At 73.0% G+C, this 57,671-nt stretch carries 47 protein-coding genes (2 of these 47 running past the window's edge); 35 read left to right on the top strand and 12 right to left on the bottom strand.

The window, feature by feature from the left end:
* Positions 1-101 carry the end of a phage holin family protein gene (locus EDF38_RS01615; RefSeq protein WP_148061427.1) on the top strand. The gene continues 334 nt to the left of window position 1, outside the view, so 101 of the gene's 435 nt are visible here — the last part of the coding sequence; the start codon falls outside the window, past its left edge; its stop codon occupies positions 99-101.
* A 73-nt stretch (positions 102-174) separates the two neighbouring features.
* Here the strand turns inward: EDF38_RS01615 and EDF38_RS01620 are convergent, their stop codons facing one another.
* The 3 genes from EDF38_RS01620 to EDF38_RS01630 form a co-directional block, all read right to left on the bottom strand.
* On the bottom strand, positions 175-1,278 hold the full coding sequence (locus EDF38_RS01620) for a hypothetical protein (protein WP_158613298.1): 1,104 nt from the start codon (positions 1,276-1,278) through the stop codon (positions 175-177).
* Between the two features lie 152 nt (positions 1,279-1,430).
* The gene (locus EDF38_RS01625) at positions 1,431-3,275 is read right to left on the bottom strand and encodes a glycoside hydrolase family 2 protein (RefSeq protein WP_233572121.1); all 1,845 of its coding nucleotides are present in this window, start codon (positions 3,273-3,275) and stop codon (positions 1,431-1,433) included.
* 22 nt (positions 3,276-3,297) lie between these two features.
* The gene (locus EDF38_RS01630; RefSeq protein ID WP_123353658.1) at positions 3,298-4,317 is read right to left on the bottom strand and encodes a LacI family DNA-binding transcriptional regulator; all 1,020 of its coding nucleotides are present in this window, start codon (positions 4,315-4,317) and stop codon (positions 3,298-3,300) included.
* Positions 4,318-4,467: 150 nt separating this feature from the next.
* Between EDF38_RS01630 and EDF38_RS01635 the strand changes: the two genes are divergently transcribed.
* The 5 genes from EDF38_RS01635 to EDF38_RS01655 all read left to right on the top strand — a co-directional run bounded on the left by EDF38_RS01635 (position 4,468) and on the right by EDF38_RS01655 (position 11,165).
* A complete protein-coding gene (locus EDF38_RS01635) occupies positions 4,468-5,778 on the top strand; it encodes an ABC transporter substrate-binding protein (RefSeq protein WP_123353659.1) in 1,311 nt (436 codons plus the stop codon).
* Positions 5,771-6,706 (top strand): carbohydrate ABC transporter permease, encoded by a 936-nt coding sequence (locus tag EDF38_RS01640; RefSeq protein ID WP_123353660.1) that lies wholly within the window; start codon positions 5,771-5,773, stop codon positions 6,704-6,706. The genes EDF38_RS01635 and EDF38_RS01640 overlap by 8 nt, the downstream gene beginning before the upstream one ends.
* Positions 6,706-7,617, top strand: a complete 912-nt coding sequence (locus EDF38_RS01645; RefSeq protein ID WP_123353661.1) for a carbohydrate ABC transporter permease — start codon at positions 6,706-6,708, stop codon at positions 7,615-7,617. The genes EDF38_RS01640 and EDF38_RS01645 overlap by 1 nt, the downstream gene beginning before the upstream one ends.
* Before the next feature lie 102 nt (positions 7,618-7,719).
* Positions 7,720-8,799, top strand: coding sequence for a family 43 glycosylhydrolase (locus tag EDF38_RS01650; protein WP_123353662.1), 1,080 nt, complete (start codon positions 7,720-7,722; stop codon positions 8,797-8,799).
* 446 nt (positions 8,800-9,245) lie between these two features.
* Entirely contained in the window at positions 9,246-11,165 is a 1,920-nt protein-coding gene (locus tag EDF38_RS01655) for an ABC transporter ATP-binding protein (protein WP_123353663.1), read from the top strand.
* 73 nt (positions 11,166-11,238) lie between these two features.
* On the opposite strand, the gene EDF38_RS01660 is transcribed toward EDF38_RS01655, so the two are convergent.
* Complete coding sequence (locus EDF38_RS01660; protein WP_199734549.1) at positions 11,239-12,264, bottom strand: LacI family DNA-binding transcriptional regulator; 1,026 nt, start codon at positions 12,262-12,264, stop codon at positions 11,239-11,241.
* Positions 12,265-12,454: 190 nt separating this feature from the next.
* Between EDF38_RS01660 and EDF38_RS01665 the strand changes: the two genes are divergently transcribed.
* The 20 genes from EDF38_RS01665 to EDF38_RS01760 all read left to right on the top strand — a co-directional run bounded on the left by EDF38_RS01665 (position 12,455) and on the right by EDF38_RS01760 (position 37,234).
* Positions 12,455-14,053, top strand: coding sequence for a sugar ABC transporter ATP-binding protein (locus tag EDF38_RS01665; protein WP_233572123.1), 1,599 nt, complete (start codon positions 12,455-12,457; stop codon positions 14,051-14,053).
* Complete coding sequence (locus EDF38_RS01670) at positions 14,050-15,081, top strand: ABC transporter permease (protein ID WP_123353664.1); 1,032 nt, start codon at positions 14,050-14,052, stop codon at positions 15,079-15,081. Before EDF38_RS01665 ends, EDF38_RS01670 begins: the two co-directional genes overlap by 4 nt.
* The gene (locus EDF38_RS01675) at positions 15,074-16,108 is read left to right on the top strand and encodes an ABC transporter permease (protein WP_123353665.1); all 1,035 of its coding nucleotides are present in this window, start codon (positions 15,074-15,076) and stop codon (positions 16,106-16,108) included. The genes EDF38_RS01670 and EDF38_RS01675 overlap by 8 nt, the downstream gene beginning before the upstream one ends.
* Before the next feature lie 74 nt (positions 16,109-16,182).
* Positions 16,183-17,247 carry a rhamnose ABC transporter substrate-binding protein gene (gene rhaS / locus EDF38_RS01680; protein WP_123353666.1) on the top strand — a complete coding sequence of 355 codons (1,065 nt, stop codon included), beginning with the start codon at positions 16,183-16,185 and terminating at the stop codon, positions 17,245-17,247.
* Between the two features lie 151 nt (positions 17,248-17,398).
* The gene (locus EDF38_RS01685) at positions 17,399-18,898 is read left to right on the top strand and encodes an L-fucose/L-arabinose isomerase family protein (RefSeq protein ID WP_123353667.1); all 1,500 of its coding nucleotides are present in this window, start codon (positions 17,399-17,401) and stop codon (positions 18,896-18,898) included.
* Between the two features lie 76 nt (positions 18,899-18,974).
* Positions 18,975-19,427, top strand: a complete 453-nt coding sequence (locus EDF38_RS01690) for an L-rhamnose mutarotase (RefSeq protein WP_123353668.1) — start codon at positions 18,975-18,977, stop codon at positions 19,425-19,427.
* Positions 19,424-20,587: an L-rhamnose isomerase gene (gene rhaI / locus EDF38_RS01695; RefSeq protein WP_123353669.1), complete on the top strand. Its 1,164-nt coding sequence runs from the start codon at positions 19,424-19,426 to the stop codon at positions 20,585-20,587. The genes EDF38_RS01690 and rhaI overlap by 4 nt, the downstream gene beginning before the upstream one ends.
* Positions 20,588-20,667: 80 nt before the next feature.
* Positions 20,668-22,707 carry a bifunctional aldolase/short-chain dehydrogenase gene (locus tag EDF38_RS01700; RefSeq protein ID WP_123353670.1) on the top strand — a complete coding sequence of 680 codons (2,040 nt, stop codon included), beginning with the start codon at positions 20,668-20,670 and terminating at the stop codon, positions 22,705-22,707.
* The gene (locus EDF38_RS01705; RefSeq protein WP_123353671.1) at positions 22,704-24,233 is read left to right on the top strand and encodes a rhamnulokinase family protein; all 1,530 of its coding nucleotides are present in this window, start codon (positions 22,704-22,706) and stop codon (positions 24,231-24,233) included. The genes EDF38_RS01700 and EDF38_RS01705 overlap by 4 nt, the downstream gene beginning before the upstream one ends.
* A 4-nt stretch (positions 24,234-24,237) precedes the next feature.
* Complete coding sequence (locus EDF38_RS01710; RefSeq protein ID WP_123353672.1) at positions 24,238-25,476, top strand: alpha-hydroxy acid oxidase; 1,239 nt, start codon at positions 24,238-24,240, stop codon at positions 25,474-25,476.
* A gap of 273 nt (positions 25,477-25,749) precedes the next feature.
* Positions 25,750-27,198, top strand: coding sequence for a sugar porter family MFS transporter (locus EDF38_RS01715; protein ID WP_304984591.1), 1,449 nt, complete (start codon positions 25,750-25,752; stop codon positions 27,196-27,198).
* 26 nt (positions 27,199-27,224) lie between these two features.
* Complete coding sequence (gene iolC / locus EDF38_RS01720; RefSeq protein WP_123353674.1) at positions 27,225-28,199, top strand: 5-dehydro-2-deoxygluconokinase; 975 nt, start codon at positions 27,225-27,227, stop codon at positions 28,197-28,199.
* The gene (locus tag EDF38_RS01725; protein WP_233572124.1) at positions 28,192-29,139 is read left to right on the top strand and encodes a class I fructose-bisphosphate aldolase; all 948 of its coding nucleotides are present in this window, start codon (positions 28,192-28,194) and stop codon (positions 29,137-29,139) included. The genes iolC and EDF38_RS01725 overlap by 8 nt, the downstream gene beginning before the upstream one ends.
* Positions 29,140-29,175: 36 nt before the next feature.
* Positions 29,176-30,717, top strand: a complete 1,542-nt coding sequence (locus tag EDF38_RS01730) for a CoA-acylating methylmalonate-semialdehyde dehydrogenase (RefSeq protein WP_123353675.1) — start codon at positions 29,176-29,178, stop codon at positions 30,715-30,717.
* A 73-nt stretch (positions 30,718-30,790) separates the two neighbouring features.
* Positions 30,791-31,738 (top strand): 5-deoxy-glucuronate isomerase, encoded by a 948-nt coding sequence (gene iolB, locus EDF38_RS01735; protein WP_123353676.1) that lies wholly within the window; start codon positions 30,791-30,793, stop codon positions 31,736-31,738.
* Positions 31,735-33,633, top strand: a complete 1,899-nt coding sequence (gene iolD / locus EDF38_RS01740; protein WP_123353677.1) for a 3D-(3,5/4)-trihydroxycyclohexane-1,2-dione acylhydrolase (decyclizing) — start codon at positions 31,735-31,737, stop codon at positions 33,631-33,633. Before iolB ends, iolD begins: the two co-directional genes overlap by 4 nt.
* A gap of 61 nt (positions 33,634-33,694) precedes the next feature.
* The gene (locus EDF38_RS01745) at positions 33,695-34,666 is read left to right on the top strand and encodes a sugar phosphate isomerase/epimerase (RefSeq protein ID WP_123353678.1); all 972 of its coding nucleotides are present in this window, start codon (positions 33,695-33,697) and stop codon (positions 34,664-34,666) included.
* 53 nt (positions 34,667-34,719) lie between these two features.
* Positions 34,720-35,799, top strand: coding sequence for a Gfo/Idh/MocA family protein (locus tag EDF38_RS01750; protein ID WP_123354950.1), 1,080 nt, complete (start codon positions 34,720-34,722; stop codon positions 35,797-35,799).
* Between the two features lie 5 nt (positions 35,800-35,804).
* Complete coding sequence (locus EDF38_RS01755) at positions 35,805-36,683, top strand: sugar phosphate isomerase/epimerase family protein (RefSeq protein WP_123354951.1); 879 nt, start codon at positions 35,805-35,807, stop codon at positions 36,681-36,683.
* 134 nt (positions 36,684-36,817) lie between these two features.
* Positions 36,818-37,234: a tautomerase family protein gene (locus tag EDF38_RS01760; RefSeq protein WP_123353679.1), complete on the top strand. Its 417-nt coding sequence runs from the start codon at positions 36,818-36,820 to the stop codon at positions 37,232-37,234.
* Positions 37,235-37,305: 71 nt separating this feature from the next.
* Here the strand turns inward: EDF38_RS01760 and EDF38_RS01765 are convergent, their stop codons facing one another.
* The 7 genes from EDF38_RS01765 to EDF38_RS01795 form a co-directional block, all read right to left on the bottom strand.
* A complete protein-coding gene (locus EDF38_RS01765) occupies positions 37,306-38,061 on the bottom strand; it encodes a GntR family transcriptional regulator (RefSeq protein ID WP_123353680.1) in 756 nt (251 codons plus the stop codon).
* Positions 38,062-38,162: 101 nt separating this feature from the next.
* Positions 38,163-39,623: an AMP-binding protein gene (locus tag EDF38_RS01770; RefSeq protein ID WP_123353681.1), complete on the bottom strand. Its 1,461-nt coding sequence runs from the start codon at positions 39,621-39,623 to the stop codon at positions 38,163-38,165.
* Positions 39,580-40,728, bottom strand: coding sequence for an MSMEG_0565 family glycosyltransferase (locus tag EDF38_RS01775; protein WP_123353682.1), 1,149 nt, complete (start codon positions 40,726-40,728; stop codon positions 39,580-39,582). Before EDF38_RS01775 ends, EDF38_RS01770 begins: the two co-directional genes overlap by 44 nt.
* Complete coding sequence (locus EDF38_RS01780) at positions 40,728-41,591, bottom strand: carbon-nitrogen hydrolase family protein (protein ID WP_123353683.1); 864 nt, start codon at positions 41,589-41,591, stop codon at positions 40,728-40,730. Before EDF38_RS01780 ends, EDF38_RS01775 begins: the two co-directional genes overlap by 1 nt.
* A 9-nt stretch (positions 41,592-41,600) precedes the next feature.
* A complete protein-coding gene (locus tag EDF38_RS01785; protein ID WP_233572125.1) occupies positions 41,601-42,890 on the bottom strand; it encodes an MSMEG_0569 family flavin-dependent oxidoreductase in 1,290 nt (429 codons plus the stop codon).
* Positions 42,887-43,267, bottom strand: a complete 381-nt coding sequence (locus EDF38_RS01790) for an MSMEG_0570 family nitrogen starvation response protein (RefSeq protein ID WP_233572326.1) — start codon at positions 43,265-43,267, stop codon at positions 42,887-42,889. Before EDF38_RS01790 ends, EDF38_RS01785 begins: the two co-directional genes overlap by 4 nt.
* A 1-nt stretch (position 43,268) precedes the next feature.
* Positions 43,269-44,159, bottom strand: coding sequence for a carbon-nitrogen hydrolase family protein (locus tag EDF38_RS01795; RefSeq protein WP_123353685.1), 891 nt, complete (start codon positions 44,157-44,159; stop codon positions 43,269-43,271).
* Positions 44,160-44,430: 271 nt separating this feature from the next.
* Between EDF38_RS01795 and EDF38_RS01800 the strand changes: the two genes are divergently transcribed.
* From EDF38_RS01800 to EDF38_RS01815, 4 genes are read left to right on the top strand one after another with little or no spacing between them, the layout of a single operon-like run.
* On the top strand, positions 44,431-44,967 hold the full coding sequence (locus EDF38_RS01800; protein WP_123354953.1) for an MSMEG_0572/Sll0783 family nitrogen starvation response protein: 537 nt from the start codon (positions 44,431-44,433) through the stop codon (positions 44,965-44,967).
* Between the two features lie 12 nt (positions 44,968-44,979).
* Positions 44,980-46,125, top strand: coding sequence for an MSMEG_0568 family radical SAM protein (locus EDF38_RS01805; protein WP_233572126.1), 1,146 nt, complete (start codon positions 44,980-44,982; stop codon positions 46,123-46,125).
* 1 nt (position 46,126) lies between these two features.
* The gene (locus EDF38_RS01810) at positions 46,127-47,656 is read left to right on the top strand and encodes an MSMEG_0567/sll0787 family protein (protein ID WP_233572131.1); all 1,530 of its coding nucleotides are present in this window, start codon (positions 46,127-46,129) and stop codon (positions 47,654-47,656) included.
* A gap of 27 nt (positions 47,657-47,683) precedes the next feature.
* A complete protein-coding gene (locus EDF38_RS01815; RefSeq protein ID WP_123353686.1) occupies positions 47,684-48,649 on the top strand; it encodes a RimK family alpha-L-glutamate ligase in 966 nt (321 codons plus the stop codon).
* 207 nt (positions 48,650-48,856) lie between these two features.
* Here the strand turns inward: EDF38_RS01815 and EDF38_RS01820 are convergent, their stop codons facing one another.
* Positions 48,857-49,723 (bottom strand): AraC family transcriptional regulator, encoded by an 867-nt coding sequence (locus tag EDF38_RS01820; protein WP_123353687.1) that lies wholly within the window; start codon positions 49,721-49,723, stop codon positions 48,857-48,859.
* A 91-nt stretch (positions 49,724-49,814) separates the two neighbouring features.
* Here EDF38_RS01820 and EDF38_RS16140 point away from each other — a divergent pair, with 91 nt between their 5' ends.
* The 5 genes from EDF38_RS16140 to EDF38_RS01845 all read left to right on the top strand — a co-directional run.
* Complete coding sequence (locus EDF38_RS16140) at positions 49,815-53,294, top strand: DUF5107 domain-containing protein (RefSeq protein ID WP_233572132.1); 3,480 nt, start codon at positions 49,815-49,817, stop codon at positions 53,292-53,294.
* 15 nt (positions 53,295-53,309) lie between these two features.
* Positions 53,310-54,317 carry a substrate-binding domain-containing protein gene (locus EDF38_RS01830; RefSeq protein WP_123353688.1) on the top strand — a complete coding sequence of 336 codons (1,008 nt, stop codon included), beginning with the start codon at positions 53,310-53,312 and terminating at the stop codon, positions 54,315-54,317.
* Between the two features lie 79 nt (positions 54,318-54,396).
* Positions 54,397-55,959: a sugar ABC transporter ATP-binding protein gene (locus EDF38_RS01835; RefSeq protein ID WP_123353689.1), complete on the top strand. Its 1,563-nt coding sequence runs from the start codon at positions 54,397-54,399 to the stop codon at positions 55,957-55,959.
* A complete protein-coding gene (locus tag EDF38_RS01840; RefSeq protein ID WP_123353690.1) occupies positions 55,956-57,002 on the top strand; it encodes an ABC transporter permease in 1,047 nt (348 codons plus the stop codon). The genes EDF38_RS01835 and EDF38_RS01840 overlap by 4 nt, the downstream gene beginning before the upstream one ends.
* Before the next feature lie 2 nt (positions 57,003-57,004).
* Positions 57,005-57,671, top strand: partial view of a zinc-binding dehydrogenase gene (locus EDF38_RS01845; protein WP_199734550.1) — the 5' portion only. 524 nt of this gene lie beyond the right edge of the window; the window shows 667 of its 1,191 coding nt (coding positions 1-667); it begins with the start codon at positions 57,005-57,007; its stop codon lies off the right edge, out of view.

The raw sequence follows: 57,671 nt of genomic DNA on the forward strand, positions 1-57,671 counted from the left end.
GCGTCGACGACACGGTCTACGACTCCGTGTCGACCATCAGCACGGACGGGGGCACCGACTACTCCGTCGCCGTGGAGGTCGATCAGACGCCGAAGGGCTGAGTCGCGCAGCGGCGTGCCGCGGACCTTCCTCCACGGTCGGCGTCGGCCGCCGACGTCGGTGGGCCTGGACGCGTCAGGCGCCTCCTGCCAGCACCCTGCTCCGCCCGTACCGTCCGGTCCATCGGCCGAGGATCAAGATCTCCCACGGCAGGGTGAACGCTCCGCTCAGGGAGGCGTTCTCCCGAGGTCGGACCAGGTACTCGAGCCGCAGTCCGTCATCTCGGAGGTCGAAGGCGAGACGTGCCTGCACCGCGACGTCGCGGTCACCAGGCCCGTCGGAGTTGTCTCGCGTGTACTGGACGGAGCCCACGTCGTCGGAGACGAGCTCGACGACTGCGTGACGACTCATGGTGAGAAGGTCGCGCACCCTCTCGAGGTCGACGCCGCGCAGGCTCACCCGGACCGGGTCTTCGCGTCCTTCCACGAACCCGGTGCTCGAGCGGGTCTCTCGGAACGGCGCACAGAACGTGAAGGTGGAGAGGAAGTAGATGACGCTCACGAGTCGGCCGTCGTCGGTCCGGGCGAAGAGCCCGCCGTCGGCGCCGACCGGCGTCGCGGCGAGCCGCATCGACGCTGCTGTCGTCCGGGTCGTCCGCTGAGGCGCCTCTCCTGGTGCATCGCCGTAGAGCGTGGTCGACATCGAGCCGTAGGCGAGAGCGCGGGTGGCTGGATCGAGGGTGCACTCCAACGACAAGCGGGAGTCGGCCACGTCGGACGGCCATTCACTGCGGGGTCCGGAGTCGGCGGGGTGCGGGCGCAGCGCTGCCGAGAGGTCGATCCGGACGGCGCCTGGGTCGACGGCGGCGTCGTCAGCGACGGCGGTGACCGCGATCCTCCAGTCCGACGCGCCGTGCTCGAAGCCGCCCCCCGGCAGCCGGACACCGCCAGGAGCATCGACGGCCACGGCCAGGGGAGCTGAGCCGGCGTACTTCACCACGCGACCGATCAAGCTCCCGACACCGACCGGCAGACGCACGGTGGCGCCCTGACGGTCCGACGTGAGGTAGCCCGATCGCTGGTCCCTGTCGGACGGGGCGGCCGTGAAGAACTGCGCGGAGGACTCGTTCCCCGCGACCTCGATCGTGGTCGCCTCGGCGGTGACCTGGTCCATCCCGAGGAAGGACAACCGCCCGCGTCCGTACACCTGCCCCTCACGACCGATCATCGCGTCGCTCACCTGCACGGTTCCCCCTGGTCTCGTCCCTCCGTCGAGCATGCCCGGATGCGAGCCCCGAGACCACCCCCAGTGCAGGAGGCCTGCGGGCCCCGGCGTCCGACTGAGCGACGGCCCGATGCGCTCGTGCCGCTCGAAGGCGAGGCAGCACCCGTTCAGGTCTGCGCCTGGACGGCGGCACGGATCACTTCGATCGGGACCTTCGGGCGGCGTCGGGCGTCGACCAGGCCGTTGGCCTCCTGCCGGGTGTCGGTCAGCTGCGTGTAGCAGAAGCCCGCGAGGCTCGAGCTCGCGATGACGGCCCCGAGCAGCCCCCGCAGCTGGGACGCGAACTGCTCTGCGCTGCCGGCGCTCGAGTAGCCCCAGGCGTCGTCTGCGCCCTCCGCCGAGGTGTCGTAGCGGATGCCGCCGAACTCCGTCAGCATCAACGGCGACCCGGGGTCCGTGTCCCCGGGCAGGAGGATGCGTCGTCCCGCCGGTCCGTGACCGGAGACGAGGTCTTCCCGGGCCGTCGCGGAGCCGTACCGCTCCGCCATGACCGCGGGTGACGCCTCGTAGTCGTGGACGGAGATGATGTCGGACGACACGTGCTCCCACCCGTCGTTCGAGATGACGGGACGCGAGGGGTCGAGCGCCCTGGTGAGGTCGGCCATGGAACGGGCGAACGCGCGTTGGGCCGGATCGCGGGCGATGTGCTGCACGCCCCAGCTCTCGTTCATCGGCACCCACGTGACGATGCAGGGGTGCGAGACGTCACGTCGGACGGCTTCCGTCCACTCGGACGCGAAACGGGCGACGGCCAGCGGCGAGAACTCGAACGCTCCGGCCATCTCGCCCCAGACGAGGAGGCCCAGCCGGTCGGCCCAGAAGAGGAACCGCGGGTCCTCGATCTTCTGGTGCACCCGAGCCGCGTTGAAGCCCAGCGACTTGATCAGCTCGACCTCGTCACGGAGGGCCCCCGGCGAGGGAGCGGCCAGGTGGGACTCCGGCCAGTACCCCTGCTCGAGGACGCTGCGGACGTAGTACGGCCGGTCGTTGAGCCGGAACGCCCCGTCCGAGACGTCGACGGATCGGAGCCCCAGGTAGGAGTCCACGAGATCGAGCACCTCGCCCGCCGGACCGACGAGCCGCACCGTCGCGTCGAGCAGGACCGGCGACTCCGGCGACCACAGCAGTCGCTCGTAGGCCTGCCCGTTGCGCTGGGCGACGAGGTGGACCCGGGTCGTGATCGTCCGCGAAGCGGCAGGCACGGTGACGCGGCCGAGCTCGGCGCCGTCGTGCGCGACGACCACCTCGACGACCGCGGAGGCCGTGACGGGACCGCGGAGCTCCAGCGCGAGGTCGACGGCGGCGGCGGGCAGGTCGCTGGTCCAGCCGAGCGTCCGGATCGAGGTGCGCGGCACGGCCTCGAGCCAGACCGTCTGCCAGATGCCCGTCGTGCGGTGGTACCAGATCACGTGCGGATCGAGCTGCCAGTCCTGCTTGCCACGAGGCTGCGTGACGTCGTGGGGGTCGTCCTCGGCCCGGACGACCAGCAGCTGCTCGGCGGCGTCGTCGTCGACCGCGTCGGTCGCGTCGAACGTGAAGGGGGTGTGGCCGCCCTCGTGCTCGCCCAGCAGCACGCCGTTGAGCCAGACCTTGGCCCGGTAGTCGACGGCACCGAAGTGCACGAGCAGCCGGGGGGCGTCGGGCCCGAGGCCGGCGTCGCGGAGCTCGTCGACCGTCAGCGCTCGTGAGTACCACACGACGGGGTGGAAGCCGGTGTCGGCGATGCCGGACGCCGGTGACTCCGGAGGGAACGGCACGGTGATGGTCCGATCACCGACGGGGCGCCGGGACCAGCCACGTGCTTGGCCCTCGTCGTCGTCGTCGTGGCAGAAGCCCCACGGGCCCGACAGGTCCGCCCACCGCGGGCGCACCACCTGGGGCCGCGGATAGCAGCCGTCCCCCCGCGACGCAGGGACGGAAGAGGAGGCGTCATCGCCGTCGTTTCTCAGCACGCGGACAGTATGTCCGAAATTTCTAGCGCTGTAAATTCTCTGGCGCGCTGCCGCGGTAGACCACCTCGTGGCCGACCAGGACGTGCCTGCCGAGCTCGTCGAACCCCGCGATGCGCTGTTCGAGCATGCCGAGCGCGGTGCTGGCGAGGGCGGCCATGTCGGGCCGGACGGTGGTGAGGCCCGGCTGCGTGAACGACGCCATGGCGACGTCGTCCCACCCGCTGACGACGACGTCGTCCGGGACGCGGACGCCCGCGGCGCCGAGGGCGTGGATCGCGCCGATGGCGGCCAGGTCGTCGCGGCAGACGAGCCCGTCGAAGCGCAGCCCGGCCTCGAGCGCCTCGGTCACCGCCCGGTCGGCGCTGGCCGACGAGACGGCGTCGCTCGCCACGAGGAGCCCCATGTCGAGGGGGAGGCCCTCGGCCTCGAGGCCCTCCTGGTAGCCCGCGAGGCGGACCTTCGAGGTCGGGCTGAGCGCCGAGCGTTCGTGGCCGAGGAAGGCGATGCGGCGCGCGCCGAGCGACGCCAGGTGGCGCGTGACCTCGCGGGCGGCGGCCACGTTGTCGATCATCACGTGGTCGACGCTGACCGGGGCCTGCGCCTCGCCGAGCAGGACGACGGGGATGTCGCTGCGATGCCGGGCGATCTCGGACGACCCGAGGGTGGAGGGCTGGAAGAGCACGCCGTCGACGAGGCCCGCCTCGGAGGTGGAGACGATGGCCCGCTCGGCGTCGAGCGTGCCGTCGGTCTGCTCGAGCAGCACGCGGTAGCCGCGGTCACGCGCCAGCGTCGAGACGCATCGAGCCAGCTCCGAGTAGTAGGGGATGCTGATGTCGCTGAACGCCAGGGCGAGCAGCCCGGTCCGTCCGGTCGCCAACGACCGGCCCGACTCGTTCGGGCGGTAGTCCAGGTCGTCGATCGCCCGCTGGACCTTCGCGCGCGTGGCGGGGGACACGTGGACGTAGCCCCGGACGACGTTCGACACGGTCTTCATCGAGACGCCGGCCACCTCGGCGACGTCCTGCAGTCTCGCCCTCGCCATGCTCCGCCTCCCGATCGTCGTCCCCCGACTGTAGGGCACAGACTTGACGGAGCGTTTACAGCGCTGTAAAGATACGTGCACACCACGGCGACGCCGCCGACAGCGTGCCTCGGCACGACGGCGAGGCCGGACTCAAAGGAGAGCACCCACATGAACAGATCCCTCGTCACCCGGGCGGTCACGGTCGCGACCGTCGTCGGTCTCGGCGTCTCGCTCGCCGGCTGCAGCTCAGGCGCCTCGTCCACGACGGGCAGCGTCTCGGGCGCGGACTACACGGGGCCGAAGGTCACCGTCGACTTCTGGAACGGCTGGACCGGCGGCGCCGCGCCGACGATCGTGCCCGAGCTCGTGAAGCAGTTCAACGCCGAGCACGACAACATCGTCGTCAAGAGCGTCCCCATGGAGTGGGCCGACATCTCCGCGAAGATGCCCCTCGCCATCAAGGCGGGCAAGGGGCCCGACGTCGCCGTCGCGCACGGCGACGACGTCGCGACCTACGCCGCCCAGGGCCTGCTGCTCGACAGCGGCGACATCGTCGACGGCCTCGGCTACACCGCAGACGATTTCCCCGAGGGACTCTTCGAGGGCAACCAGTACCAGGGCACCCAGTACGGCATCCCGTGGAGCGTCACGCCCCTCGGCCTGTACGTCAACAACGACGTGCTGAAGGCAGCCGGTGTCGACACGACGGTGCCGACCGACGCCGCGTCGTACGAGAAGAGCCTCGCCGCCCTGAAGGCCGCGGGCGTGCAGGGCGAGTGGGTCGACGGGTACGTCTTCACCGGCACCTTCGAGTTCCAGAGCCTCCTCTGGCAGTTCGGGGGCGACCTCTACGACGAGGACGTGACCGAGGCCACCTTCAACAGCGACGCCGGGGTCCAGGCGCTGCAGCACATGGTCGACCAGATCGACAAGGGCTACAGCCCGAAGAACGTGCCCCAGGACGGCAACTTCAACGCCCTGGTCAAGGGCGAGAACGCCTACAACTGGAACGGCGTCTGGCAGACCACGAACGAGGCCCTGCAGGACGTCGACTTCTCCGTCGCCCCGCTGCCCCAGATCGGCACCGAGAAGGCGGTGTGGTCGAGCTCGACCGACTGGATCTTCCCCAGCAACAAGGGACAGAGCGCCGACGAGACCTCCGCTGCCGCGACGTTCGTCAAGTGGATGAACGACAACTCGGCCGGCTGGGCCGAGACCGGCGAGCTGCCGGCCGCCAACGACGTGCGAGAGGACCCGGCCCTGGTCGAGGAGTACCCGAACCTCAAGCCCTTCCTCGACCAGCTGCCCTACGCCCACTACGAGACCGTGGCGCCCGGCATCACCGCCGCCAACGCCGAGATCACGACGGCCGTCGGCGAGGCCGTGCTCGGCAAGAAGACCCCGAAGGAGGCGCTCGACGACGCGGCCGCGCAGGCCGACAAGATCCTCGAGCAGAACGCGCAGACCTACGGTGGCTGACACGCTCCTCAGCCCGGCCGCGCGGACCCCACGGTCCGCGCGGCCGGGCGCCCCCCGTCGCGACCTGACCGCCTACGCGTTCCTCGCGCCCTTCCTCGTGCTGTTCGCCCTGTTCGTGCTGGTGCCGGCCGTCTACGGCCTCGTCATCAGCCTCCACCGGTGGAACTCGCTCGTCCCGGTGCACCCGTTCATCGGGCTGCAGAACTACGTCGACCTCGTGACGCCCGGGTCGCTGACCTTCTCCGACTTCTGGTCGAGCATGCGGGCGACCGGCATCTTCACGGTCTTCAGCGTGCCGCTGCTCATCGTCGTCCCCCTGCTCGCAGCCGTCCTGCTGAACCAGAACCTCAAGGGGACCACGTTCTTCCGCGGCGTCTTCTTCGCCCCCTACGTGCTGGGCGTCGCCGTCATCGGCGTCATCTGGAAGTACCTGCTCGACCCGCAGGCCGGGGTCGTCAACCACCTCCTCGGCCTGATCGGGCTCCCCGACCAGACGCCGTGGACCGTCGACGTGCCGTGGGCCTGGGTGTCGCTCGTCGGCGTCACCATCTGGTGGACCGCCGGCCTCAACACCGTCATCCTCCTCGCGGGCCTCAAGGGCATCAACGCCGACCTGTACGAAGCCGCGGCCCTCGACGGGGCCGGCACGATGCGGAAGTTCTGGTCGGTGACGCTCCCCGGGCTGCGGCCGGTGATGATCTTCGTCACGACGACGACGATCCTCGCCTCGGCCAACATGTTCGGGCAGTCGTTCCTCCTGACCCAGGGCGGCCCCGGCACCGAGACCCGCTCGGCGATCATGTACATCGCCGACCAGGGGCTGGCGCAGGGCAACATGGGCGCCGCGTCGGCCATGAGCTACCTGCTGTTCGCCGTCCTCGCCGTGATCAGCGTCGTCAACTTCCGCATCCAACGAGAGAAGGCGTGATGACCCAGCTCGCCCCCGAGCGGCTGCCGGCCGCGGTCCCGCAGCCCCCGACCCGCGCCTCCACCGGTGGCCGCCGTCGCCGCCCGTGGCACCGACGCGTGCCGACCGTGGCGCTCTACGTCGCCCTGGCGATCATGACGCTGGCGATCCTGCTGCCGCTCCTCTGGATCGTGCTGACCTCGTTCAAGACGGACTTCGACGCCATCAGCAGGCCCGCCTCCCCGATCCCCGACCCCTTCACCGTCGACGCCTACCAGACCCTGTCGAGCGGGCAGCAGCCGATCTTCCGGTGGTTCCTCAACAGCCTGGCGGCGGGAGCCCTGCAGACGGCGATAATCCTCGTCACCGCCTCGCTCGGGGCCTACGCCCTGGCGCGGCTCGAGTTCCGCGGCAAGAAGATCGTCTTCGGCATGATCGTGTCGACCCTGCTCGTGCCGCCGGTGATCTTCCTCATCCCGAACTACCTCATCGTCGAGAGCCTCGGCTGGCTCGACACCATCTGGGCCATCACGGTCCCGGGAGCCGCTGGTGCGTTCGGCATCTTCTTCCTGCGGCAGTTCTTCGTCGGCCTGCCGGCGGAGATCGAGGAGGCGGCGCGCCTCGACGGGGCGAGCGACCTGCGGATCTTCCTGCAGATCGTCATCCCCCTCTCGCGGCCGGCCCTGGCGACGCTCGCCGTGCTGAGCTTCCTGTCGAACTGGAACGACTTCCTCTGGCCGGTGTACGTGCTGCTCAGCCCGGAGAACCTGACCCTGCAGCCGGGACTCTCGGTGCTCTCGGGCGCCTACTCGACCCACTTCGGCATCGTGATGGCGGGGGCGGTCATCGCCTCGGTGCCGGTCCTCGTCCTCTTCACGCTGGCGCAGCGGCAGATCGTCGACAGCGTGGCGGCCTCGGGGGTCAAGGGATGACGTCCTCGCCCTGACGGGCGACGGAGGAGGCCTGCCCGACCCCGGGCGGGTCGGCCCCGGTCGACGACGACCGGGGCCTGCCCGCGAGGAGGCGGGCCCACCATGACGACACGACCTTCACTGATCCGCGCGCTGGTCGCCGGCGCCGGGGCGTTGCTCCTCGCCGCGGGACTCGCCGTCCCGATGGCGGCGGCCCCCAGCGCACCCGCCGAGGCGGCGCCTTCATGCACCCTCTCGAACCCGATCTCGAACGGGGCCGATCCGTCGGTCTGGCTGCGGAACGGCGTCTACTACCTCGCCCAGTCCGACGGAGCCCGGTCGATCTCGCTCAAGGCGGCCAGCACGCTGTCCGGCCTGTCGACCGCCACGGCCCGGACGATCTTCACCGCGCCGACCGGCACCGATCACAGCGCGCAGACCTGGGCGCCCGAACTCGAGTACCTCGACGGCAGATGGATCATCTACTACGCCGCGGCGACCGACCGTGGCTCGTTCGACGCCACGAACGACACCCACCGCATGTTCGCCATCACCGCGAACGGGCAAGACCCCCTGGGCACGTGGTCGTTCGCCGGCAAGATCGCCGACTCCACCGACCAGTGGGCCATCGACGGAACCGTGTTCCGGTACCAGGACAGCTGGTGGATGCTCTGGTCGGGGACCCCGACCGGGAACGGCGGCCGGGCGCCGCAGCAGATCTACATCGCCCACATGTCCGATCCGCTGCACATCGACCAGGACCACCGTCGCCTCATCGGCAACCCCGACCAGGCCTGGGAGACGAGCCGCCAGGCGATCATGGAAGGCCCGGAGGCGTGGATCAGCCCCTCGGGCACCCTCTCGATCGTCTACAACGCGAACGCGTCGTGGACGACGTCGTACGCGCTCGGGATGCTGGTCTACAAGGGCGGTGACATGACGACGTACCAGTCGTACGCGAAGCGCGGGCCCGTCTTCTCGTCGGGCGGGGGCGTCTACGGCCCCGGCGGTGAGTCGATCCCCGTCCCGGGTGCGAACGGCATGAACTGGAACGTCTACCACGCGAAGACGACGACGGCCGACGGCTGGGACGACCGCAAGGTCTTCGCCCAGCCCGTGCCGTGGGCCGCCGACGGCACTCCCGCCTTCGGCACGCCCACCGGGTTCGCCGGGTACGACGAGGCGCTGCAGCAGCGCTGTTGACGGTCGTCGACCGGAGCGCGACCGTCGTCGTCACGACGCCGCCTCCGGTCGACGCCGGTCCTCGCCGGGGCCAGGGTGTGGGCGTCGTGGTCGAGGCGGTCGTTCGTCAGGTCGAGCCACTCCTGCAGGGACCGGTCTCGACGACCCGGTCCTCGGTGCCGTGCACGAGGACGACCCGCGCCGTGACGTCGGCGAGCTCGACACCCCAGGGCCTGACGAACGCGAGATCGTCGTCGACGCTCCCGTCCAGGTCCGCCGGCGAGGGCGGGACGATCGATCACGGGTCCGTTCCTGGCGCATCCGCCCCGCATCATCCACGGTCTCTCGATCCACCTCGCGCGACCGCGGCGCCCGTGTCGCGCCGGTGCACCCGGGAGGCGGAGGTCGCCGCCGGGACCGCCGTGCCCCGTCTACGGTGGGCACGGTCACCCTCGGAAGGAACCGTCATGAGCATGGAAGGCGCGGCCTGGAGCTCGCTGTACAAGATCTCGAGCGCCCGCGACGGCGAGCACGGCATCTCCCGCGCGTCCGTGCGACGGATCATGACGTTCGCGGTGCCCTACCGGTCGAAGCTCGTGGTCTTCATCGCCCTCTCCGTCGTCGGGGCCTTCCTCGCCGTCGCGACGCCGGTGCTGGCCGGCCGGGTGGTCGACGTGATCGTCGCCCGGGGCGAGACCTCCACCATCGTCAAGCTCGCCGTCCTGATCGCCGCGGTCGCCGTGGCCGACGCGGGTGCGTCGCTCGTGACGCGCTGGTACTCGGCCCGCATCGGCGAGGGCGTGATCCTCGACCTCCGCACCGCCGTGTTCGACCACGTGCAGAAGATGCCGATCGCGTTCTTCACGCGCACGCGGACGGGCGCCCTGGTGAGCCGCCTCAACAACGACGTCATCGGTGCCCAGCAGGCCTTCAGCGGCACGCTGTCGGGCGTGGTCACGAACGTCGTGGCGCTCGTCCTCACCCTGGTCGTCATGCTCAGCACGTCGTGGCTCGTGACGGTCCTCGCCGTGGTCATGCTCCCGATCTTCCTCGTGCCCGCGCGGCGCATGGGCACCCGCCTCGCCGCGCTCCGCCGCGAGGCCGCCGACCACAACTCGGCGATGAGCACGCAGATGACCGAGCGGTTCTCGGCGCCCGGCGCCACCCTCGTCAAGCTCTTCGGCCGTCCCGACGAGGAGTCGGAGGAGTTCCGCGTCCGTGCCGCCCGCGTCCGCGACATCGGGGTCCGCAGCGCGCTGCTGCAGTTCGTCTTCGTCACCGCGCTGACGCTCGTCTCCGCCCTCGCCCTGGCGCTCGTGTACGGGCTCGGCGGTGCCCTGGCGCTCGCCGGCCAGCTCGACACCGGGGAGGTCGTCACCCTGGCCCTCCTCCTCACCCGCCTCTACGTGCCGCTGACCGGTCTCGCGAACGCCCGGGTGGAGATCATGAGCGCGGTCGTCAGCTTCGAGCGCGTCTTCGAGGTCCTCGACCTGGAGCCGCTCATCCGGGAGAAGCCCGACGCCGGCGTCGTGCCCGCCGGCCCGGTGGCCGTCGAGTTCGACGACGTCCGCTTCGCCTACCCGTCCGCCGACAAGGTGTCGCTCGCCTCCCTCGAGGAGGTCTCGACGCTCGACACCCGCGGCGGCGAGGAGGTGCTGCACGGCGTCTCCTTCCGGATCGAGCCGGGGCAGACCGTCGCCCTCGTGGGCACGTCGGGTGCGGGCAAGTCGACCATCGCGCAGCTCCTCTCGCGCCTGTACGACGTCGACGACGGCGCGGTGCGCCTGGCGGGGACGGACGTGCGCGACGTGACCTTCGCCTCCCTGCGGCACACCCTGGGCATGGTGACGCAGGACGGCCACCTCTTCCACGAGACGATCCTCAGCAACCTGCGCCTCGCGCGGCCGGAGGCGTCCGAGGACGAGGTGTGGGACGCCGTCCGTCGGGCGCGGCTCGAGCCGCTCGTCCGGTCGCTGCCCGACCAGCTCGACACGATGGTGGGGGAGCGCGGCTACCGGCTCTCCGGGGGCGAGCGCCAGCGGATGACCATCGCGCGCCTCCTGCTGGCCCAGCCTCGCGTCGTGATCCTCGACGAGGCGACGGCGGCTCTCGACTCGACGTCCGAGGCGGCCGTGCAGGCAGCCCTCAGCGAGGCGCTCGAGGGGCGGACCGCGCTGGTGATCGCCCACCGGCTCTCGACCATCCGCAGCGCCGACCTGATCCTCGTCGTCGAGGACGGCTCGATCGTCGAGCGCGGCACGCACGACGAGCTGCTCGCCGCGGCCGGTCGCTACGACGAGCTGCACCGGACCCAGTTCGCCGTGCAGAAGGAGGTCGCGGCCGACGAGGAGGCGCTGCCGACGGGGGCGACGCCGCTCCCGTCGTAGCCCCCGCGCGCCAGCGCTCCTGCCGCCCCGAGCTCGACTGCGAGCTCTGTGCGGGTCAGCCGGACCGCGGTCGTCAGGCCGGAGCCGACCCCGCCACGGTGCTCGCCCGCACCACGAGCTCGGGCGCGAAGACGACCCGGCGCGGCTCGCGCGTCGGGTCGTCGATCTCGTCCTGGAGGATGTCCATCGCCGTCTGCCCGATGAGCCCGCTGGGCTGCCGGATCGAGCTGAGCGGCACCACGGCGGCCCGCGCGAAGTCGATGTCGTCGTAGCCGATCAGCGCCACGTCGTCGGGCACCCGCAGGTCGCCGAGCATCACGAGCGACTGCAGGACGCCCATCGCCACGAGGTCGTTCGCCGCGAACACGCCGTCGGGGCGCTCCGACGGCGGGCGCGCCATGAGCGCCGCGGCGGCCGCGCGGCCGTGCTCGACCGTGAGGCCCGGCACCTCGACGACCTCGAGGGCGACGTCCGCGCCGGCGCGGCGCACCGCCTCCTGCGCCCCGGCGAGGCGGTCGGCGACCTGCTGCAGGTCGAGCGGTCCGCCGACGAAGGCCAGGCGCCGTCGACCCACGGCGACGAGGTGCTCGACGGCGAGCTGGCCGCCCCGCACGTCGTCGACGGAGACCGACGAGAACGTCGTGAGGCTCGCCTGCCGGTCGACGAGCACGGCGGGCGTGCCGCGGCGGCGCAGGCGGGCGAGGCGCTCGCTCACGTCGCCGACGGGGGAGATGAGGATGCCGAGCACGCGGTTCTGCTCGAAGAGGTCGAGGTAGTGGGCCTCGCGCTCGACCTGCTGGTCGCTGTTGCCGAGCAGCACGACGCGGCCCGCCTTCTCGGCGGCCGTCTCGGCGCCGCGGGCGACGTCGGTGAAGAACGGGTTGCCGCCGTCGAGGATCACGAGGCCGATCGCCCGGCTCGCCCCGGCGCGCAGCTGACGCGCCGCGTCGTTGCGGACGAAGCCGAGCTCGTCGATGGCGGCGTGCACGCGGTCGACGGTCGCCGGGCTGACCTTGTCGGGGTGGTTCAGCACGTTCGAGACGGTGCCGACCGAGACGCCGGCCGTGGTCGCGACGTCGCGGATGCTGACGGACTCCACCCGCGCCTCCTGCCCCTGGTCGACCGCACCGCCGCGGGGCAGTGGTCGACGCCGGAGGTCGACGGGGCCGAGTCTAGGCGGGCCCTCCGCGCCCGTGACGCAACTGGTGCTTGACGCCGCACCGACCCGCCCCTACTGTCGACCCCAGCAGCTTTTGAAACGATTCATTTCTCGATGAGGAGAACGATCAGTGACGATCGACCCCACGCCCGGCGGCCTCTCGCCCACGGCCCCCGTGCTCGAGCTGAGGGGGGCGCGCAAGACCTTCGGCGCCGTCGTGGCGCTCGCCAGCGGCAGCGTCCAGCTGCGGGCCGGCGAGATCAACGCCCTGGTCGGCGAGAACGGCGCCGGCAAGTCGACGATGGTCAAGATCCTCGCCGGGGTGCACCAGCCCGACAGCGGCGAGTTCCTCTTCGACGGGCACCCGATCGTCTTCCGCACCCCCGCCGAGAGCAAGGCCGCGGGCGTCAGCGTCATCTACCAGGAGCCCACGCTCTTCCCCGACCTCACCGTCGCCGAGAACATCTTCGTCGGCCGCCAGCCCACCTCGCGCCTCGGCTTCATCGACCGGGCGAAGATGCGCGCCGACGCCCGGGCCCTCTTCGAGCGGCTCGGCGTGCCGATCGACCCCGACCGCGCCGCCGAGGGGCTCTCGATCGCCGACCAGCAGATCATCGAGATCGCCAAGGCCATCTCGCTCGACGCCAAGGTGCTGATCATGGACGAGCCGACGGCCGCCCTCAGCGGCGTCGAGGTCGAGCGGCTGTTCGGCGTCGCCCGCGCCCTCCGCGACCGCGGCAGCGCGATCATGTTCATCTCGCACCGCTTCGACGAGGTCTTCGGGCTCAGCGACCGCATCACGGTCATGCGTGACGGCGCCTTCATCAGCGAGCACGCGACCGGCGACGTCACGACGGCGGAGATCGTCCGGGCCATGGTCGGGCGCGACGTCGACCAGCTGTTCCCCAAGCAGGAGGCGCGGATCGGCGAGCCCGTCGTCACCGTCCAGGGGCTGACGCGGCAGGGCGTCTTCCACGACGTGTCGTTCGAGGTGCGGGCCGGCGAGATCGTCGGGCTGGCCGGGCTCGTGGGCGCGGGCCGCACCGAGGTCGCCCGGGCGCTCTTCGGCATCGACCGCTACGACGCCGGCAGCGTGACGATCGGCGGGAAGCCCCTCGCCCGACGTGACCCGCGGGCCTCGATCAGCGCGGGCATCGGCTTCGTGCCGGAGGACCGCCGCAAGCAGGGCCTCGTCATGGACATGTCGGTGAGCCGCAACACGACGCTGACCCTCCGCAAGACCCTCAGCCGCTTCGGCCTGGTCAGCGCCCGACGCGAACGAGAGGCGGCCGCCGACTGGTCGCAGCGCCTCCAGGTCAAGACCGGCAGCCAGGAGCTCGCGGTGGCGACGCTCTCGGGCGGCAACCAGCAGAAGGTCGTGCTCGCGAAGTGGCTGGCGACCGACCCGGCCTTCCTCATCGTCGACGAGCCCACCCGCGGCATCGACGTCGGCACGAAGAGCGAGGTGCACCGGCTGATCAGCGACCTGGCCGGCCGCGGCATCGCCGTGCTGATGATCTCGTCCGAGCTTCCGGAGGTGCTCGGCATGGCCGACCGCGTGCTCGTCATGCACGAGGGCCGCCTCACCGCGACCCTCGACCGCGCCGACGCCACGGCCGAGCGCGTGATGCACGCCGCGACCGGTTCGGGAGCCGCCGACGTCACCGAGCACGCGGCGCCGTCGGCGCCCGTCACCCCGACGACCCCGACCGCGGAGGCCCCCCGATGACGACCACCCACGCCCTCGCCCCCGCCCCGACGACGGGTCGCGGCCCCCTCGCCTCGGTGCTGAGGCAGCGCGAGGTGCCGGTCGCCTCCGCGCTCGTCGTGCTGGTGATCGTCACGACGATCGCCAACCCTCTGTTCGTGTCGGCGCAGGGCGTCAAGGACCTCATGCTGAACGCGACGATCACGGTGATCATGGCCGTCGGCCTCGGCACCGTCATCATCACGAACAACATCGACCTCTCGGTCGGCTCGATCCTCGGCCTCGTCGCCTTCGCGACGGGCACCGTCTTCGCCGCGGCCCCCGACATCCCGATCGTGGTCGTCTTCCTCATCGGCCTCGCGATCGGCGCCGTGCTGGGGGCGATCAACGGGCTGCTCGTGACGGTCGCACGGGTGCCCTCGCTCGTCATCACGCTGGGCATGCTCTACATCTACCGCGGGCTCAACAACGCCTGGGCCGGCGGGCAGCAGTACTTCGCCGGCGACCGGCCCGCCGCCTTCGGCCGGCTCTCGGTCGACACCGTCGTCGGCATCCCGATCATCACGATCATCGCGATCGTGGTCGTCGTGCTCGTGGCCGTCTTCCTCGCCCGCACCCGCCCCGGCCGCGACATGTACGCCATCGGCTCCGACGAGCAGGCGGCCCGCCTGTTCGGCATCTCGGTGAGCAGGCGCGTCGTCACGGCCTTCGTGCTCAACGGCACCCTGACCGGCCTGGCCGGCGTGCTCTACGCCAGCCGCTTCAACTCGGTGGGCGCGACGACGGGCACGGGGCTCGAGCTCGACATCGTCGCCGCGGCCGTCGTCGGCGGCATCGCCATCTTCGGCGGCTCGGGCAGCGTCGTGGGCGCCGCCATCGGGGCCGTGCTGCTCACCACCATCACGAGCAGCCTCACCGCCCTCGGCGTCGACAAGTTCTGGCAACAGGCCATCGTCGGCGTCCTCATCCTGACCGCCATCCTCGTCGAGCGGATCGCCTCGATCCGCAAGGCCCGACGACTGCGCACGAGCGAGGCCACCAATGCCTGACCGGACGACCACCGAGGCGGCCCTGCGCCGCCGACGACTGCTGACCGGCCGCGGCGCGATCATGGTGTGGGCCCTGCTCGCCACCCTGCTCGTCTGCGCCCTGACCGTGCCGCGGTTCGCGAGCGTGCAGACGACCGGGTTCCTGCTGCTCGACGCGATCCCGATCCTCATGATCGCCATGCCGATGGCGCTCGTCGTCATCACCGGCGAGATCGACCTCTCGGTCGCGAGCACCGCCGGCCTGACGAGCGCCGTGATGGGCGTGCTCTGGGCCGCGGGCTGGGGCATCCCCGAGATCTTCGTCGTCTGCGTGCTGATCGGCGTCGCCTGCGGCGCCCTCAACGGCGCCCTGGTCACCTCGATCGGCCTGCCGAGCCTGGCGGTCACGATCGGCACCCTGGCCCTTTACCGCGGGCTGGCCCTCGTCGTGATCGGCGACAACGCCGTCGCGAACTTCCCGCCCGGGCTCACCTCGTTCTTCACCTCGAAGATCGGCGGCACGGGCATCCCCACCGTGATGGTCGGCGTGGCCGTCGTCATCGTCTTCTTCGGGGTGCTGCTGCACGCCAGCTCGTTCGGCCGGGCCCTGCCCGCCATCGGCTTCAGCAAGGAGGCCGCGAGCTTCGTCGGCGTGCACGTCGGCCGTGCCAAGTTCTGGATGTTCGTCGCCACCGGCGTCGTCTCCGCCCTCGTCGGCATCTACTGGACGCTCCGCTACTCGAGCGCCCGCAGCGACAACGCGACCGGCATCGAGCTGGCCGTCATCGCCGCCGTGCTGCTCGGCGGCGTCTCGATCTTCGGCGGCCGGGGCTCGATCCCCGGCGTCGTCGCCGGCGTGCTGATCATCTCGAGCATCAGCTACGCGCTGCGGCTCGGCGGCATCAGCGACGTCGTGCTCAACATCGTCACCGGGCTGCTGCTCGTCGGCAGCGTGGTCACGCCGAGCCTCATCGCGGTCGTCCGCGAGAAGACCCGCGTCAGACGGGCGTCGAGGGCCGTGCTGGCCCGCTCCGCCGAGCACGCCTGACACCCCCGATCCCACCCGCACCACCCGGCTCCACCCACCCCGGCACCATCCCACCCACAGCAAAGGACAGAACGATGACGTTCCCCACCTCCCCCCGAGGCCGTGCCCTCCGGCGTGGCCTCGCCGCCGCCGCGGCCCTCGCCGCCGTCTCGCTCGTCGCCTCCGGCTGCGCCCTCACCGCAGGCGGCGACGACGCCTCGTCGGGCTCCGGCTCGGGCGGCACCGAGTCGATCGCCTTCGTGCCGAAGCAGCTCAACAACCCGTACACCGACGTCGTGCTCGGCGGCGGCGAGGAGGCCTCGAAGGCGATCGGCTACGACTACAGCGTCGTCGGCCCGCTCGAGGCGAGCGCCTCCTCGCAGGTCACCTTCCTCAACACGCTGACGCAGCAGGGCACGAACGTCATCGTCATCGCCGCGAACGACCCCGACGCGGTCGGACCGGCCTTGAAGGAGGCGCGTGACGGCGGGGCGAAGATCGTCGCGTTCGACTCCGACACGAACCCCGACTACCGCGACGTGTTCGTCAGCCAGGTCGAGGCCAAGGACGTCGCGCTGATCCAGATCCGCCAGATGAGCGAGCAGATCGGCGGGGAGGGCGACATCGCCATCCTGTCGGCGACCGCGAACGCCACGAACCAGAACGAGTGGATCAAGTACATCCAGGAGGAGGTCGACACGAACCCCGACTACGCCGGGATCACGATCGTCTCGACGGTCTACGGGGACGACGACGACGCGAAGTCGTTCCAGGAGGCCCAGGGCCTGCTGCAGGCGAACCCCGACCTCAAGGGCATCATCTCGCCCACGACGGTCGGCATCGCCGCCACCGCCCGCTACCTCTCGACCTCGGAGTACAAGGGCAAGGTCGCGCTGACCGGCCTCGGCCTGCCCAACGAGATGCGCGAGTTCGTCAAGGACGGCACCGTCACGGCCTTCGCCCTGTGGGACCCGGCGCAGCTCGGCGAGGTCGCGGCCTACGCCGGCCAGGCACTCGTCGACGGCACCATCACCGGCGCGAAGGGCGACACGTTCACCGCGGGCGACCTCGGGGAGCGCACCGTCGGCGACGACGGCATCGTGATCGTCGGCCCGCCGACCGAGTTCGACGCCGACAACATCGACGACTACGACTTCTAGTCGTCGCCCGTGACGGGGCGCGGCGGTGCGCACGACCGGCACCGCCGCCCCCGGCCACGATCCCCGGGGCGCACGCCGCGCCTCCCCGGCGGCCCCGCACCCCGCTGCCCGCAGTCCCACCGTCATCGGCCCTCGCAACGGAGCGAACCCCATGAGCACCACCCCCTCGCCGGTCAGCGACCTGCTGCCCCCGTCCCGCCGCCGTCGCACCCGCGTGGGCCTCGTGGCCGGCGGGCTCGGCACCTACTGGCCGCAGTTCCCCGGGCTGCTGCCGCAGCTGCAGGAGTCGACCCGCTACGTCGTCGACCGCTTCGGCCGCCTCGACGCCGAGGTGGTCGACACCGGGTTCATCTCCGACGCGCAGGAGGCGCGGGTCGCGGCCGACACCCTGCGCCGGGCCGACTGCGACCTGATCGTCGTCTTCCTCACCACGTACCTGACCTCGTCGATGGTGCTGCCGATCGCGCAGCGGGCCGGAGTGCCCGTGCTCGTCATCGACCTGCAGCCCACCGAGGCCATGGACCACGCGACCTTCGACACGGGCCTGTGGCTGGCGTACTGCGGCCAGTGCCCGGTGCCCGAGGTGGCGAACGTCTTCACGCGGGCCGGCATCGAGTTCCGCTCGGTCACGGGGCACCTCCGCAGCGAACGGGCCTGGAGGCGCATCGAGCGCTGGGTGCACGCTGCCGGCGTCCGAGCCCGCCTGCGCGAGGCCCGCCACGGGCTGATGGGCCACCTCTACCCGGGCATGCTCGACGTCTCGACCGACCTCACGCTGCTCTCGACCCACTTCGGGTCGCACGTCGAGGTGCTCGAGCTCGACGACCTGCGCGTGCGGGTCGACGCGGTCGCGGACGCCGAGGTGCGCGAGCGCGTGGCCCTCGCCCGCGAGGTCTTCGACGTCGACGCGTCCGTCCGCGAGGAGGACCTCGACTGGGGCGCGCGCGTCTCCGTCGGCCTCGACCGGCTCGTCGACGACCTCGACCTCGACTCGCTCGCCTACTACCACCGCGGCCTCGAGGGCGAGGTGCACGAGCGGCTCGGCGCGGGCCTCATCCTCGGCGCCTCGCTGCTCAACGCCCGGGGCGTGCCGGCCGTGGGCGAGTACGAGCTGCGCACCTCCGTGGCGATGCTCGCGGCGCAGGCGCTCGGGGTCGGCGGCTCGTTCACCGAGATCCAGGCGGTGAACTTCGACGACGACGTGGTCGAGATGGGCCACGACGGGCCGGGGCACCTCGCGATCTCGTCGTCCCGGCCCGTGCTGCGGGGCCTCGGCGTCTTCCACGGCAAGCGCGGCCACGGCGTCAGCGTCGAGTTCGACGTGCAGCCGGGGCCGGTCACGACGTTCGGCCTCGGGCAGGACCGCGACGGCGCGCTGTCGTTCGTCACGAGCGAGGGCACGGTCGTGCCGGGGCCGCTGCTGACGATCGGCAACACGACCTCCCGGGTCGACTTCGGCGGCGACCCCGGCGAGTGGGTCGACGAGTGGTCGCGCACCGGCATCGGGCACCACTGGGGGCTCTGCGTCGGCCACGTCGCGCGCGACGTCGCGGCCGCGGCCTCGCTGCTCGGCATCGAGCACCGGCACGTCTCGGCGCCCTTCGACGACGCCGACGGGTTCGCGCGCAGCCTCGGCAGCGGGCCCTCCTGAGGCGCTTGTCGGGCGGCACGGCAGCCGCTACGCTCGACTCATTGAAACGATTCAACGACGAACCGGAGACCACCGCATGACCGCCGACGAGCACGAGCGCTACGCGTTCCGGCTGCAGGTCGCGCCCGACCGCCTCGACGAGTACGCCCGGCGCCACGCCGAGGTCTGGCCCGAGATGCTGCAGGCCCTCCACGACAGCGGCTGGCACGGCTACTCGCTCTTCGCCGCCCCCGACGGCCTGCTCGTCGGCTACGTCGAGGCCGAGTCGCTCGCCGCGGCGCAGGCCGCCATGGCCGAGACCGACGTCAACGCCCGCTGGCAGGCGTCAATGGCCGAGTTCTTCACCTCGCTCGACGGCACGCCGCCCGACGAGGGCTTCGAGCTGCTGACCCAGGTCTTCAACCTCGAGACGCAGCTCGGGCTGCCGGGCGGCGGCCGCCGCGCCGCCCCCACCACGACCACCACGACCCGCTCGACACCGGCGTCGCCGACGACGTCCGACACCACGACCACGGAAGAGACCTCATGACCACCTTCGAGTCCATCGCCCCCACGCTCGAGCGGCAGGCCATCGAGCTGCCCAGCTGGGCCTTCGGCAACTCGGGCACCCGCTTCAAGGTCTTCGGCACGCCGGGCACGCCGCGCACCCCCGAGGAGAAGATCGCCGACGCCGCGACCGTGCACCGCTTCACCGGCCTCGCGCCGAGCGTCGCCCTGCACATCCCGTGGGACGAGGTCGACGACTTCGGAGCCCTCCGCTCGCACGCCGCGGGCCTCGGCGTCGACCTCGGCACCGTCAACTCGAACACCTTCCAGGACGACGCCTACAAGTTCGGCAGCCTGGCCCACAGCGACGCGGCCGTCCGCCGCAAGGCGATCGACCACCACCTGCGCTGCCTCGAGATCATGCACGAGACGGGCTCGCGCGACCTCAAGATCTGGCTCGCCGACGGCACGAACTACCCCGGGCAGGACAGCCTCCGCCAGCGCCAGGACCACCTCGCCGAGTCGCTCGCCGAGATCTACGCGGGCCTCGGCGACGAGCAGCGGCTCGTGCTCGAGTACAAGTTCTTCGAACCGGCGTTCTACCACACCGACGTGCCCGACTGGGGCACCAGCTACGCCCAGGTGAGCGCCCTCGGCGACCGCGCCCTCACCTGCCTCGACACCGGCCACCACGCACCCGGCACGAACATCGAGTTCATCGTCATGCAGCTGCTGCGGCTCGGCAAGCTCGGCTCGTTCGACTTCAACTCGCGCTTCTACGCCGACGACGACCTCATCGTCGGGGCGGCCGACCCGTTCCAGCTCTTCCGCATCCTGTTCGAGGTCGTCGACGGCGGCGGGCTCGACGAGGGCTCGCCGGTCCAGTTCATGCTCGACCAGTGCCACAACGTCGAGGACAAGATCCCCGGCCAGATCCGCAGCGTGCTCAACGTGCAGGAGATGACGGCGCGCGCCCTGCTCGTCGACCGTCCGGCGCTCGACGCGGCCCGCGCCTCCCACGACGTCCTCGGCGCCAACGCCGTGCTGATGGACGCCTTCTACACCGACGTCCGCCCGGCCCTGGCCGACTGGCGCGAGGGCCGCGGCCTGCCGCGCGACCCGATGGCGGCCTACCTCGCGAGCGGCACGCCGGAACGCCTCGCCGCCGAGCGCGTCGGCGGCAAGCAGCTCAGCTGGACCTGAGACGCGACGGGCGCGGCCGGCCGGCCCGCGCCTCCCCCGCACGACCTGACCCGACCCGACACGACACGAACGGACCTCCCGTGAGCAGCACGACCACCGCCGCCGACCTCGTCGCGCGCAGCAACCGCCTCGGCGCCGACCCGGCGAACACCAACTACGCCGGCGGCAACACCTCGGCCAAGGGCACCGCGACCGACCCCGCCACGGGCGAGCCGGTCGAGCTGCTCTGGGTGAAGGGCAGCGGGGGAGACCTCGGCACCCTCACCGAGGAGGGCCTCGCGGTGCTGCGGCTCGACCGGCTGCGAGGCCTCGCGGGCGTCTACCGCGGCGTCGAGCACGAGGACGAGATGGTCGCCGCCTTCGACTACGCCCTGCACGGCAAGGGGGGCGCGGCGCCGTCGATCGACACCGCGATGCACGGGCTCGTCGACGCGGCGCACGTCGACCACCTGCACCCCGACGCCGGCATCGCGATCGCGACGGCGGCCGACGGCGAGCGGCTGACGGCCGAGATCTTCGGCGGCGCGGTCGTCTGGGTGCCGTGGCGCCGACCCGGCTGGCAGCTGGGCCTCGACATCGCCGCGATCGCGGCCGAGCACCCGGAGGCGCGGGGCACGATCCTGGGCGGGCACGGCATCACCGCGTGGGGCGACACGAGCGAGGAGGCGGAGCGCAACTCCCTCTGGATCATCGAGACCGCGCAGGCGTACCTCGACGAGCACTCCCGCCCGGAGCCGTTCGGCCCGCCGCTGGCCGGCCACGCCGCCCTGCCCGTCGAGGAGCGCCGGGCCAAGGCCGCGGCCCTCGCCCCGGTGATCCGCGGCATCGCGTCGCGCGACCGGCCGCAGGTCGGGCACTTCACCGACAGCGACGTCGTGCTCGACTTCCTCGCCGCCACCGAGCACCCGCGGCTCGCCGCGCTCGGCACGAGCTGCCCCGACCACTTCCTCCGCACGAAGGTGCGGCCGCTGGTGCTCGACCTGCCGGCCGACGCGAGCGTCGAGGAGGCCGTCGCGCGCCTCCGCGAGCTGCACGAGCAGTACCGCCTCGACTACCAGGCCTACTACGACCGCCACGCGACCTCCGAGAGCCCCGCCATCCGCGGGGCCGACCCGCTGATCGTGCTCGTGCCGGGCGTCGGCATGTTCTCGTACGGCAAGGACGCGCAGACCGCCCGGGTCGCCGGCGAGTTCTACGTCAACGCGATCGCCGTGATGCGCGGCGCCGAGGGCGTCTCGAGCTACGCGCCGATCGACGAGGCCGAGAAGTTCCGCATCGAGTACTGGGCCCTGGAGGAGGCGAAGCTGCGGCGGATGCCCGCGCCGAAGCCGCTCGCCACCCGCGTCGCGCTCGTCACGGGCGCTGCGTCGGGCATCGGCAAGGCCATCGCGACGCGCCTCGCGGCCGAGGGGGCCTGCGTCGTGATCGCCGACCTCGACCTCGCGAAGGCAGAGGCCGCGGCGGCCGAGATCGGCGGGCCCGACGTGGCCCGCGGCGTCGCGGCCGACGTCAGCGACGAGGCGGCCGTGAAGGCGGCGATCGCCGAGGTGCTGCTCGCGTTCGGCGGGCTCGACCTCGTCGTCAACAACGCGGGCCTCAGCCTGTCGAAGTCGCTCTTCGACACGACCGAGGCCGACTGGGACCTGCAGCACGACGTCATGGCGAAGGGCTCGTTCCTCGTCGCGAAGAACGCCGCGCGCGTGCTCGTCGACCAGGGCCTCGGCGGCGACATCGTCTACATCTCGTCGAAGAACTCGGTCTTCGCCGGCCCGAACAACATCGCGTACAGCGCCACCAAGGCCGACCAGGCCCACCAGGTTCGACTGCTCGCGGCGGAGCTCGGCGAGCACGGCATCCGCGTCAACGGCATCAACCCCGACGGCGTCGTGCGCGGCTCGGGCATCTTCGCGAGCGGCTGGGGCGCCAACCGCGCCGCGACCTACGGCGTCGACGAGAAAGACCTCGGGGCCTTCTACGCCCAGCGCACCATCCTCAAGCGCGAGGTCGTGCCCGAGAACGTGGCCGCCGCCGTGTACGCCATCTGCACGAGCGACTTCTCGCACACGACCGGCCTGCACGTGCCGGTCGACGCGGGGGTCGCCGCGGCCTTCCTCCGATGACGCCGACCCGGCCGCTCGCGGGCGGCGTCGTCGCCGCGGTCGACCTCGGCGCGACGAGCGGGCGCGTCGTGCTCGGCCACGTCGACCGCGACGGCGTCCGGCTGCAGCACGTCGCCCGCTTCGCGAACGAGCCGGTGACGCTGCCCGAGGGGCGGTCCGCCGACCAGGGCACGAGCGCCGGAGGCGCGGACCGGGTCGGCCTGCACTGGGACGTCACGGGGCTCTGGCGGTCGGTCGTCGCGGGGCTCGCGCTGGCGCTCCGTGACGAGCCCGCCACGGCCTCCGTCGGCGTCGACTCGTGGGCGGTCGACTACGGCCTCCTCCGCGACGGACGCCTGCTCGGCGCCCCGTACCACTACCGCGACGAGCGGTCGGCGGCCGGCGTCGAGGCCGTGCACGCCGTCGTGCCGCCCACGGAGCTCTTCGCCCGCACGGGCCTGCAGCACCTGCCGTTCAACACGGTCTTCCAGCTCGCGGCCGACCGCGCCGCCGGGGTGCTCGAGCCCGCCGACCGGGCCCTGCTCGTGCCCGACCTCGTCTCGTGGTGGCTCACCGGCACGGCCGTCACCGAGCGCACGAACGCCTCGACGACGGGGCTGCTCTCGCCCTTGACGGGGGAGTGGGACGACGAGCTGTCGGGCCGCCTCGGCCTCGCGCCCGACCTGTTCGCGCCCCTCGTCGACCCGGGCGCCTCCCTCGGGGCGCTGCTGCCGTCGGTCGCCGCGGCGATCGGGGCGCCGGCCTCCCTCGGCGTCACGGCCGTCGGCTCGCACGACACCGCCTCCGCCGTCGTCGCCGTGCCGCTCGCGGGCGACGACGCCGCCTACGTCTCGAGCGGCACGTGGTCGCTCGTCGGCCTCGAGCTGCCGTCGCCCCTCCTCGGCGACGAGGTGCGGGCCGCCGGCTTCACGAACGAGGGCGGCGTCGACGGCCGCGTGCGCTTCCTCAAGAACGTCTCGGGCCTCTGGCTGCTGAGCGAGTCGATGCGCGCCTGGAGCCGCTCGGGCACCTCGTCCGCCGAGCGCAGCAGCGACCTCGCCGCCCTCCTCGCCGAGGCGGCCGCCGTCGGCCGGTCCGTCCCGGTCTTCGACGCCACCGACGCCCGCTTCACGCCGCCCGGCGACATGCCCGCGCGCATCGAGGCGTGGTGCGTCGAGCACGACGTCGCGCCCCCGCGCGGGCGGGCCGAGACGGTGCGGAGCATCCTCGAGTCGCTCGCCGCGGCCTACGCCGCGACCCTCCGCGACGCCGAGCGTCTCTCCGGCCGCACGGTCCGCACCGTGCACGTCGTCGGGGGCGGCTCGCAGAACGAGCTGCTCTGCCAGCTGACCGCCGACCGCACCGGCTGCACCGTGCTGGCCGGCCCCGTCGAGGCGACCGCCCTCGGCAACGTGCTCGTCCAGGCCCGCGCCGCCGGGCTCGTGCGCGGGAGCCTCGAGTCCTTGCGCGCCCTGGTGCGCCGCAGCTCCTCACCCGTCCGGTACGAGCCGCGGACCACCGCGGCCGCCACTTCGCAGAAAGGCTGAGACCGTGGTCCAGCGTCAGTTCCCCAAGCCCGTCGAGCTGCTCGAGTACCTGAGCTTCAAGAAACCCGAGCTCGACGGGCGCAAGCGCCGCCTCGAGGCCGCCCTCACCATCGAGGACCTGCGGGCGATCGCGAAGCGCCGCACGCCGAAGGCCGCCTTCGACTACACGGACGGCAGCGCGGAGGCGGAGATCTCGATCACGCGGGCCCGGCAGGCGTTCGAGGACGTGGAGTTCCACCCCGAGGTGCTGCGGGACGTGGCCGAGATCGACACGACGGCGACGGTGTTCGGGGCGCCGTCGGCGATGCCGTTCGCGATCGCACCGACGGGCTTCACCCGACTCATGCAGACCGAGGGCGAGACGGCCGGTGCGTCGGCTGCGGCGGCAGCGGGCATCCCGTTCACCCTGTCGACGCTGGGGACGACGTCCATCGAGGACGTGAAGGCGGCGAACCCGCACGGTCGCAACTGGTTCCAGCTCTACGTCATGCGTCAGCGCGACATCTCGTACGGGCTCGTGGAGCGGGCTGCGACTGCCGGGTACGAGACCCTCTTCTTCACGGTGGACACACCTGTCGCGGGGGCGCGCCTCCGCGACAAGCGGAACGGGTTCTCGATCCCGCCCCAGCTGACGCTGGGGACGGTGCTCGACGCGTTGCCGCGACCGTGGTGGTGGTACGACTTCCTCACGACGAACAAGCTGGAGTTCGCGTCGTTGAGCGCCACCGGCGGGACGGTCGGCGATCTGCTCGACCTGGCGATGGACCCCACGATCAGCTTCGACGACCTGCGGATCATCCGCGAGATGTGGCCGGGAAAGCTGGCGGTGAAGGGCGTGCAGAGCATCGACGACGCGAAGAAGTTCGTCGACGCGGGAGTCGACGGCATCGTGCTGTCCAACCACGGCGGGCGGCAGCTCGACCGGGCGCCGATCCCCTTCCACCTCCTGCCGGAGGTGGTGCGCGAGGTGGGCGCAGACACGGACGTGCTCGTCGACACCGGCATCATGAACGGCGCCGACATCGTCGCGTCCGTCGCGCTCGGGGCCAAGACGACCCTGATCGGGCGGGCCTACCTCTACGGGCTCATGGCCGGAGGGCGGCAGGGCGTCGACCGCACGATCCAGATCCTCTCGGACCAGGTCGTCCGGACGATGAAGCTGCTCGGGGCGCACTCCTTGGAAGAGCTCGAGCCGCGGCACGTGACCCAGCTCGAGAGGCTCGTGCCGCGGGCGCGGGGCTAGGGCGCGCCTCCGCCTCCGCCTCCGCCTCCGCCTCCTCCTCCTCCTCCTCCTCCTCCGCCTCCGCACCCTCTTTCTCCGGGCCGGTGTCGTCGACCATCTCGTCGACGGCACCGGCCTCGGTCGTGCCCGGGTTGACTGGGGTGCTGCTGCCCCCGTCGTCGTCATGATGCATTGACAGGACATGAGCACATGGCTAGTCTCGGCACATCGCCCGAGTCGGGGGCGACGGTCCGGCCCCCGCTGGCCGGAGCAGCCACAACCAACGGAGGAATCGTGGTCACGAACGCACCCGGGAGCAGCCCTCGCACGGCACTCCCCGCCCTGGTCTCAGGGCCCCACACGAAGCGGCTCGGCACGGTCGCCGTCATCGCGACCTTCGGCGGGCTCCTCTTCGGCTACGACACCGGCGTCATCAACGGTGCCCTCGACTCGATGGAGGAGAGCCTCGGCCTCACTCCTGCCAGCGAGGGGATCATGGTCTCGGCGATCCTCATCGGCGCCGCGGTCGGAGCCTTCTTCATCGGCCGCATCTCGGACGCGTTCGGCCGCAAGCCCACGATCAACACCCTCGCGATCCTCTTCTTCTTCGCCGCGGTGGCCTGCGTGCTCGCCCCGACGTGGGAGTTCTTGACGGGGGCGCGGTTCTTCCTCGGCATCGCCGTCGGCGGAGCGTCGGTCACCGTCCCGGTGTTCCTCGCCGAGCTGGCGCCGACCGAGCAGCGTGGCGGGCTCGTCAGCCGCAACGAGCTCATGATCGTCTCCGGTCAGCTCGCGGCGTTCACCATCAACGCCGTCATCGGCAGTGTCTGGGGCGAGCACGACAACGTGTGGCGCTACATGCTCTCCGTCGCCGTCCTGCCGGCCATCGCACTCTTCATCGGCATGTTCCGGGTCCCCGAGAGCCCTCGGTGGCTCATCGCCAAGGGCCGTGACGACGAGGCCCTCGCCGTGCTGAAGCAGATCCGTGCCGACGACCGGGCGATCGCCGAGATGGCGGAGGTCCGCCTGCTCGCCGAAGAGGAGAAAGAGGCCAAGAGCGCCCGCCTCGCCGACCTCGTGGCCGAGCCCTGGCTGCGCAAGATCCTCTTCATCGGGATCGGGCTGGCCGTCGCCCAGCAGCTGACCGGCATCAACTCGATCATGTACTACGGCACCCAGGTGCTGCAGCAGTCCGGCTTCTCCCAGAGCGGCGCACTGATCGCCAACGTCGGGGCGGGCGTCATCGCCGTCGTCGCGATGCTCGTCGCCCTGCGCGTGATCAACAAGGTCGGCCGACGCAACATGCTCATGTTCGGCTTCGCCGGCGTGACCGTCTTCCACCTGCTCATCGGACTCTCGTCGCTGCTCATCCCCGAGGGCCTCGGCCGGGCGATCGTCGTGCTGGTCTTCGTCATCTGCTTCGTGGGCACGATGCAGGGCACCATCGGCCCGCTGGTCTGGCTGATGCTCTCCGAGATCTTCCCGCTCAAGCTGCGCGGCGTCGGCATGGGCGTCACCGTCCTCATCCTGTGGCTCACGAACTTCGCCGTGAGCCTGCTCTTCCCGATCCTCGTGGCCGGCATCGGCATCTCGACGACGTTCTTCATCTTCGCGGTGCTGAACGCCGCGTCGCTGGTCTTCGCCGCGACCCGGGTGCCCGAGACGAACGGACGATCGCTCGAGCAGCTGGAGGAAGACTTCAGCACCGGCGCCATCTACACCGTCCAGGCAGGCAAGAAGTGACGAGCCCCGGAGAGGACCACCCCGCCATGACTCCCGACGACACCGCGACCACGACCCCCTACGACGTCCTCACCGTCGGCCGGGTCGGCGTCGACATCTACCCGCAGCAGGCCGGCGTGCCGCTCGAGCAGGTCGAGACCTTCAGCAAGTCGGTCGGCGGCAGCGCGACGAACGTCGCCATCGCCGCCGCCCGCCACGGCCGCTGCTCGGCCGTGCTCACCCGCACCGGCGACGACCCCTTCGGCCGGTACGTCGTGCAGGAGCTCGATCGGCTCGGCGTCTCCACCCGCCTCATCTCGACCGTCGACGGACTCAGCACGCCCGTCACGTTCTGCGAGATCTTCCCGCCCGACGACTTCCCGCTGTACTTCTACCGCAAGCCCAAGGCGCCCGACCTCATGATCACCGCGGCGCAGCTCGACCTCGCCGCGATCGCGCAGGCCGGCGTGTTCTGGGCGACCGTCACCGGCCTCAGCGAGGAGCCCAGCCGCCAGGCCCACCACGTCGCCTGGCAGGCCCGGGCCCGCCGACCGCTGACGATCCTCGACCTCGACTACCGCCCCATGTTCTGGAGCAGCCCCGAGGTCGCGCACCGCGAGGTCGCCCGCGCCCTCGAGCACGTCACGGTCGCCGTCGGCAACCGGGAGGAGTGCGAGGTCGCCGTCGGCGAGACCGAGCCCGACCGGGCCGCCGACGCCCTGCTCGAGCGCGGCGTCGAGCTCGCGATCGTGAAGCAGGGCCCCAAGGGCGTGCTCGCCAAGACCCGCGACGAGCGCGTCGAGGTGCCCGCCCACCTCGTCGAGGTCATCAACGGCCTCGGCTCCGGCGACGGCTTCGGCGGCGCGCTCTGCCACGGCCTGCTCGAGGGCTGGTCGCTCGACCGCACCCTCCGCTTCGCCAACGCGGCCGGCGGCATCGTCGCCACCCGCTTCGAGTGCTCCACCGCCATGCCGACGACCATCGAGGTCGAGGCCGTCCTGAAGGAGGCGCTCCATGCCTGAGCAGGCCACCCCCGTCACGCTCGACCACGCCACCGCCGCCGCGGTCAGCCCCGGCCGGTTCGACCGTCTCCGCGAGATCCGGGCCGCCGAGCCGCACCGGGTCGCCGAGGTGCTCGCCTCTCGCACCCGTCGCCTGCCCGTCGAGGGCGACGGCCGCCTCTTCATCGTCGCCGCCGACCACCCGGCCCGCGGCGCCCTCGGGGTCCGCTCCGAGCGCATGGCCATGGCCGACCGCCACGACCTCCTCCGCCGCCTCGTGGTGGCGCTCGGTCGACCGGGCGTCGACGGCGTGCTCGGCACGCCCGACATCATCGACGACCTCGCCCTCCTCGGCGCCCTCGACGGCAAGGTCGTCGTCGGCAGCATGAACCGCGGCGGCCTGCAGGGCGCCTCGTTCGAGCTCGACGACCGCTTCACCGCCTACTCGGCGCGGTCGATCGTCGACTCCCGCCTCGACTTCGCCAAGCTGCTCGTGCGCATCGGCCTCGGCGACCCGGGCACGGCCGCGACCCTCGAGGCGACCGCACGGGCGGTGACCGAGTCGGCCGCCCTGCGCCTCCCGATCATGCTCGAGCCGTTCATGAGCGAGCGACGTGACGGACGCATCGTCAACGACCTCAGCCCCGAGGCGGTCATCACCTCGGTGGCGATCTCGTCCGGGCTGGGCGAGTCGTCGGCCTACAGCTGGCTCAAGCTGCCCGTCGTCGACGAGATGGAGCGGGTGATGGCGTCGACGACGCTGCCCACGCTGCTGCTCGGCGGCGACCCGGCGGGCCACCCCGACGAGACCTACGCCCGGTGGGCCGACGCGCTCGCCCTGCCCGGCGTCCGCGGCCTCGTCGTCGGGCGCACCCTGCTCTACCCGAGCGACGGCGACGTCGCCTCCGCCGTCGACGTGGCCGCCGGCCTCGTGCACGTCGGCGAGCCCGCCCGGCGCTGACCGCGCCTCCCGCCCGAGAACCAGAACGGACCTGCCATGACCACCACCACCCCCTCCGCCTCGCCCGGCACCGCCGCCGGCGTCGACGGCCTGCCCCTCGTCGCCCACTGGATCGACAACGCCGAGGTGCCCGGCGCGAGCGGACGCACCGCCCCGGTGTTCGACCCCGCCCTCGGCGTCGAGACGAAACGTGTCTCGCTCGCCGACCAGTCCGAGATCGACGCGGCCGTCGCCTCGGCCGCCCGGGCCTTCCCCGCCTGGCGCGACCTGTCGATCACGAAGCGGCAGCAGATCATGTTCCGCTTCCGCGAGCTGCTGAACGAGCGCAAGGGCGAGCTGGCCGAGATCCTCACGGCCGAGCACGGCAAGGTGCTCAGCGACGCGCTCGGCGAGATCACCCGCGGCCTCGAGGTCGTCGAGCTCGCGACCGGGTTCCCGCACCTGGTGAAGGGCGAGTTCTCGCAGCAGGTCTCGACCGGGGTCGACGTCTACTCGACGAAGGCGCCCCTCGGCGTCGTCGGCGTCATCAGCCCCTTCAACTTCCCCGCGATGGTCCCGATGTGGTTCTTCCCCATCGCGATCGCGGTCGGCAACACGGTCGTCCTCAAGCCCAGCGAGAAGGACCCGTCCAGCGCGATGTTCCTCGCCCGCCTCTTCGCCGAGGCCGGCCTGCCCGAGGGCGTCTTCAACGTCCTCCACGGCGACAAGGAGGCCGTCGACGGCCTGCTCACCCACCCCAAGGTGAAGAGCATCTCGTTCGTCGGGTCCACCCCGATCGCGCAGTACATCTACGAGACCGCCGCCAAGCACGGCAAGCGCGTCCAGGCGCTCGGCGGCGCCAAGAACCACATGCTCGTACTGCCCGACGCCGACCTCGACCTCGTCGCCGACAGCGCCATCAACGCCGGCTTCGGATCGGCCGGCGAGCGCTGCATGGCCATCAGTGTCGTCGTCGCGGTCGAGCCCGTCGCCGACGAGCTGATCGAGAAGATCACGGCGCGCATGTCGGGCCTCACCGTCGGCGACGGGCGGCGCAGCTGCGACATGGGCCCGCTCGTCACCGAGCAGCACCGCGACAAGGTCGCGAGCTACATCGACATCGCCCTCGAGGACGGCGCCGACGTCGTCGTCGACGGCCGCGGAGTCGAGGTCGACGGCGAGGCCGACGGCTTCTGGCTCGGGCCCACCCTGATCGACAAGGTGCCGCTCACGAGCCGCGTCTACACCGAGGAGATCTTCGGCCCGGTGCTCTCGGTCGTCCGCGTCGCCTCGTACGAGGAGGGCGTGGCTCTCATCAACGCCGGCGCGTTCGGCAACGGCACCGCGATCTTCACCAACGACGGAGGCGCGGCCCGGCGCTTCCAGGCCGAGATCGAGGTCGGCATGATCGGCATCAACGTGCCGATCCCCGTGCCGGTGGCGTACTACTCGTTCGGCGGCTTCAAGGACAGCATCTTCGGGTCGGACAAGGCCTACGGCCTGCAGGGCTTCGAGTTCTTCACCCGCGAGAAGGCGATCACGTCGCGCTGGCTCGACCCGAGCCACGGCGGCGTCGACCTGGGGTTCCCCCAGAACTGACCGACGGGCGGATCCGTCCCCAGGCTGCACCCCGCGACCCCCGGCCGTGGCACTCGATGATGAGGTAGGCGACATGAACGACGACCCCCGCTGGTTCTTCCCGCACGGCGACCTGGCCCGCGACGGCTGGCAGGCCGTGGCCGACGACCGGCTCGACGGCTGGCAGCACACGGGACTGCGCGTCGGCGACCTCGCCGGCGGCGTCGAGCTGCGCCTCCCGCCGCGCCAGGTCGAGTGCATGGTGGTGCCGCTCTCGGGCGACGTCGTCGTCGAGTGGAGCGACGCCCGGGGCGGCTCGGGCACCGTCGAGCTCGCAGGCCGGGCGTCCGTGTTCGACGGCCCCGCCGACGTCGTCTACCTGGGGGTGCAGACCGGGGCCCGTCTCACCGGCACGGGCCGGGTGGCCGTCGCCGAGGCCCCCGCCGACCAGGTGCTCGACCTGCAGGTGCTGCGTCGCGACGAGGTGCCCGTCGAGATCCGCGGAGCGGGCCGGTCGACGCGCCAGGTGCACAACTTCGGCACCCCGGAGGGCCTGCACGCGCAGAAGCTGATCGTCTGCGAGGTCGTCACCCCGGCCGAGAACTGGTCGTCGTACCCGCCGCACAAGCACGACGAGCAGGTGCCCGGGGCCGAGTCGCGCCTGGAGGAGATCTACCTGTTCGAATCCGCGGTCTCGCGCGGGCTCGAGGCCCCCGACGGGGCCGACCCGTTCGGCATGTTCGCGACGTACGGCTCCTCCGCCGGGGAGATCGCCATCGACCGGCGAGTGCGCACCGGCGACGTCGCGCTCGTGCCCTTCGGGTACCACGGCCCCGCGGTCGCGGCGCCGGGCTACGACCTCTGGTACCTCAACGTCATGGCCGGCCCCGACCCCGAGCGGGTCTGGGCGATCACCGACGACCCCGCCCACGCCTGGGTGCGCTCGACCTGGGGGGCCCAGCAGCCCGACCCACGCCTGCCCTACCGGCCGGCCGACACCACGACCTCCCACCCCACCGCCCCGAGAGGAGCACGTCGATGACGACGACGCGACTGACCGTCGGCCAGGCCCTGGTCACCTTCCTGGCCAACCAGCACACGGTCGACGGCGACGTGCGCGAGCGCACGATCCCCGGCATGTTCGGCATCTTCGGCCACGGCAACGTCGCCGGCGTCGGCCAAGCCCTCAAGCAGGCCCACGTCGACAGCCCAGGCCTCATGCCGTACCTGCAGGCGCGCAACGAGCAGGCCATGGTGCACGAGGCCGTCGGCTTCGCGCGCATGCACCGGCGCCGCGCCACGTACGCGTGCACCGCCTCCGTCGGCCCCGGCGCCGCCAACATGCTCACGGGGGCAGCGCTCGCGACGACGAACCGCCTGCCCGTGCTGCTGCTGCCGAGCGACACCTTCGCCACCCGCGTCAGCGACCCCGTGCTGCAGCAGGTCGAGATGCCGCACGACACGTCGCTGCAGGTGACCGACGCCTTCCGGCCCCTGTCGCGGTTCTTCGACCGCGTCGACCGGCCCGAGCAGCTCTTCTCGATCGCGCTCGCCGCGATGCGCGTGCTCACCGACCCCGCCGAGACCGGCGCCGTGACGATCGCCCTGCCCGAGGACGTGCAGGCCGAGCAGCTCGACGTGCCGCTCGAGTTCCTCCGCCCGCGCGAGTGGCACGTGCGGCGCCCGGTGCCCGAGCGCGGTCCCCTCGACCGCGCCGTCGCGGCGATCCGCGCCGCGAGGCGCCCCCTCGTGGTCGCGGGCGGGGGAGTGCTCTACTCCGGCGCCGAGCAGCAGCTCGACGCGTTCGCGCGCGACACCGGCATCCCCGTGGGCACCACCCAGGCGGGCGGCGGATCGCTCGTCTGGGACCACCCGCAGAGCCTCGGCGGCATCGGTGCCACGGGCACGACGGCCGCGAACCGGATCGCCGCCGAGGCCGACCTCGTCATCGGCGTCGGCACCCGGTACAGCGACTTCACGACCGCGTCGCGCACGGCCTTCCAGGCGTCCGACGTGCAGTTCGTCAACGTCAACGTCGCCTCCTTCGACGCCTACAAGCACGGGTCGCAGCTGCCGGTCGTGGCCGACGCCCGCGAGGCGCTCGACGCCCTGCGGGCCGCCCTCGGCGACCACCGGGTCGACGCGGCCCACGCCGACCGCGTCGCCGCGGAGAAGGCCGCGTGGGACGACCTCGTCGACGAGGCCCTCCTGCCGACCGGCAGCGCCCTGCCCGGGCAGCCCGAGATCATCGGCGCCGTGCAGGCCGCGAGCGACCCGACCGACGTCGTGGTCCAGGCCGCGGGCTCGCTGCCGGGCGACCTGCACAAGCTCTGGCGGGTGCGCGACGCCCTCGGGTACCACGTCGAGTACGCCTTCTCGTGCATGGGCTACGAGATCGCGGGCGGCCTCGGCGTCGCGCGCGGGGCGCCCGACCGCGACGTGATCGTCATGGTCGGCGACGGCTCGTACCTCATGCTGCACACCGAGCTCGTGACGGCGGTCGCCGAGGGCGTCAAGATCATCGTCGTGCTGATCCAGAACCACGGCTACGCGTCGATCGGGCACCTCTCCGAGACCGTCGGGTCGGAGCGCTTCGGCACGCTGTACCGGCGCCTCGACCCCGAGACCCTCGACTTCGAGGGCGGCGACGTCCTGCCCGTCGACCTCGCGATGAACGCCCGCAGCTACGGCGTCGACGTCATCGAGGTCGAGCCCGGGCCGTCGGCCGTCGCCGACCTGTCGGCGGCCGTGACCGCGGCGAAGGCCTCGCCGACGACGACGCTGATCCACGTGAACAGCGACCCGGTCGTCTACGCACCCGACGGCGAGGGCTGGTGGGACGTCCCGGTGGCCCAGGTCTCGACGCTGCCGAGCACGCAGGCGGCCCGCGACGACTACCTGCGGCAGCAGGCCGCGCAGCGCCCCCTGCTCGGCTGACCCGGCCGCGCCCCCCTCCACCGTCATCGACACCCCCACCGTCCCGAGAGGCACCGACGCCATGACCGACACCGTCACCGACCCCGACGCCACCCCCACGAGCCCCGCCGGCGGCTCCTCAACGAACCCCGGCCTGCGCATCGGCACGGCCCCCGACTCGTGGGGCGTCTGGTTCCCCGAGCACCCGAGCCAGGTGCCCTGGCCGCGGTTCCTCGACGAGGTGCAGCAGGCCGGCTACCACTGGATCGAGCTCGGCCCCTACGGCTACCTGCCGACCGACCCGGCCCAGCTCGCCGACGAGCTCGCCGCCCGCGACCTCCGGCTCTCGGCCGGCACCGTCTTCACCGGCTTCCACAAGGGCGAGGGCCAGTGGCAGCGCGCCTGGGACCAGGCGCTCGCCGTCGCCGGGCTCTCGTCGGCGCTCGGTGCCGAGCACCTCGTCGTCATCCCCGACCTCTGGCGCAGCGACGCGACGAGCGAGGTGCTCGAGCCCCGCACCCTCACCGACGAGCAGTGGTCGGCGCTCGGCGCCGGGCACGACCAGCTCGGCAAGGCCCTCCTCGAGGAGTTCGGGGTGAAGCAGCAGTTCCACACCCACGCCGACAGCCACGTGGGCACCTACCACGAGACCGAGCGGTTCCTCGCCGAGACCGACCCGCGCTACGCGAACCTGTGCCTCGACACCGGCCACTTCGCCTACTACGGCGGCGACTGCCTCCGCCTCGTCGACCAGCACCCTGGCCGCATCGGGTACCTGCACCTCAAGCAGGTCGACTCCGACCTGCGCTTCACCGTGCTGAAGAACGACGTGCCGTTCGGCGACGCGGTCGCGCAGGGCGTGATGGTCGAGCCGCCGTCGGGCGTGCCCGAGCTGGCGCCGATCATCGAGGCGGTCAGCGACCTCGACCCCGACATCTTCGCGATCGTCGAGCAGGACATGTTCCCGGTCGAGTCGATCGACCTCCCCCTCGGCATCGCGACGCGCACCCGCGAGCACATCGTCGGCTGCTCGCACCGCGCGCGCCTGCGCTGAGCCGACGCCGACCCCACCGCCACCCCACCCTCCCGAGGAGAACCACCGTGAGCATCCCCACCACCGGACCCCTGCGCGTCGCCGTCGTCGGCGCCGGCATGATGGGCGCCGACCACGTCCGCCGCATCACCTCGACCATCAGCGGCGCCGAGGTCGTCGTCGTCGTCGACCCCGACGGCGACCGGGCCTCGGCCGCCGCCGCGACGGCGCCCGGCGCGGTCACCGCCGCCAGCTTCGAGGAGGCGCTCGACGCGGTCGAGATCGACGCGGTGATCATCGCGACGCCGGGCTTCCTCCACGAGGCCGTGCTCCTGCCCGCCCTCGAGCGTGGCCTCGCGATCCTCTGCGAGAAGCCCCTGACCACCGACGAGGCCGCGTCGCTGCGCGTGCTCGAGGCCGAGCAGCGGCTCGACCGGCCTCACGTCCAGGTCGGCTTCATGCGGCGCTTCGACCAGGGGTACCTCGACCTGCGTGCCCTCGTCGAGTCGGGCGAGCAGGGTGCGCTGCTCGCGCTGCACTGCGCCCACCGCAACGCGACGACCCCGCCGAACTACTCGGAGGAGATGCTCATCCTCGACTCGGTCATCCACGAGATCGACGTCGTGCCCTTCCTCGTCGGCGAGCCGATCGTCGCGGTCGAGGTGAAGAAGCCGCGCCGCAACTCGCTGGCGCCCGCGGGCCTGCCCGAACCGCAGATCGTCATCCTCGAGACGACGTCGGGCACGATGGCGATCGTCGAGATCAACGTCAACGTCCAGTTCGGCTACCAGGTGACGACCGACGCCGTCTTCGAGAGCGGCGTCGCGTCGATCGGGCGCGAGACCGGGCCCCTGCTGACGACCGCGGGCCGCACGGGCCAGCCCGTCCCGCCCAGCTTCAAGGAGCGCTTCGCCGCCGCCTACGACACCCAGGTGCAGCGGTGGGTCGACGCCGCACGCCGCGGCACGATCGACGGACCGAGCGCCTGGGACGGCTACCTCGCGAGCGTCGTCGCGACCGCCGGGGTCGAGGCGCAGGCGTCGGGGCGTCGGGTAGAGGTCGAGTACGCGATGGCCAAGCCGGCCTTCTACGAGCTGGGGGCGGGCGCCTCGGCGGGCCGCGCCTCCTCGTCGCCCTCCGTGGTGGGGGCCTGACGATGGTGAAGATCGCCCTCGACCCGACGCCGCTGCACCACAGCCACTCGCTGCTCGAGCTGCCCGCGGCCGTGCACGCGCTCGGCTACGACCACCTGCAGCTGACCCCGCACCGCGACATGATCCCGTTCTTCCGGCACCCGAAGGCGGACGACGACCTCGTCGACGCCTTCGCTGCCGCGTGCCGCGACGCCGGGGTGCAGATCGCGTCGGTGCTGCCGGTGCTGCGCTGGTCGGGCCCCGACGAGGAGGCGCGGCGTGCGGCGGTCAAGCACTGGAAGCGCGTCATCGAGATCACCCTGCGTCTCGGCGTGGGCGTGATCAACACCGAGTTCAGCGGCCGGCCGGAGCTCCAGGAGGAGTCGGAGCGGCAGTTCTACTGGTCGATGGAGGAACTGCTGCCGATCATCGAGCGCGAGGGGCTGCAGGTGCTGATCGACCCGCACCCCGACGACTTCGTCGAGGACGGGCTCGAGGCGCTCCGGGTGATCCGCGGCCTCAACTCGCCGAACGTCGGGCTGGCGTACGTGGCCTGCCACACGTTCCACTACGGCGGGAACACGGCCGAGATCATGGCCGCCGCGGGCCACCGGCTCGGGCTCGTCCACGTCGCCGACACCTTCGACCACCGCCGCTCGCACGGGCTGCGCTACATCACGAACCCGCCCGGCAGCGCCGCGCGCGTGCACCAGCACCTCAAGATCGGCGACGGGGACGTCGACTGGGACGCCTTCTTCGGCGGGCTGGGTCGGCTGGGCTTCCTCGACCGCGACGACGCCGTGGTCGTGTCGAGCGTCTTCGCCGAGGACGAGGCGGTCGACGAGGTCAGCCGGTACCAGCTCGAGCAGATCCGGGCGCGCATCGCCGCCGCGCCCCGCGACTGAGCCTCCCGCCACACCCGACCTCCCGCCACGCCCGACCTCCCGCCACGCCCGACCTCCCGCACAGCACCCGCACGTACCGTGACCCGGCGCGGGCTCGACCTCGCCCGCCGCCCCACCTGGAAGGACCCACCACCATGCCCCTCGTCCGCATCGACCTCCTGCCCGGCCGCACGCCGGAGCAGGTCACCGCGATCGCCGACGCGATCCACGAGGCGATCGTCGACTCGTACGGCATCCCGCCGCGCGACCGCTTCCAGGTGGTCAGCGAGCTGCCCGCCGGCCGGATCATCGCCCAGGACGCCGGGCTCGGCTTCGAGCGCAGCGACGGCGTCGTGATGATCCAGGTCTTCACGCAGCGCGGGCGCACCGACGAGGCCAAGCAGGCGCTCTACGCCCGCATCGCCTCCGGTCTCGCCGAGGTCGGCGTCGCCGGGGAGGACGTCTTCATCGGGTACGTCGAGAACGGCCCGCAGGACTGGTCGTTCGGCTTCGGCGCGGCCCAGTACGTGACGGGCGAGCTGTCGGTGCCCGGGGCGTCGTCGGGCGACTGACCCGGTCGGGGCGGCGGAGGCCCGGCGACCGCCGCCCGGCGACCGCCGCCCGGCGACCGCCGCCCGGCGGCCTACTTGTCGACGAGCGTGATCGAGAACGAGTAGAGGTCGGGTCGATAGCAGTGCGTCCCGACCTCGACGGCGCGGCCGGAGGCGTCGTACGCGGTGCGCGTCATGGTCAGCAGCGGGCCGCCCGCCTCGATCTCGAGCAGGTCGGCCTCGTCGTCGTGGGCCGCCCGGGCCCCGATCCGCTGCTTCGCCACCCGCATCGTGACCCCCTGGCCGCGCAGCAGCTGGTAGAGGCCCGAGGCCGCGAGGTCGTCGGTCGCGAACTGCGCCAGGTCGACCGGCAGGTAGTTCTCGAGCACCGCCACCGGCACGTCGTCGGCGAGGCGCAGCCGCCGGATGTGGTCGACGGGCGAGCCCGGCTCGATGCCGAGGGCCTCGGCCGTCTTCTCGTCGGCGTCCACGACCTCCCGCAGGAGGAGGCGCGTGGTCGGCGCCTGCCCGCTCTCCGCGAGGTCCTCGAACAGGCTGGTCAGCTCGACGTTGCGGGTCACGGGACCGTGGACGACCTGCGTGCCGATGCCGCGCCTCCGGACCACGAGGCCCTTGTCGACGAGCTCCTGGATGGCGCGGCGGATGGTCGGCCGCGAGAGGCCGAGGCGCTCGCCGAGGCCGATCTCGTTCTCGAGGCGGGAGCCGGCCGGCAGCCGACCGCTCGTGATCTCGTTCTCGAGCCGGCTCGAGACCTGGTACCAGAGGGGCACGGGGCCGGTGCGGTCGAGGTCGGCGAAGAGATCGGCGGGGAGCGCGCTGACGGTCATGGTGCCCTTCGATCGCTCGGCTGTCGTGATGTCCCGACAAGGATACGAGATGCCAGCGCCGAGCGGGCGGCGGGCGACCGACTCGGCCGGCGCTCCCCGCGTCAGGGCGCGGGGAGGCGCGCCGCGCGCGCCGCCCAGGCGCGCCGGCTCGTCTTGCCCGCGTCGTCCCGCACGGGCTCGTGCACGAGGCGCACGGCCGCCGGTCGGCGGGCGGGGTCGAGCCGGGCCCGGGCCCAGGCGAGCACCTCCGCCGCGGTCACCACGGCCCCCGCGACGTCGACCACGGCCTCGATCCGCTGGCCCAGGTCGTCGTCGGCGACGCCGAACGCGACGGCTCCCCGGACGGCGGGGTGCGCCTCCAGCACGCGCTCGACCTCGGCCGGGTGCACGTTGACGCCTCCGCGCAGCACCACGTCGTCGGCGCGGTCGACGAGGTGCAGCCAGCCGTCGGCGTCGAGCCGCCCGAGGTCGCCGAGGGTGTCCCAGCCGTCGTCGGTCCGGGCCGACCGGCCGCCGAGGTAGCGGTAGGTCGGACCGCCCTCGCGTCGCAGCCAGACGTGGCCGACCTCGCCCGGGGGCAGGTCGACGCCGTCGGCCGAGCGCACCGCGACGGTCGTGCCGCGGGTCGCCCGCCCGACGCTGCCGGGGTGCTCGAGCCACTCGTCGCCGCGGATCGTCAGCACGCCGTTCGACTCCGTGCCCGCGTAGGCCTCGACCACGCGGTGCGCGCCGACCCACTCGAGGAAGCGGCGCTTGACCTCGGGCGCGCACGGTGCCCCGAGGTGCAGCACGGTCTCGAGCGACGACAGGTCGGCGGCGGCCCGGTCGGCCTCGGGCAGCCGCAGCAGGCGGTGCATCATCGTCGGCACGAGGAGGGCCCAGGTCACCCGGTGCTCGGCGATCGCCCGCAGCACCCGGCGCTCGTCGAACCGGGGCAGCAGCACCAGCTCGTGCCCCGTCAGCAGGCCGCGGAACGCATAGGTGAAGGTCGCCGAGTGCGTCAGCGGCCCCGCGACGAGCTGCACCTGGCCGCGCGGCAGGAACGACGTGACCGCCACCGTCGGGTCGATGAGCGCGGGGGCGGCCGCCAGCACGACCTTCGGGCGGCCGGTCGACCCCGACGACGTGGGAGCCTTCCAGCTCGCGGCCCACGCGTCAGGCATCGGCGGGGCGTCGGGCGCGGCGGGGCCGGGCGCCCAGCCGGCCGGCACCCACGGCACCGAGGCGGAGGCCGACGGCGCCCCGACCACGAGCGCCGGCCGCGCCAGCGCCTCGACCTCGGCCCGCTCGTCGGAGTCGAGCCCGGGCGAGACCGGCTGCGGCGTCGCCCCGCACCGCCAGATCGCCACGCAGGCGACGATCGTCTCGACCGTGTTCGGCAGGGTCACCGTCACCAGCGAGTCCTGCCCGACGCCGAGGTCGCGGTAGCCCCGCGCCAGGGCCCAGGAGGCGCGGTCCAGCTCCGAGGCCGTCAGCGTCCCGGCGTCGTCGCGCGCGACCACGCGGCCCGGGTCGGCCTCAGCGAGACCCGTGACGACTCGGGAGAAGGACTGCCTCGCCATGGTCGCCCACCTCCCCGACGGCCGCGTAGAACTCCTCGTGGAGGAGCGCCACGTCGTCCCACGAGTGCGACGCCGCGAGGGCGCGCCCGGCACCGGCGGCCGGGCCGTCGCCGTCGAGGGCCGCGAGCAGCGCCTCCGCGACGGTCGGCGGGTCGGAGGCGTAGGCGACGGTCGCGCCGAGCACCTCCCGCAGCACGGGCAGGTCGCGGGCCACCACGGGCACGCCCGCGGCGAGGGCCTCCATGGCGGCGAGCCCGAAGCCCTCCTTGGTCGAGACGAACGCCAGGGCTCCCGCGGCGGCCACCAGCGCGGGCAGCTCGTCGTCGTCGACCACGCCGAGCACGACCGGGTCGAGCCCGAGCTCGGCGACGCGGGCGTCGACCTCGGCCCGGTAGGCGCGGTAGTCGAAGAGTGTCTCGCCGCCGCCGAAGACGAGGCGCACGTCGGGCCGCCGACGCCGCAGCAGGGCGAACGCCTCGACCAGGTCGAGGCTGCCCTTGCGCGGCTCGATGCCGCCGAGGGCGAGCACGTAGGGGCCGAGCCGGTCGTGCCACCGGGCGCGCGCGGCGTCGCCCGCGGGCCCGGCCGCCGCGGCGAAGCGGGCGGCGTCGACCCCGTTCGGCACGACCGTCGGGGTGAGGCCCCAGCCGCTCTCGACCTCGGCGGCGACCGCGGCCGAGACGCAGAGGCGCGCGATCGGTCGGCGGACCGCCTCGTCGTGGCAGCGCACGAGCTCGGGCGTCGTGAACTCGTCGAGGTGGTGGACGGTCCGGAGGCACGGCCCGACCGCGTTCGCGGAGATGCAGTCCTGGGCGTGGACGACGTCGTACGCCTCGACGTCGCGCGCCGCCGCGAAGGCCTCGCCCATCGTCTCGATCGACCGGCGGATCCGGTCGCCGACCGACTCGTCGTCGCGCGCCTCGAACGGCACCACGCGGATCGACACGGCCGGGTCGACGCGGCGGAAGAAGGCCTGGTCGCCGCCCCGGCCGAGGGTCCAGACCGTGACGTCGTGACCGCGCCGGGCCAGTGCCTCGGAGAGCGCCAGCGTGTGCACGACGCCGCCGCGGGGCTTCGTCGAGTAGGTGACCTGGGCGACGCGCATCAGCGGCCGCCGTCCGCGTAGGCGGCGGGCACCCGCTGCCGCAGGTGGTCGAGCGTGCGGCGGGCCCGCGCGACGTCGGCCGTGACGTCGGCGGTCGCCACGGCGAGTCCGCCCTTCGCCCAGGTCTTCGCGACGATCTCGCCCGCCGGGTCGACGACCTTCGCCTGCCCGAGGAACCGCAGCCCGCCCAGCACGCCGGTCTGGTTCGACGAGACGAGCCAGAGCTGGTTCTCGGCGGCCCGGGCGCAGTCGTAGAGGTCGAACAGGTGGGCCTGCCGGTCGGTGCGCAGCCGGTCGGAGCGGTCGGTCACGCTGGCCGGCCACGCGCTCAGGCAGACGAGCAGCTCGGCGCCGTCGAGCGCCAGGGTGCGCGACGACTCGGGGAACGTCTTGTCGAAGTCGATCATCAGGCCGAGGCGGCCGACCGGGCTGTCGACCGGGGCGAACGTCGTGCCGGCGCGGTACGCCTCCGACTCGCCGAGGGGCAGGTGCACCTTGCGGTGCGACCCGAGCACGCGACCGCCCTGCACGCAGACGGCACTGTTGTACCGCACCTCCTCGCCGCCGTCGAGGGCGCGCTCGGTGACGCCGAAGCAGATCGTCATGTCGCCGGCGAGGTCGGCGACGGCCTGCACCTCGGGGCCGTCGATCTCGACGGCGGGCGGGAGGCCCTCGGCGCCGGCCGCCAGGGACCCCGGGTGGACCAGGTCGAGCAGGTAGCCGCCCACGGTGGCGTCGGGCAGCACGAGCAGGTCGACCCCGCGGGCGCGGGCCTGCTCGACCATGCCCGGCAGCTTCGCGAGCGTGCGGGCGACGTCGCGGCCGAAGTGGGCGGCGACGGCCCCCATCGTGATCTCGGCCATGGCGTCAGGCTAGCCCGCGGCCACGGGCTCCTCCGCGAGCGGGGACCGGCCCGCCCGTGCCGCGATGCCGTCGGCGAGGTGCGCGGCGTCGCGCGCGATCGCCTCGAACCGCCCCGAGCCCCAGGTGTGCAGCCACGGCAGCCCGAGGAAGTGCAGCCCGGGCGTCGTCGTCGAGCCGCGCTGGTGGGTGGGGTGCCCGGCGCCGTCGAAGACGCCGACCTGCACCCACGAGTAGTCGGAGCGGAACCCGGCCGACCAGACGACGCTCGTGATGCCCGCCTCGCGGAGGTCGAGGCTCGTCGTCTCGGTCTCCGGCCGCCAGACCGGGACGTAGGGCGGCTCGACGGGCGCGTCGACGCCCGTGCGCTCGATGTGGCGGTCGATGTCGGCCTTGATCGACTCCATCACCGAGTCGGCGTGGTCCAGCGAGGCCTCGGCGGTGGGGCTGAAGGTCAGGGCCGTGCCCTCGGCGCCGGTGAGGCGGCCGAGGAGCTGCATGCCCTCCAGGGCGAACGTCCGCAGGTCGATGTCGCGTCCGCCGTCGCGTCCGGTCATGTAGTGGTTCGTCGACTCGCGCTTGGTCAGGCCGCCGACCTGGGCCTGGACGGGGATGTCGTAGACGCCCATGTCGCTCAGCCAGGCGATGCAGTCGCGGCCGCGGTACCGACGCGCGCAGCGCGGGGCCGACCCGAGCGCGAGGTGCACGCGGCGGCCGGCGAGGTGGAGGTCCTCGGCGATCTGCGCGCCCGACTGGCCCGAGCCGACGACGAGCACGCCGCCCTCGGGCAGGGCTCGTGGCGACCGGTAGTCGGCCGAGTGCACCTGCACGACGTCGTCCGAGACCCGGGCGGCGACGGCCGGCAGCACGGGCCGATGGTAGCCGCCGGTGGCGACGACGACCTGGTCGGCGACGACCGTGCCCTGGTCGGTCACGACCTCGAAGCCGCCCCCGGCCCCCTCGCGGAGGCGCGTGACGAGCACGCCCTCGACGACCGGGGCGTCGAACGACGCGGCGTAGCGGCCGATCCACGCGTGCACCTCGTCGCGGCGCATGAAGCCGTCGGGGTCGTCGCCGTCGTAGGCGAAGCCGGGCAGCACGCACTGCCAGTTCGGGGTGACGAGCGTGAACGCGTCCCACCGCCGGTCGAGCCAGTCGTGGCCGATCGTGTCGCGCTCGAGCACGACGTGGTCGACGCCCTGCCGCGTCAGGTGCCAGCTGATCGAGAGACCGGCCTGCCCGGCGCCGACGACCGCGACCTCCACGTGCGTGCCGTCGACCACGCGGCGCGGGGCGGTCACGAGGCCGCCCCCGGTCCCGACGCAGCCGACACCGACGCAGCCGGCACCACGGAGGCCTGCACCGACGAGGACGCCGGAGGCGCGGCCGCGGTCGCGGGGACCGGCAGCGGCGGGTGCATCTCGACGACGCGGACCGCGCCTCCGGCGTGCCTCGCGGCCGCGGCGACGATGTCGGCCTCCTGCTGCAGCGCCGAGGTGCAGGCGAAGCCGTAGGCGGCGGCGACGCGCTCGCCGGCGAGGCGCAGGGCGGTCGTCGAGCGCTCGACGAACTCGGCGAGCGGGTACTCGGCGCCCGTGACGAGGTGGTCGTGCACCACGAGGCTGGGCGAGTAGCAGCTCGTCTCGGTGCCGTCGGGCCAGCGCACCCGGAAGGTCATCTCAGGCACGGGCGAGGCTCCTCTCGGACGCGGCCTCGGCCTCGCCGGTGCGGTAGACGTCGGGCCGACGGTCGCGCAGGTGGAACATGCCGCCGCGCATCGCCCGGAAGGTGCCCTCGACGTCGATCTCGGCGATGGCGAGGCCCGCCTCGAGCAGCGTGGTGGCGAGCACGACCCCGCCCGGGTCGACGACCTTGGCGTTGCCGACGTACCGCAGCGAGCCGAAGGAGCCCGCCTGGTTCGAGGCGATCCAGAACACCTGGTTGTCGAGGGCGCGGGCCATGTCGAGCAGGTTGAAGCGGTAGGTCCAGCGGTCGTCCTGCAGGTCGTCGGCGGTGGCCGTCCGGGCGACGGGCCAGGCCGACATGCTGACGATGATCTCGGCGCCGTCCATCGCGAGCGACCGGGCCGCCTCGGGGAAGGCCTTGTCGTAGCAGATCTGCAGCCCGACGCGGCCGACGGGGGTGTCGAACGCCTCGTAGACGTCGCCCGCCGAGTACGACATCGCCTCGCCGAGCGGCTGGTGCACCTTGCGGTACGAGCCGTAGACCCGCGAGCCGTCGAGGCAGACCGCGGCGTTGTACCGGGTCTCGCCGTCGTCGGCGAGCTCGCAGAACCCGATGCAGACGACCATGTCGCCCACGATCTGCTGCACCCGGCGGATCTCGGGACCGTCGAGGGAGACGGCCGGGGGCAGCGAGCGGGTCGTCGTGCGGAGGGTGTCGCCGTGGTTGCCGAGCGACGAGAGGTAGCCGCCGATGGCGGCCTCGGGGAAGGCGAGCAGCTGCACGCCCGCGGCCCTCGCCTCGCCGACCAGGGTCTCGATGAGCTCGTAGTTCTGGTCGAGGTCTCGGGTGAAGTTCGCCGAGACGGCGGCGACGGTCGTCGACATCGTGTCTCCTCGTGGTCGGTGGGGGCGGGGCGCAGGGACCTGCGGTGCGTCCATCAGACGACAGGAGGTGTTTCCGATTGGTTACAGCCGGAATAAGAACTCGCGTCGGCGGTCGGGGGCGCAGTAGAGAGGCACGATCCGCGGCGCCGAAACAAAACGGCGAATCCTCGTAATCCGCCTGCAACACGGCGGTCGAAGACTCGTGCCAGATCGACCGGCAGCGCAGCCCGGCCGCATGCGCATCGTCCCGACCCCGCAAGGAGCCCGCACCATGAGCGACAACGACATCGACTTCGACCAGCAGGTCCTCGACAACATCGAGATCTCCCGCGCCGAGATCCCGCACCCCTCGCTGCCGAAGGGGAGCGACATCTACGGCTCGACGAAGATCTTCCCCGACTACACCGCCACGAAGGAGGAGCACTACTTCCAGCTCGTGCACGGCATCGCGCACGAGTCGTCGGTGAGCTTCGTCGCCGTGCTGCAGGCCACGCGGGCACTCCGCAAGGGCTTCACGAGCGTGCTCTACTTCTACGGCCCCGGCTCGATGAACTGCATCGCCAACCGCGGCTTCCCGACCACCGGCGCCGACGGCTTCCCGGGCGAGAACAACATCAACAACGCCCTCGAGACGTTCATCGCCGAGGGCGGGACGGTGTTCTGCTGCCGCTTCGGCCTGGCCCTGCACGGCAACCGCGAGGAGGACCTCATCGCGGGGGTCATCCCCTGCCACCCGCTCGACGTGCAGGACGCCGTGATCCACTACGCCCGCAAGGGCGCCATCATCAACAGCACCTACATGGTCTGAGCCGGTGAGCGCGTGACGATCACGAACGAGCCGCAGGCGCCCGCGCGCGGCCTCGCCGGCATCTCGAACGGGGGCGCGGCCCCGTCCGCGCGGACGCCCGCCGACCTGCTGTCGACCCGCGTCGACGTCGCCATCCGCGGCATCCGCGTCGCCGCGCCGGTCCACCGAGAAGGAGGCGCGGGGCCGAGCGACGACGGACACGTCCTGTTCCAGGGACTCCAGACCGCGGTCCCGCAGAGCCAGGACAGCCCGTACCTCGTCGACGACGGCAGGCTGCTGCTCGACGGCGAGGACACCGGCATCGAGGTCTCGGCCGTCGACCGGCCGCGCTTCTACGACCTGGCGACGGCCGACGGCGTGCCCTACGAGCAGATCGCGCGCCTCCACGGGGCGAAGGTGCTGGCGACGACCGTCGTCCAGACCTGCGTCCGGTACGACGTCGCCGAGCGCTGCCGCTTCTGCTCGATCGAGGAGTCGCTCAACGCCGGCGCGACCGTCGCCGTCAAGACGCCGTCGATGATCGCCGAGGTGGCCGAGGCCGCCTGGCGCCTGGACGGCGTCGAGCAGATGGTGATGACGACCGGCACGTCGAACGGCCGCGACCGCGGCGCCACCCACCTGGCGCGCTGCGTCCGGGCGATCAAGGCGGTCGTGCCCGGGCTCGAGATCCAGGTGCAGTGCGAGCCGCCGGGCGACCTCGCGACGATCACCGACCTGTACGAGGCGGGGGCGCGCTCGATCGGCATCCACGTCGAGTCCACGGACGACGACGTGCGGCGCCGCTGGATGCCGGGCAAGTCGCGCGTGTCGATGGACGAGTACCGGGCCGCGTGGCGCGAGGCCGTCCGCGTCTTCGGCCGCAACCAGGTGTCGACGTACCTGCTCGTCGGCCTCGGCGAGGACCCGGACGAGATGGTCGCCGGCGCCCAGGAGCTCATCGACATGGGCGTCTACCCGTTCATCGTGCCGTTCCGCCCGCTGCGGGGCACGCTGGCGACCGACGTCGACCACGTGCCTGCGCCGCACGGCTCGGTGCTGCACGACATCACGGCCCGCGTCTCGGAGGCCCTCGTCGCCGCCGGCATGAAGGGGACCGACCAGAAGGCAGGATGCGCGGCGTGCGGCGCCTGCTCCGCGCTGCAGACGGCGGGGGGCTGAGGTGGCGCTGCTCGACGTGCCGGCGCTGATGGGCCCCCGGGTGGTCGCGGGGGCGCCCGGCGGCCTCGTCGTCGCGGTGCCCTCGGGTGCGGTGCCCGCGGGTGCGCCGCCCGCCGGCGCGGTGCTCGTCGGCGTGGCCGAGGGAGCTGAGATCGACGCCTACCGACGGCTGCGGCAGGCCGCCTTCGTCGACGAGCAGGGCCTGTTCGCCCGCACCGACCGCGACGACCTCGACGACGACCCGCGCACGGTCGTCCTCGTCGCCCGGGTCGGCACCGCGGTCGTCGGAGGGGTGCGGCTCGCGCCCGTGGGCGAGCGCGACATCGGCTGGTGGACGGGGTCGCGGCTGGTCGTCGCCCCCGCGGCGCGGACGGCGGGCGGTGCCGGTGGCGCTGCCGGGGCCGACGCGGCCGTCGGCGTCGGGACGGCCCTCGTGCGGGCCGCCGCGGCGCTCGCCGAGCAGCTCGGGGTGATCCGGTTCGACGCGACCGTGCAGGCGCGGTCGGCGGTGCTCTTCCGGCGGCTCGGGTGGCAGCAGACCGGCACCGCGGTCGTCGGCGGGGTCGACCACGTGCGCATGCGCTGGCCGGTCGACCGGTACCAGCGACTCGTCGACGCGACGAAGGCCGTGCTCGAGGCCGTCCTCGAGCCGCACACCGCCTGGGCCGACTCGCCCGCGGGCTCGCTCGGCGGGCCCGGCTGGGTCGGCGACGACGGGGCGCCGGTGCCCGGCACCGACCTGGTCGCGGCGTGCGACGCCATCCTGCCGTCGATGGTCGAGCGCGACCCGGAGTGGGCCGGCTGGTGCGGCGTGCTCGTCAACGTCAACGACCTCAGCGCGATGGGCGCGACCCCGGTCGGCCTGCTCGACGCGGTCGCCGGTCGCGACGCCGCCTCGGTGCGCCGCGTGCTCTCGGGGGTGAGGCGGGGAGCCGAGGCGTGGGGCGTGCCCCTGCTCGGCGGCCACACGCAGGTCGGCGTGCCGGCGGCGCTCAGCGTCACGGCGCTCGGCCGCACGAGCAGCCCGGTGCCGGGCGGCGGCGGTCGGTACGGCGACGCGCTCAGCCTCACGGTCGACGTGAGCGGCTCGTGGCGCGAGGGCCACCACGGCACGCAGTGGAACTCGACGGAGGGGCGCCGCTCGGACGAGCTCCGCGACCTCGCGGGCACGGTCGCCCGCGCGCGGCCGGCCGCCGCGAAGGACGTCAGCATGGCCGGCGTCGTCGGCACGGTGGGCATGCTCGCCGAGGCGAGCGGCTACGGCGCCGTCGTCGACGTCGCCTCGGTGCCCCGGCCCGGAGGCGCGGGGCGAGCCGGCGCGGACGTCACGACGGGCGACTGGCTGGGCTGCTTCCCGGGGTTCGGCATGGTCACGGCCGACCGGCCGGGCGACTCGCGCATGCACTCCCCGTACGCCGTGACGGCCGAGGTCGGTGGGCTCACCCTCGAGCGCGGCGTGCTGCTGCGCTGGCCGGACGGGGCGACGACGCGGGCCGTCGGCGGCGGCGTGACGGGGCTCGGGCCGGCGTGACCGAGCGCGGTCGGGCAGGATCGGGGGATGACCACCGAGACCGCCGATCCGACGACAGCCGTCGTCCACGTTCTGCATGACAACGAGGAGTGGCTGCCGCCGCTGCTCGCCGCCCTCGACGCCGCCGGGGTGCCGCACGCCGAGCACCTGCTGGACGGGAGCTCCTTCGACCTGGCGGCCGCGCCTCCGGCCGGGGTGTTCTGGTCGCGCCTCAGCGCGTCGGCGGCGACGCGTGGCCGGGCCACGGCGAAGGAGGTCGCGCGCGCGACCCTCCGCTGGGCCGAGCGGCACGGTCGCCGCGTCGTCAACGGCAGCGCCGTCGTCGAGCTCGAGGTCAGCAAGGTCGCGCAGTACCTCGCCCTCGCGGCCCACGGGTTCGACGTGCCGCGCACGGTCGCCGTCTTCGGCACGGCCGACCTCAAGGAGCGGGCGCGCGAGCTGCCGACGCCGTTCATCACGAAGCACGACCAGGGCGGCAAGGGCATCGGCGTGCGGCTGTTCGACGACCACGAATCGTTCGACGCCTACGTCGACGGACCCGACTTCGAGCCGCCCGCGAACGGCACGACGCTGCTGCAGGAGCACCTGCAGGCCACCGAGCCCTTCGTCACCCGGGCCGAGTTCGTCGGCGGCCGATTCGTCTACGCCGTGCGGGTCGACACCTCGGCCGGCAGCTTCGAGCTGTGCCCCGCCGACGCGTGCGTCGTGCCCGCCGGCGCCGACCCGGCCTCGTGGGCGCCGTTCGCGGTCCGCGGGTCGGTGACGGCGGAGCACCCGCTCGTGCAGCGGCTCGAGGCGTTCCTCGCGGCCGAGGGCATCGAGGTCGCGGGCGTCGAGTTCATCGAGACGGCCGACGGCCGGACCGTGCCGTACGACGTCAACACGAACTCGAACTACAACCCCGACGTCGAGCGCGAGTCGGCGGTGTCGGCCGCTGCCGTGCTCGCCGCGTGGCTCGGCGGCGAGCTCGCGGCGGAGCGCGCCCGCGCCTGACCCGCGGGTCGCGCCGCGTGCGGCGCCGCGTGCGCGTGAGTGCGTGCGTGCGGAGCCGCGTGCGTGTGCGTGCGTGTGCGTGCGCGTGCGCGTCGCGTCGCGTTTCGCGCGTGGCGTCGCGGCAGAACGCGACGCGGTGCGCAGAACGTGACGCCGTGCGGCGGACGGCCAGGGCTGCACCGGGCCGCTGCCCGGCCGGCGCCGCCGTCAGCCCTTGCGCTGCGCCCGGTACGCGCTCGGCGCCACCCCGTGCACGGCGCGGAACTGCCGTGCGAAGTAGAAGGGGTCGCCGTAGCCGACCCGCTCGGCGACGAGCCCGATCGGCAGGTCGGTCGTGTCGAGCAGCTCGCGGGCTCGCGCCATGCGCAGCTGCGTCTGGTACCGCAGCGGCGTCACCCCGGTCTCGCGCCGGAACCGCGTCGCGAAGTGCGACGGGCTGAGCCGGGCCATCGCGGCGAGCTCGTCGACCGACACGCGCTCCGTGACGTGCTGCCGCAGGTACTCCTGGGCCTGCCCGACGAGCGAGACGCGGGGGGCGCCCGCGGTGCGCTCGGACGAGAGCAGCGCCATGAGGTGCCAGGCGGCGCCGGAGGCGGCGAGCGCGCTGGCGAACGTCTGGTCGCGTTCCATGGCCTGGACGACCTCCTCGACGAGCGCGACCACCCGGTAGACGTCCGACAGCTGTCGCACGGGGGCCGACGCCGTGACCCCCGCCACCCGGAGGAACTCGCCGAGGTCGCGCCCCGCCACGTGCAGCCACCAGAGCGTCCAGGGCGTGCCGTCGTCGGCGCCGTAGGCGTGCGGCACCCCGGGCGGCACGACGACGACCTGGCCGGCGCGCACGGGGTGCCGCACGCCCGCGACCTCGCACCAGCCGGAGCCCCGCGTGCAGACGAGCACGACGCACTGGTCGACCCCGTCGGGCCTCGTCATGCCGTGCGCCCGGGCCTCGGGGAAGTAGCCGGCGTCGGTCACGACGAGATGCGAGGTGCCGGGCCTCGCGAGGGCTGCCCGCACGCGCGGGCGGGGCATCACGAGCAGTCGTTGGCCGGGGAAGCCGTCCTCGAGGAGCATCCCGCCAGTCTGGCCGTCGACCGGGGTTTCGTCCAGGCACGCGGCAGGATCGGTCGTTCCGCCCCGACCGCGGGCTTCGTAGGGTCGATGCATGCTCACCGTCGAGTCGACACTGACTCTCCCCTCCGTGCCCGCTGACCAGGCCGCCGCCGGCGTCGCCGCCTGGTCGGAGCCGATCACCGTCGACACGTACCTGCCGGGCGAGCCCGACCGCTATCCGGCCTTCCTCGACGCCCGCGTGTACCAAGGATCGTCCGGCCGCGTCTTCCCGCTCCCGTTCCACGAGCGCATCTCCGCCGAGAAGCGGCCGCACCGCTGGGAGGCGGTGCACCTCGAGAACCGCTGGCTGCGCCTCGTCGTGCTGCCCCAGCTCGGCGGCCGCCTGCACGTCGCCTACGACAAGACGGCCGACTACGACGTCTTCTACCGCAACAACGTCGTCAAGCCCGCCCTCGTCGGCCTCGCCGGTCCGTGGATATCCGGCGGCGTCGAGTTCAACTGGCCGCAGCACCACCGCCCCGCGACCTTCCTGCCGACCGACGTGTCGATCGAGCGCGAGGCCGACGGCGCCGTCACCGTCTGGTGCTCCGACCACGACCCGTTCGCCCGCATGAAGGGCATGCACGGCATCCGCCTCCGCCCCGACTCGTCGCTCATCGAGGCGCGCGTGCGCTTGTTCAACCGCAGCGACGAGACGCAGACCTTCCTCTGGTGGGCCAACGTCGCCGCGGCCGTGGGCGACGACTACCAGTCGTTCTTCCCCACCGACGTCCGCCACGTGGCCGACCACGCCAAGCGCGCGGTCGTCGACTTCCCGCGGGTGGACGGCGACTACTACGGCGTCGACTACCCCGCGCGCGTCGACGCCGGCCACCCCGACGCCGACCGCCTCGACTGGTACCGCAACATCCCCGTGCCGACGTCGTACATGGTCACGGCGACCGCCGACGACTTCTTCGGCGGGTACGACCACGGCAGGCAGGCGGGCTTCGTGCACTGGGCCGACCGCGCGATCTCGCCCGGCAAGAAGCAGTGGACCTGGGGCGACGCGCCCTTCGGCCACGCCTGGGACGCCAACCTCACCGACGGCGACGGCCCGTACGTCGAACTGATGGCGGGCGTCTACACCGACAACCAGCCCGACTTCTCGTTCCTCGCCCCCGGCGAGACGAAGTCGTTCAGCCAGTACTGGTACCCGATCACGGAGATCGGCCCCGCCCACCAGGCGACCCGCGACGCGGCGATGCGCCTCGACCTCGACGACGCCGTCCTCCGCGTCGGCCTCGCGGTCACCGCAGTGCGGTCGGGCGTCGAGCTCGTCGTCCGGGCCCTCGACGGGACCGTGCTCGACACGGTCGCCGTCGACGTCGAGCCCGGCGTGCCCGCGGTCGTCGACCGTCTGCTGCCGGCCGGCACGCGCCTCCCCGACGTCGTCGTCGAGGCCCGTCACGACGGTCGCCTCCTCGTGGCCGTCGACGGGCGCGCCGTGCAGGGCCAGCTCGACGCGACCCGCGCCCCGCACCGCGGCGAGGGCAGCAGCACCGGGACGAGCGACGGCGCCGGGACGAGCGACAGCACCGCGTCGATCGAGAGCGCCCCCGCCGCCGCCGTGGCCCCGCCCGCCCCCGCCGACGTCGCCACGGTCGAGGAGCTCTTCCTCGTCGGCCAGTACCTCCGCCAGTACCGCCACGCGACGCGCTCGCCCGAGCCGTACTGGCGCGAGGCCCTCCGCCGTGATCCCGGCGACGTCCGCACGAACGTCGCGCTGGCCGCCCTGCTCCACGGCGCCGCCCGCTACGACGAGGCCCACGCCCTCCTCCGCACGGCCGTCGCCCGGCAGCTGACCTGGGCGCCGAACCCCGCCGACGGCGAGGCCCTCTACCGCCTGGGCCTCGTGCTGACGCGCCTCGGCCGGGTCGACGAGGCGAAGGAGGCGCTGGCCAAGTCGGCCTGGAACGCCGCCTGGGTGGCCCCCGCCTCGCTCGCCCTGGCCCGGCTCGCCGGCCCCGACGACGCCGAAGCCGCCGAGGCGCTGCTGCGCACCGCCCTGACGCACGGCAGCGACAACCTCCAGGTGCGCGACCTGCTGACGCTCGTGCTGCGCCGTCTCGACCGCCCCGCCGAGGCCGACCGGCTGCTCGCCGAGACGCTCGAGCTCGACCCGCTCGACCAGTGGGCCCGGCACCTCGCCGGCCAGCGGCTCACCGACGACGCCCCGACGCTGCTCGACGTGGCGCTCGAGTACGCGTCGTCGGGCTACGCCGACGAGGCGGCCGGCGTGCTCGACATCGCGCAGGGCGCGGTCGGCGCGACCGCGCTCGGCCAGGTCGCCGTCGGCCCGCTTCTGGCCTACCACCGCGCGTCGCTGCTGCTGCGGGCGGGCCGGGTCGACGAGGCCCGCCGCGCGCTCGCGACGGTGCACGCCCTCGACGCGACCAACTGCCTGCCCTCGCGCCTCGACGACGTCGCCGCGCTGCTCGACGCGGTGGCGCTCGACCCCGGCGACGGCCTCGCCTGGTCGCTGCTCGGCAGCTGGTGGTACGACCGGGGCCGGGGACGCGACGCGGTCGAGGCCTGGCGCCGCGCCTCCTCGTGCGGTCTCGACGACGCGCAGGCGGCGGTCGTCGAGCGCAACCTCGGTGTCGCGTCGTACAACGTCCTGCACGAGCCCGCGACGGCCGCCCGGCACTACGACGAGGCGCTCCGACGACGCCCCGACGACGCCCGCCTCGTCTTCGAGCGCGACCAGCTCGCCGGCCGGCTCGGCGCCCCCGCCGCCGAGCGGCTGGCCGTGCTCGACGCCCGCCTCGACCTCGTCGCCGAGCGCGACGACCTCTGCGTCGTGCGGGCGGGCCTGCTCACGCGGGTCGGTCGGCACGCCGAGGCGCTCGCCGCCCTGTCGTCGCGAGCCTTCCAGCCCTGGGAGGGCGGTGAGGGCCAGGTGCTCGGCGCCTGGGACGACGCGTCGCTCGCCGCCGCCCGGCAGGCGCTCGCCGACGGCGACCCGGCGGCCGCCCGCCGTGCCGTCGAGGGCGCGCTGACGCCCCCCGCGAGCCTCGGCGAGGCACGTCACCCGCTGGCCACGACCGCCGAGCTGCACCTCGCGCTCGGCGACGCCCTCGCCGCGGCGGGCGACGACGACGGCGCCCGCACGGCGTGGGCCGAGGCGTCGCGCGCCACCGGCGACTTCGCCGGCATGGCGACCCAGGCGTTCACCGAGCGGAGCGGCGCGGTCGTGACCGCCCTCGTGCGGCTCGGTGACGCCGAGGGCGCTCGTGCCCTGCTCGACGAGTTCGACGCGTACGTGGACGAGCTGGGCCGGACGCCCGGCGAGGTCGACTACTTCGCGACGTCCCTGCCGTCGCTGCTGCTCTTCCACGACGACCCGCAGGACGTCCGCGACGCCGAGGTCGCGGTGCTCCGTCGCACCGTGTCCGGCCTCCGCGCCGACCTCGACGGCGAGCCCGCCCCCACCGACCGGGCCACCCCCGCCGACCCCACCGACCCGACCGGCCCCACCGACCCGACCGCCCCCGCGGTCACGCCCGGCGACGACGCCGTGCGCCCCTAGAAAGGAACCCGCACCATGACGACACCGACCAGGACGCGACGACGCGCCCTCGCCGCCGCCGCGCTGTTCGTCGCGACGGCCGCCCTCGCGGGCTGCTCCATCCCGAACGCCGGGGGAGGGGACGGCGGCACCGAGCGCATCGGCGCCCTCTACCTCGACTCGCAGGGCTTCTACGGCGGCGTGAAGAAGGGCGTGCAGGACGCCGCCGACGCCGACTCGAAGAAGGTCGACTTCATCGAGTCGACCTCCGCGGGCGACGTCTCGAAGGAGAGCTCGTTCATGAACACGCTCACCTCGTCGGGCGTCAGCGCGATCATCATGTCGGCGGTCTCGACCGACGGCAGCGTGCCGGCCGTCCGCCAGGCCAGCGAGGCCGGCATCCCGGTGATCTGCTACAACACCTGCGTCAGCGACGACGCCGTCGACCAGTACGTGACGGCGTGGGTGCTGGGCGACCCGCTGAAGTTCGGCGGCGACCTGGGGAAGCAGGCCGCGGAGTACTTCACCGAGGCCGGCGTCACCGACCCGCAGATGGGCGTGATCAACTGCGAGCAGTACGAGGTGTGCCAGCAGCGCTTCAAGGGCTTCTCGGAGGCGCTCACCGCCGCCCTGCCCGGCACGACCTTCGTCGCCAACCAGGAGGGCGCCGAGGTCGACACCGCGGTCTCGACCGCCGAGCAGATGCTCAGCGCCCACCCCGACCTCGACGGCATCTACGGCGAGGCCGGCGGCGCCACGGTCGGCGCGTACAAGGCCGTGCACACCCGCGGGCTCGTGGGCCAGGTCGCCGTCTTCGGCTCCGACATGACCAGCGACATCGCGGCCGAGCTGGCCGACGGCTCGGTGCTCAAGGCCGTCGTCGACATCAGCGGCATCGAGGCGGGCAAGCTCGCCTTCGCCGCCGCGCAGGACGCCATCGACGGCACCGAGCCCGACGAGAAGGTCGTCGCCGCCCCGATCGACCTGTACCTCACCGCGGACGCGGCGGGCTGGTCCGAGACGCACCCCGACGGCCTGCCGTGATCGGCAGGGGGAGCCCGGCCCGCGCCGGGCTCCCCCTCGCCCGCTCCCCGCTCCACCACCCGATCCACGGAGGACCCCCTTGTCAGAGTCGACAGCCGGCACCCCGGCCCCGCCGCTCGATCCCGCCCGCGACCGCGGCGCCCCGATCGCCGAGGCCCGCGGCGTCAGCCAGGTCTACCCCGGCGTCACCGCGCTCGACGGCGTCGACTTCGCCGTGCACGCCGGAGAGGTCCGTGCCCTGCTCGGCCAGAACGGCGCCGGCAAGTCGACGCTGATCCGCCTGCTCAGCGGCGTCGAGACCCCCTCGGCCGGCGAGGTGCTGCTCGGCGGCCGACCGCTCGGCGACGGCGGCGTGACGGCGGCCTCGGCCGCCGGCGTGGCCACCTGCTACCAGGAGCTCAGCCTCGTCCCCGGCGTCACCGTCGCCGAGAACCTCGCGATGGGCCGCTGGCCCCGCGGCCGGTTCGGCATCGACACGCGCGCCATGGTCGAGCGGGCCCGGGCGACGTTCGAGCGCCTCGGCGCCGACATCGACGTGCTCGCCGAGGTGGCCGGGCTGACGCTGGCGCAGCAGCAGATCGTCGAGATCGGGCGGGCCCTGCAGGACGACCCGCGCCTCCTCATCCTCGACGAGCCGACGAGCGCGCTCGCGGCCGCCGAGGTCGACCTCGTGCTCGACACCGTGAAGCGGCTCGCCGCCCAGGGGGTCGCGGTGCTCTACGTCAGCCACCGCATGGACGAGATCCGCCAGATCGCCGACACGGCGACCGTCATGCGCAACGGGAAGGTCGTCGAGACGGTCTCGATCGCGGGCAGCGACACCGCCCACATCATCGAGCTGATGATCGGCGCCGACCCCGAGGAGCGCGCCGTCGCCACCCGACCGGCGACCTCCGGCGAGGTGCTGCTCAGCGTCGCCGACCTCGACGTCGCGCCGAAGCTGCGCGGCGTCAGCTTCGAGGGCCGTGCGGGCGAGGTGCTCGGCATCGCCGGGCTGCTCGGCTCGGGCCGCACCGAGCTGTTGCAGGCGATCGCCGGGTTCCGCCCTGCGTCGGGCGGCACGATCGCGATCGCCGGTTCCGTCGTCGACCGGCCCACCGCCTCCCGCATGCTGTCGCTCGGCGTCGGCATGACGCCGGAGGACCGCAAGGGCCGCGGCGTCGTGCCCGGCCTCGGCATCGACGAGAACATCGTCATGAGCGACTTCGGCGCGGTGAGCCGGGGAGGCGCGTTGTCGGCCGGCGCGATCGCCACCGCCACGCGGGCCCTCGCCGAGAAGCTGAACATCAAGGCGCACGACCTGTCGCGTCCCATCAGCACCCTGAGCGGCGGCAACCAGCAGAAGGCGGTCATCGCCCGCTGGCTGCACGCCGACAGCCGCGTGCTGCTGCTCGACGAGCCCACCCGGGGCGTCGACGTCGAGGCGAAGGCGCAGATCTACGAGATCATGCGCGCCGTCGCCGACACCGGCAAGCTCGTCGTCTTCGTCTCGAGCGAGGTCGAGGAGCTGCCGCTCGCCTGCGACCGCGTGCTCGTCCTCCGCGACGGCGGGCTCCGCGAGGAGTTCCGCGCCCCCGACATCTCCCTGCCCGTGCTGCTCGAGGCCTCCATGGCCTCGGGCGAGAGAAGGACGACCCGATGACCACCACGCTCGACCCCACGACCGCCCCGACCCGACCCGGAGGCGCGCCCCGCGACGGCGCCGTCGGTCGCGTCCGCGACACCTTCCGCCGCAACACCACGCTCGTCAACATCGTCGGCCTGCTCGTCGCGATCGTGCTGCTCTACCTGTACCTCATGTTCAACGCGGTGGGCTTCTTCACCGTCGCGAACCAGAGCGGCCTGCTCCGCGACGCCGCGCTGATCGGCATCGCCGCGACCGGCATGACCCTCGTCATCATCGCCGGCGAGATCGACGTGAGCACCGGCCCCGCCGTCGCGCTCTCGTCGGTCATCGTCGCCGTCGCCATGACGCAGTGGGGGCTGCCGGCGCTGCTCGCGATCCTCCTCACCCTCGTCGTCGGCGCCGGGTGGGGCGCCCTCGCGGGCGTCCTCCGCGCTCGCTTCCTCGTGCCGTCGTTCATCGCGACGCTCGGGCTGTGGAGCGTGCTGCGCGGCCTCGGCCAGTTCGGCACCGACGCGCTGCCCGTGCCGCTGCCGATCGACGAGCCGGTCATGCCGTTCCTCACCGGGACGATCGTCGGCGTCCCCACGCCCGCGGTCGTCATGATCGTCGCCTTCCTGGTGTTCGCGTTCGTCGCCCGCAAGACGGCCTTCGGCCGCTCGGTCTTCGCCATCGGCGGCAACGCGGCCGCCGCCCGCCTCGCCGGCATCAAGGTCGCCCGGGTGCGGATCGTCCTGTTCGCGATCATGGGCATGCTCGGCGCCCTCAGCGGCGTGCTGCTCGCCGCCCGCCTCGGCTCGGGCAACGCCGGCGCCGCCAACGGGCTCGAGTTCGACGTCATCGCGGCGGTCGTCATCGGCGGCACGGCGATGTCGGGCGGACGCGGCAGCCTCGTCGGCACGTTCCTCGGCGTCATCTTCATCACCCTCATCGGCAACGGGCTCGTGCTGCTCGGCGTCGACTCGTTCCTGCAGAGCGTCGTGCGAGGCGTGATCATCGTGCTCGCCGTGCTGCTCAACGTCACCCTGTCGCGCAAGCGCGGATCCCTCGAGGAGAACTGACCATGACCACGACCGCACCCTCCCCGGCCGACGCGACCCGCGCCTCCTCGTCGCCCTCGGGCACCATGCAGGGCGTCTTCCTGCCCGGCGACCGCACGGCGGTGCTGCGCACCCACGACATCCCGACGCCCGGCCCCGGCCAGGTGCTCGTGCAGGTCGGCGCGAGCGGCATCTGCGGCAGCGACATCGGCTTCATCTACGGCGGCTACAAGACGCACAAGGGGCTCGACGGCGCCCCCGCGTACCAGGGCGTCGTGGCGGGCCACGAGCCCTGCGGACGCATCGTCTCGTCGGGCCCCGGCGTCACCCGCTTCGGCGTCGGCGACGACGTCATCGTGTACCACATCCAGGGCTGCGGCCGGTGCCGCAACTGCCGGGCGGGCTACTTCATCAGCTGCACCGACCAGCCCCACAAGGCGTCGTACGGCTGGCAGCGCGACGGCGGCCACGCCGAGTACGTGCTCGTCGACGAGTCGACCTGCGTCCCCCTGCCGGACGGGCTGTCGTACGTCGACGGCGCTCTGATCGCGTGCGGCTTCGGCACGGCGTACGAGGGCCTGCGGCGCACGGGCGTGCACGGCGGCGAGGACCTCCTCGTCGTCGGGCTCGGGCCCGTCGGCCTCGCCGCCGCGATGCTCGGGCGCCTGCTCGGGGCCCGTCGCGTGATCG

The organism is Frigoribacterium sp. PhB160, assembly GCF_003751785.1.
In the GTDB taxonomy this organism is placed as follows: Bacteria; Actinomycetota; Actinomycetes; order Actinomycetales; family Microbacteriaceae; genus Frigoribacterium.

Excerpts from the sequence above, each read along its gene's own strand:
- EDF38_RS01820 (WP_123353687.1), bottom strand. The coding sequence starts at position 49,723 with ATGCTCCTCGAGGACGGCTTCCCCGGCCAACGACTGCTCGTGATGCCC.
- EDF38_RS01795 (WP_123353685.1), bottom strand. The coding sequence starts at position 44,159 with ATGTCGACGACCGTCGCCGCCGTCTCGGCGAACTTCACCCGAGACCTC.
- EDF38_RS01770 (WP_123353681.1), bottom strand. The coding sequence starts at position 39,623 with ATGGCGAGGCAGTCCTTCTCCCGAGTCGTCACGGGTCTCGCTGAGGCC.
- iolB (WP_123353676.1), top strand. The coding sequence starts at position 30,791 with ATGAACGACGACCCCCGCTGGTTCTTCCCGCACGGCGACCTGGCCCGC.
- rhaS (WP_123353666.1), top strand. The coding sequence starts at position 16,183 with ATGACGTTCCCCACCTCCCCCCGAGGCCGTGCCCTCCGGCGTGGCCTC.
- EDF38_RS01670 (WP_123353664.1), top strand. The coding sequence starts at position 14,050 with ATGACGACCACCCACGCCCTCGCCCCCGCCCCGACGACGGGTCGCGGC.
- EDF38_RS01685 (WP_123353667.1), top strand. The coding sequence starts at position 17,399 with ATGAGCACCACCCCCTCGCCGGTCAGCGACCTGCTGCCCCCGTCCCGC.
- EDF38_RS01830 (WP_123353688.1), top strand. The coding sequence starts at position 53,310 with ATGACGACACCGACCAGGACGCGACGACGCGCCCTCGCCGCCGCCGCG.
- EDF38_RS01760 (WP_123353679.1), top strand. The coding sequence starts at position 36,818 with ATGCCCCTCGTCCGCATCGACCTCCTGCCCGGCCGCACGCCGGAGCAG.
- EDF38_RS01800 (WP_123354953.1), top strand. The coding sequence starts at position 44,431 with ATGAGCGACAACGACATCGACTTCGACCAGCAGGTCCTCGACAACATC.
- EDF38_RS16140 (WP_233572132.1), top strand. The coding sequence starts at position 49,815 with ATGCTCACCGTCGAGTCGACACTGACTCTCCCCTCCGTGCCCGCTGAC.
- EDF38_RS01815 (WP_123353686.1), top strand. The coding sequence starts at position 47,684 with ATGACCACCGAGACCGCCGATCCGACGACAGCCGTCGTCCACGTTCTG.
- EDF38_RS01745 (WP_123353678.1), top strand. The coding sequence starts at position 33,695 with ATGACCGACACCGTCACCGACCCCGACGCCACCCCCACGAGCCCCGCC.
- EDF38_RS01730 (WP_123353675.1), top strand. The coding sequence starts at position 29,176 with ATGACCACCACCACCCCCTCCGCCTCGCCCGGCACCGCCGCCGGCGTC.
- EDF38_RS01635 (WP_123353659.1), top strand. The coding sequence starts at position 4,468 with ATGAACAGATCCCTCGTCACCCGGGCGGTCACGGTCGCGACCGTCGTC.
- EDF38_RS01840 (WP_123353690.1), top strand. The coding sequence starts at position 55,956 with ATGACCACCACGCTCGACCCCACGACCGCCCCGACCCGACCCGGAGGC.
- EDF38_RS01705 (WP_123353671.1), top strand. The coding sequence starts at position 22,704 with ATGACGCCGACCCGGCCGCTCGCGGGCGGCGTCGTCGCCGCGGTCGAC.
- iolD (WP_123353677.1), top strand. The coding sequence starts at position 31,735 with ATGACGACGACGCGACTGACCGTCGGCCAGGCCCTGGTCACCTTCCTG.
- EDF38_RS01765 (WP_123353680.1), bottom strand. The coding sequence starts at position 38,061 with ATGACCGTCAGCGCGCTCCCCGCCGATCTCTTCGCCGACCTCGACCGC.
- iolC (WP_123353674.1), top strand. The coding sequence starts at position 27,225 with ATGACTCCCGACGACACCGCGACCACGACCCCCTACGACGTCCTCACC.
- EDF38_RS01780 (WP_123353683.1), bottom strand. The coding sequence starts at position 41,591 with ATGGCCGAGATCACGATGGGGGCCGTCGCCGCCCACTTCGGCCGCGAC.
- EDF38_RS01675 (WP_123353665.1), top strand. The coding sequence starts at position 15,074 with ATGCCTGACCGGACGACCACCGAGGCGGCCCTGCGCCGCCGACGACTG.
- EDF38_RS01650 (WP_123353662.1), top strand. The coding sequence starts at position 7,720 with ATGACGACACGACCTTCACTGATCCGCGCGCTGGTCGCCGGCGCCGGG.
- EDF38_RS01725 (WP_233572124.1), top strand. The coding sequence starts at position 28,192 with ATGCCTGAGCAGGCCACCCCCGTCACGCTCGACCACGCCACCGCCGCC.
- EDF38_RS01690 (WP_123353668.1), top strand. The coding sequence starts at position 18,975 with ATGACCGCCGACGAGCACGAGCGCTACGCGTTCCGGCTGCAGGTCGCG.
- rhaI (WP_123353669.1), top strand. The coding sequence starts at position 19,424 with ATGACCACCTTCGAGTCCATCGCCCCCACGCTCGAGCGGCAGGCCATC.
- EDF38_RS01790 (WP_233572326.1), bottom strand. The coding sequence starts at position 43,267 with ATGACCTTCCGGGTGCGCTGGCCCGACGGCACCGAGACGAGCTGCTAC.
- EDF38_RS01775 (WP_123353682.1), bottom strand. The coding sequence starts at position 40,728 with ATGCGCGTCGCCCAGGTCACCTACTCGACGAAGCCCCGCGGCGGCGTC.
- EDF38_RS01645 (WP_123353661.1), top strand. The coding sequence starts at position 6,706 with ATGACCCAGCTCGCCCCCGAGCGGCTGCCGGCCGCGGTCCCGCAGCCC.
- EDF38_RS01655 (WP_123353663.1), top strand. The coding sequence starts at position 9,246 with ATGAGCATGGAAGGCGCGGCCTGGAGCTCGCTGTACAAGATCTCGAGC.
- EDF38_RS01630 (WP_123353658.1), bottom strand. The coding sequence starts at position 4,317 with ATGGCGAGGGCGAGACTGCAGGACGTCGCCGAGGTGGCCGGCGTCTCG.